This window comes from Paeniglutamicibacter psychrophenolicus (assembly GCF_030812255.1).
GTDB classification, from domain to species: Bacteria; Actinomycetota; Actinomycetes; order Actinomycetales; family Micrococcaceae; genus Paeniglutamicibacter; species Paeniglutamicibacter psychrophenolicus_A.
Genome location: NZ_JAUSSH010000003.1, coordinates 56,139 through 113,809, shown reverse-complemented (window position 1 = coordinate 113,809; position 57,671 = coordinate 56,139). Strand labels below are relative to the sequence as shown.

Genomic DNA, 57,671 nt, shown 5'->3' with positions numbered 1-57,671 from the left:
CGACGCGGTGACCATGTCCCTGGATCCGAAGAAGCTGGCCGAAGCCGCCAGCGGGGGTTCCGACGGGTTCAAGTCCTCCGCCAAGGACGCACGGATCGTGCTCTCCGGCGGCAAGCCCACCGTCATCCCCTCGGCAAACGGCAAGTCCATCGACGAGAAGGGCCTGGACAAGCTGGTGCTGGCCGCCTCCCTGGACAAGGACCGCACCGCCAAGGTCAAGCTGGCCACCACGGTTCCGAAGCTGACCACCGAGGCGGCGAAGAAGCTGGGCGTGAAGGAGGCCATCGTGAACTTCTCCACCCCGTACCCGGCCTCCGACACCGTGCGCACCAAGAACCTCTACGCCGGCTCCAAGCGCCTCAACGGTGTGCTGGTGATGCCAGGGGAGACCTTCTCGCTGGAGAAGGCCCTGGGCCCGATCACCACCGCCAACGGGTACTACGGCTCCGGCGTGGTGGTCAACGGCTTTGCCACCGAGGCCGTGGGCGGCGGGCTCTCGCAGATCTCCACCCAGATGTACAACGCCGGGTTCCTGGCCGGCTACGACGACATCACCCACAAGCCGCACAGCCGCTGGTTCGAACGCTACCCGGCCGGCCGCGAGGCCACCCTCTGGGAGGGCCAGGTCGACATGGCGTGGAAGAACAACACCCCCTACGCCGTCATGATCGAGGCCTGGGTCGGCGGAGGCCGGGTGCACACGCGCCTCTGGTCCACCGACTACTGGACCGTGAAGTCGACCTCGAGCGCGAAGTACAACATTACCAACCCGCGCACCACCTACAACCCGGCCGAGAACTGCAAGCCCGAGAACGGCGGCAAGAAGGGCTTCTCCATCAACGTCACGCGTTCACGGACCTCGGCCGAGAAGACGCTTCCGGCGGAGACCAAGTCCTGGACCTACCAGCCATGGAACAAGGTCGTCTGTGGCAAGAAGCCGTAGCGGCACCGCGCCTTGTCAGCACCACGAAGCGCTCCCTCCCCGGTCACGGAGAGGGAGCGCTTCGTGGTTGCTGCGCCGGGGCCCGGCCCGCCGCATGGGGGCCCGGACCCCGGCCACCTCCAGGGCCCGCCCGTCGACCGGGCCGAGGTGTCGGCCCGATCGACGGCGTACGCCGGATCGCATGGCGCCACTCGAGAGGTGGGCACCGCGGGCTTCTGCTCGATGGCCGGTGCCAACACCCCACATTGCTGTGGGCCCCGGGGTGGGCAACGATCTCGAGGACCACTCCGCCACCCGCGCCACCGGCATCAAGCCTGGCCGGGACACGGATCCCCCAATCACGTTGGTGAACACGCAGCACCGCCACCGGTGGCGCCGCAGGGTGGATGCTGCGTTCCGGGCCCATGGCCACGCTCCGTGGTGCAACAGGCGGGCCATGGCCAAGGATGTCTGCCACGGGATTCTGCAGCCCCTTCCGATTCGTCATTGCTGAAATACCATTGGGGCATGATTGGGGTTGGGAAGCAGTGGTCCGCCCACACGGGCTTGCATCAGCTGCTTTACATCGAACAGGACGCGTTGCGCCACTCGGGTTTCCGGAACAGGCACGGAACCCTGGAGATTCTCCTGCGTCCAGGGGTCACGGCGCGCACGCTGGAAAGTGCCGTGCGCTCGGCCTCCGGCGGGCGCGGTCGCGGCTACTGGCTGGTTCGTGGCACCAGCCTCGGGGTGGGCCTGGCAATTGGCGGGGCAACGTTGCTGGGGCTGGCCCTCATCGACCTCTTCAATCAGCTGGTCGGCACCGCAATCACCAATCGCCTGGTATCCAACGGCTGGCACGGCTGGCTACTCATCGCCACGTTCCTGGTCGGTGGCGCTGCCGTTGGCTTCGCACCCAGGCTGCTTTCCACCGACGGCGGGTGGGCGAGAAACATGGTGATGCGCTGGATCGACGGCGAAGCCAGGGCACTTTCACGAATCAATCGACGCTTGCGAACCGCCGCCAAACACGGATTGATCAAGCGAGTCGTGGTGTGGAACGCCTTTGCCCCCGAATCCCTTGGCATGGCCGGGATCATTGAGTGCCTCCGTGGCGTACCGGTCGCTGTCGAGCTACGCATCCATCATGACGAGCAGGCACATGCGTCCGAATTCTGGACGCTTCTCCGAGCTGAACCCGACCGGCCGAGGATCGTCGAGGCGAACAACACCGCCGAGGCAACAGGCACCATCGGTCCCGACCCGATGCAGATGCTCACCGAGATTGCGGGCAGTTCGGCTGCGTGGGCCTTCGGCACTGCCATACAGCACTCCAGCTACAGCTCCTCAGGTGCGTGGCGGCGGGCGGTCGATGATTCGGGGGCGTTCAACAGTGCCGGGATTGCCCACCGGCTTGCTGCGGCGCGATTCGACCAGGACGCAGGACAGGCCGTTGGTGTCTCGGATGCCGTACGGGGCAACACCTGGATGATGCGTTTCATCCATGACTACCGGCTATTTGCAGCTGATTTGATTCCGGGAGTGTTGCGCACCGCCACGGGCTTTCCCGGCGGCAACCCACTTCGGCTTCACCATGAGACCGCGATGGCCCTTGAGATCAGGCATCCGGCACATGCGCACCTTCCGGCAGACCTGGAAAACGACGTTGCGGCCGTATTCGCCACGCTGTTGCGCACGCAGCAGAGCGACTGGGACTCGACGGATTTTGCCAGGCTGCTCAATAGCTATGTGCACTTGGCCGCCACGCAGGAACACTACCGCGGGATCCAGGTGCTTGCGCAACTGATTTCCAAGGAATTTGAGTGTCCCGGCGATGAACGCAGGCTGCTGGCAATGCTCGATATTCGCAGCCTCAGCGCCATTCAAGAACCGCTATCGATTGCGGGCCACGGGCCATTGGCCATCCGAATTGCCCGCTGGATCGCATCATTCACCGGACGCCGCGGCGTCTTGCAACGTTCCACATTGCTTGAACGCATCGGTTGCTACGAAGAGGCATACGCCGAATTGGAGTTGCTGCAAGACATCGCGGTCGCGGATACCGAGCTCACCGAGGATTACTTGCGGGTGCGCGCCTGGGTGCTGCTCAGCGCCGGGCGCAATGACCCGGGGTGGGGGCCGGAAATCGTACGGGCGGACCTGGAACGCCTTGACTTGATCTATTCCAGCCACGACCGGGTGGGTACCCCAGAACTGGCGCGCCAGCGCGAAAACCATTGGGCATTGCTCCACGAATGGGAGGGGAACCGCGAAGCAGCCATAGAGTGCCACCAGCGGGCGGTCGAGCTGCCCGGGTTGCCGTTACGCAGGCTGCTGGGCTCAACGATCAACAAAGGGCGCTGCCTGCGTGACTTGGCAGTCGCCCCGCTGCTTGAAGCCATTGCGGGTGCCGGGCAACCGGGGATGGACGATTGGAACGCGGCGTTGGACACGCTGAACGAGGCCGGGAAAATCATCGCGCACGGGTATCAGGGCAAAATCAATATCGGAGATACCGACGAAGCACCAATCGGGGCGCACAATCTTGCCTTGGTCCAGCTATACCAGGCAGCGGTCGCCCTACGGCTTGGCCTGAAAAGTGAACAACCTGCCCGCGCTGCGTTGGCCACCGCCAGGGAGGGCCTCGCGATACTCGAAGCCACCGAATCGACCAGGAAGAAATCCACGCTGCTGGCCGAGGCAGGGCTCGCGGAACGGCTCTTGAACGGAACCGGATCTTCCGGCATGGAGGCACTGGCGGGTCCGATGTCGAGCGCGGACCAGAAGAACCTCGATTGGGTATTTGTCCTTGCCGACATCTCCCGGGCCGAAGACCACGGCACGATCTAACCGGCGGCGCCGGGCCGACCCGCGGCATGCACAAACGGCGCTTGCCCAAGGATGGCGGTCGGGCCCGTGGGCACTCCGGGCGCCGAACGTCAACAACATCCTCATCGCAACCCGCGGGAGCGGCACCGTCGTGCGTCCCGCCGCAGCGGCCCGCGGCAACGTCGCCCGCTGGCAAGCGGGCAAACCGCATGGAACGGACGCTGGCTCCTGCCCCCGCTCCGAAAGCGATCCCTGTCCCGCCGAGACTGCTCGGCCCACTGGCCACTTTGCTCCGGCGCGGCGGCAAGCCTTCCTGCCGCTGCGGCGCATCCACTTGCCGCAGCCGGAGGGAGCCGGTTGGCGGCAACCTTGTCGGGGCCGTGCCCCGCGCGTAGAGTCTGGGAACCGAACCACAACCGAGGTGAGCAATGTCCAGGTCCGATGACCGTGTCGCCGCGTTCCACCGCTTGCACTCCAGCGGGTGCTTCGTGATGCCCAACCCGTGGGATGCCGGCAGCGCCCGCGCCCTGGAACAGCTGGGCTTCAAGGCGCTGGCGACGACCAGCTCGGGGTTCGCCTGGACAACCGGCCACCCCGACCGCTCGGGCAACATCGACCAGGTGCTCGCCCATCTGCGCACCGTCGTGGATTCCGTGCGCGTTCCGGTGAACGCCGACTTCGAGGGCGGCTACGCGGTCGATCCCGACGAGGTGGGGGCAAACGTCGCCAGGGCCGTGTCCACGGGGGTCGCGGGCCTGTCCATCGAAGATGCCTCGGGCGATCCGGAGGAGCCGCTTTTCGATTTTGAGCTGGCCGTGGCGCGCATCCGGGCCGCACGCGAAGCCATCGACCGCAGCGGAACGGGGGTCTTGCTCACCGGGCGCTCCGAGGGCTTCGTCCATGGCCGCCCCGACATCGACGAGACGATCCGCCGCCTGCGTGCCTTTGCGCAGGCCGGTGCCGATTGCCTCTACGCCCCGCGGATCGAATCCGTCGCGCATGTCTCGGCCATCGTTGCCGCCGTGGCGCCCAAGCCGGTGAACCTGCTGGTCAACGCCCCCTTCACCACCGTCGCACAAGCGGCGGAACTCGGGGTGCGCCGGATCAGCGTGGGCGGCACGCTGGCGCGCACCGCCTGGGCCGGGTTCCTGGGGGCCGCGCGGGAGATCGCCGGGCAGGGCACCTTCACCCGGTTCGAGGACCTTCCCAACGTCGATGGCCTGCTCGGCAGCTGAACCGGTCCCGGTCCGAAGGCGCACACGCGCAAGGATCCCCGCCTCCGTGATCGGAAGCGGGGATCCTTGGGTTGCCGGCCGCGGGCCGTGCGGGAGGGACCCGCGGGGCTACTTCTTGAGGAAGTCGCCGGCCCCGCCGACGTACTCGGTGTGGCCGGTCGGGACATCGGCGGTGACCATCGCGGCGACCTCGCCGCCGAACTCCACCACGGAGTACAGCTTGCCGGCGGCGGCACGGCGGGCCTCGATCGCGCCGGGCTCGGCACGGTCCAGCAGCGTCGCGGTGATGGTGCCCTCGATCATGTCGCCGGAGACCACCACGAAGGTGATGCCCTTGGCCTCTAGTGCCGGGATGAACTCGCGCAACGCGAGCTCGCCGGCGCGCTTGGAGCGGGCCACCGGCTCATAGGCGTCCATGGTTTCGACCTGGTCGATGAAGTGTGCCTGGTGGCTGGTGACGAACACGACGCGGGAGCCCGGGGCCATCTTCGCGGTGGCGGCCTCGAGCATGGCGACCTGGGCGTCGCGGTTCAGACGCAGCGCGTAGTCCTCGCCGAGGCCCGCTTCCATGCCGCCGGAGGCGTTGAGCACCAGCACGTCGAGCGAGCCGAAGTTCTCGATGGCCGCATCGACCAGTGCCGCCGGGCCCTCGGGTCCGGTCAGGTCGGCGCCCACGGCCACCGCGCGGCCGCCGGCCTCGGTGATGCCGGCAACGATCTTGTTGGCGCGCGGCGCCTTCTGGCGGTAGTTGATGACCACGCCGGCACCCTGTGCGGCGAGGATCTTGGCTACTTCGGCGCCAATGCCCCGGGACGACCCGGTGACGATCGCGGACTTGCCCGTGAGATCGGTCATTTACACTCCTTGTGCATCACTGCTTGAAAATTACTGGTTCCCGCACCGTTGCTGGGGGAACTTGGGGGGTCCGTACAAATACCCGGACGCTGGTTCCAATCCTGCCAGCACCCCATGGGGAGAAGGCTTGTAGGAATCCTCCAAGCAAGTCTAGTCCAGGGCGGCCTGCACCGGTGCAGGCCGGCTGCCGCCTACTGCTCCGGCGGCACCTGCCCGGGGCTGTACCAAACCACGTCGTCGCCGAACGCGTTCTTGTAGGCCAGGCGCGGAACGGAAAGGTCGACGCCCTTGAACACCAGGTCCCCGACGGCGCATTGGCCCTGGGCCAGGGTGTCCCGGCGCAGCTGCGAGTCGCTGTCGACGAGCCGCGCGTACGCGTATTCCTGGTTGAGCATCGCAAAGTCCGCGGGCGCTACGCTGCGCTGCGTTTCCGGTGGAAATTCTGTGACCTTGGTGTCGGACCCGGCGCAGAAGCGCACCTGGACTGCCACCTGGGACTCCACATCGTCCGCTGCCGTCGGCCGGCGTTCGAAGCCCGTGGCGGTGATCGTGGTTCCGTTGCCCAGCTGGGCCGTCTCGCCAATGGTGATCCGCCCGGTGACCTGCGGGTCATCGATGGTGGACACCGCGATCATCACGGCCAGGCAGGCAACGAGCGCCGCGGAGCCGGCCAGCAGCCAGGCCGGCCACCGCTTGGCACGCCCGCGGCGCTGCCGCATCGCCGCCGGGTCGGCGCCGTTGTTGATCAGCAGGCGCGGAAGGCCGGCCAGCACGGGCTCGAGGTGCCGTTGGAGCGCCTTGTGGCGCTTGAACAGCTGGGGGTGGAAGGTGAGCACCCGCTGGTCCTCGTCGATGACAGCCAGGGTGCCGGCCGGATCCTCCAGGACCGCAAGGACCTCCTTGGTCGCAAGGCGCGTCTCGTGCCTGGGGCCTCCCCCGTGCCCCGCCGAACGGGTGCCCAGGGCGATCGTGTCCTGGCCGATGGCCAGCGTCGCGGACCCGTCGGTGGTCACGTCCCCGCCGGGCAGGGAACGAAAAATGCGTTCACGTCCGGATTTCCCGTCCCTGCCCTGTTTTCCGGCATCGAGCGGGCCGGGAGACCCCGGATCCAGGGCCAGGTGCAGGCACTGTGTGGCCTGGGTGAGTACCTGGCGCACCCCGGCGGTGTCGGTGCCCGGATCGTCGTCGAGGCCCAGCGCCCTGCGTTCGCGAGCCAGCCGGGGGGAAAGCCCGTGGTGTGTCTCCCGCACCGCGTCCTCGACCCAGGGGTCCGGGACCAAGGCCATGGTTCGGCTGAAGTCCATGAGCACGCGCTGCCGGGCCGCTTCCCCGAGCGGATTCCCCGCAACAAGGAAGACACAGAACTCCGCGCCGATCCCCAGCATGTCGATGCCGATCGCGGCGGGATCCTGCCCCGCGTTGGCTGCCGTTGCCGCCAGCTGGGCGCGCAGCAGTTCCGCTGCGGCCAGCCCGGCCGCGGAGCGTGGCACCAGGGTGGAGAGCAGGACCGGGTCCTCGCTGACGGGCATCGAACCGGTGGCGTTGCCCGTGGCGCGCCGAACCAGTGCGCCCGGGCCCTCCGGCAGGGGCCCCGCGTCCGAACCGCCGACGTGTTTGGCCGTGCCGTCGGCCCATATCCGGGAAGGTTCCGCACCCGAGTCGGTTTCGCGGACCGGGAACCCGAGACCCACCAGGGATTGCGCGGTGGTGAAGAACACCGCTCGAATCCGTCCGGACTTGGGGTCGAGCCGGGGCAGCAGCACGCGGGCACGTTCACGTGCATCGGATGCGCTCACCTGGATCCCCGCCAATGCCGCCGCGTTGCGGCCGGTGCGCCGCACCAGGTCCGCCGGCCACACCGGGTGCTCCGGGCGCATCGCGGATGTCTGGTCGGTGACGATCCAGCCGTCGAAGAGCCCCGGCAGCCGCCGCCAGGCGGCGGCGACCGTATCGGTGGCGCCACGGATCAGCAGTGTCGAGGTGTCTGTCCCGGCTTCGGCAATGACCTCGGGAAAGCCGGTGCGCCCTGCGCCCAGCTCCACGGGCCGTGCCAACTCGGTGCGCAATGCGGACAGCGCCATCGCCAGCGAGCCGGTGGCCGCGACTTCTTCGTCAAGCAAACCGAAGCCGAAGGTGACTCCGATCCTGGTCTGGGTGTCCTCGTCGTCGAAAAATTGCCAGTTCGTTCCGGCCCAGCCAGTCATCCAGATCCCGCATCGTGTCGAAGTGTTTACCGTTGCGTGGCCGCATCGGCTCATCAAGGCTACCGGGCTACGCGGAACGGTTTTCGTCTTCCGACCGGCCAGGCGCGCCGAAACCGCTGTCCGCAGCGCGCTCCGGTGGGCCTAGGCCAGTGCTGCGCGGACCATGTTGCTCAGGGCCTTGCCGTCGAAGCGGCCGGCGACCTTCTCGGTGACCAGCTTCATGACCGAACCCATCTGGCGCATGCCCAGTTCGTTGCCCTCGGCGCGCAGCGTGGCCACTGCCTCGGCGACGATGGCCTTGGCTTCGTCCTCGCTCAGCGCGGCGGGCAGGTACGCCTCGATGATGGCGGCTTCCTGTTCCTCGGCGGCCGCACGATCGCCCTGGCCGGCATTGGTGTAGGTGACGGCGGTTTCGTGGCGGCGTGCGGCTTCCTTCTGGAGCAGGGAAATCACGGCGGCATCGTCGAGTTCGATGGGTGTCTTGCCGCCCTTTTCCCGGGTGTTGATCTCGCCGAGCAGGTTGCGCACGGTGGTCAGCTCGACCTTGTTGCCGGCCTTGAGGTGTGCGGTCATGTCCGCGCGGAGGCGGTCCTTGAGGGTTTCCATGGTGGCGTCTTCTTCCCGTCGTGGCCCGGCAGGCACGCGGTGCGGCTGCACCCGTCTTGATGCCGGTATCCCCAACAGTTTATTCGTTGCGGTGCGGGCACGTCCCATCCGGCGAACCGCGCCGCGGAAAACGCGGGCATTTGCACCGGGCCGCCGGAACGGCGAGGTCCCGGCTCCCCCGCGCCGGTTCCCCGGTGGCCGGGAAACACCTGCCGGTCCGGGCTTTCATTGGCGGTGGGGTTCGCGCATGGCGCACGCGGCCGGAAAGCCGGCTAACTCAAAAATTTACCTAGATTTTAATACTGCATATGGTTTTGAACATGCCGCGGCCGCAGCCGAACGCGGCAACCGGGATCGAGGCTTCGCCCGGATGGCACGTCCGCAGCGCTGCCGGGCGCACGGAGATGCGGCCGCCACGGATGCCGTGACGGCCGTCGATCCCTGCTGTTGGCTATCCCCCGATGGCGGGGCTGCCGGCTTCGCCCGGTGTCAGTGGCCCATGCCCAGGCCGCCGTCGACCGGGATGACGGCGCCGGAGATGTAGGCGGCCTCGTCGCTGGCCACCCAACGCACCACGTTGGCCACTTCCTCGGCCTCGGCGAAGCGGTTCGCCGGGATCGAGGCCAGGTAGCCCTTCTGCGTGGCCTCGGGCAGCGCGGCGGTCATGTCCGTGTTGATGAAGCCGGGCGCCACGACGTTCGCCGTGATGCCGCGCGAGCCCAGCTCGCGGGTCAGCGAGCGGGCCATGCCCACCAGGCCGGCCTTGGAGGCTGCGTAGTTGATCTGCCCCGGGGAGCCGTAGAGGCCCACGACCGAGGAAATCAACACCACGCGGCCCTTGCGCATCTTGATCATGCCCTTGGACGCACGCTTGATGACGCGGAACGCACCGGTGAGGTTGGTGTCGATGACCGAGGTGAAATCGTCCTCGTTCATGCGCAGCAGCAGCATGTCGCGGGTGACCCCGGCGTTGGCCACCAGCACCTGGACCGGACCGTGCGCGGCCTCGACCTCGGTGAACGCGGCGTCGACGGACGCGGAGTCGGTCACATCCGCCTTCACGCCCAGCAGGCCCTCGGGGACCTCGCCGCTGCGGTAGGTGATGGCGACCAAGTCGCCGTTGGCTTCGAAGGCCCGGGCAATGGCCAGGCCGATACCGCGGTTGCCGCCGGTGACCAGAACGCTGCGGCCGGTGGGGGTTTCGGACATGGATCCTCCATAAGGAAATGTGGGTTGTGGGTGGTGGGCTGCGGATCCAATCCTAGCCCGAGCGCGGTCCACGTGTTCCTGCGCAACATCCGCCATGCCGGTTCCCTGCGGCCGGCCACGGCCACGGGACGCCCACCTCACGGACGTTCGCTGCCCCCGCACCGGGCCGATTCGTACCCCGGCGCAGGTCGGTGAGACAATGATGGGTGACGGATCGACGGAAGAACCATGAGCGAGCCACATAGCAATCATCACCACCATGACCAGGGCCCACCGGTACACCGGATCACCGAGGCCCAGGAGTCCCATGCCGCGGAGCAGCATTCCCGCGTGCTGAAGTACACCATCTCGATGTCCGTGCGCCTTGCCTGCTTCATTGCGGCCTTCTTCGTGCACGGATGGCTGCAGTGGGTGTTCCTCGCCGGGGCCATCGTGCTGCCTTACATCGCGGTGGTGATCGCCAACGGCGGTGCCGACCTGACCAAGCGCCAGCCCCCGGCGGAGTTCTTCGAGGGCGATGATCCCCGCCTGCTCACCTCCGGAACCACCGCCGCCGAAGAGGAATCAACGGCCGCCGGCGCCCCCGGGGCACGGACGGCCGATGCCGCGACCCGCGACGGGGAGATCTTCGAAGTCGACGAGGACGGCGAAATCATCACCGAGCCCGCCACCAAGCCGGAAGCCGTGCACCCGGCGCCGGCCGCACCGGCCACCTACGAATCGGATGCCGCGGGCCCCTTCCCCGCCGACGCACCGACGACCATCGACGGGTCCTTCGTGGAGGAGCCGGAACAGCCCGAACAGCCGTTGGCCGGGCACCACCACCGCGGCGGTGCCCATTGAGCATCTTCGACTCCCTGGGCGGTGGGGCACCGCAGGGTCCCACCGGTCCCCCACGCTGTTCCCGCAAGGGATGCCGGGCCAACGCCACCGTGCAACTGCTGTGGAACAACCCCAAGATCCACACCCCGGAACGCCGGAAAACCTGGCTGGCCTGCGCCGAACATGCCGACTGGCTCGAAAACTACCTCTCCGAGCGGCTGCTCTTCAAGGAGCGCCTGCCGCTCGTTGACACTGCCCCCGGCACCACCCCCTAAGGAGAACAAAGCAGCGTGTATCGATTCCTGGCCAGCACCCGCTGGATCGGCTGGTTGCTCCTGGTGTGCCTCTTCGCCACCACCTTCACCTTCCTGGGCAAATGGCAAATGGACCGCCGCGAGGGCGCCCTGACCGAGATTTCCCATGTGAAACGCAACTACGACGCCGAACCGGTCCCCTTCGCCGAGGCAAGGCAGCTCTTCGAGCAATTGCCGGCCGAGAGCAAGTGGACCCCGGTTTCGCTGCGCGGCAGCTACCTGGCCGAGGACCAGGTCGTGGTGCGCAACCGGATCTCCGGATCCCGCCCCGGATACGAGGTCCTGGTTCCCTTCCGCACCCTGGAGGGAACCGTGGTGATCGTGGACCGCGGGTTCCTGCCCATCGGCAACGACCAGGCCGGGCGCCCCGACGCGGTGCCCGCTCCCCCGGCCGGCACCGTCGAGGTCGACGTCAGGCTCAAGGGCGGCGAGCCGAAGCTCGACCGCGGGGCACCCGAGGGCCAGCTGGCCTCCATCGACCTGCCCACCTACGAGCAGCAGCTCGGCTACCCGGTGGCCACCGGAAGCTACGGGCTGATGTACCTGGAGGACCCGGCGGCGGCCGAGGCTCCGATCCAGCTGCAACGTCCCGAGGAGGACGAGGGCCCGCACCTGTCCTACATGTTCCAGTGGTTCGCCTTCGGCGTGCTGGTCTTCGTGGGCTTTGGCTATGCCGCCAGGCAGCAGGCGCGGATCAACCGCGAGGACCGCGACGAGGTTGCCGCGGCGGCCCTGCGCGGGGAGGAACCGGTGCTGCACCAGGCGCACCGCATGCGCAAGAAGCCCAAGAAGCTGGTCCGCCGCGACGGCAGCCCCACCGACGAGGCCACCGAGGACGCGTACCTGGACGAGCTCGAACGCCGGGCTGCCGAACGCGACGCCGGCATCTCCGGGACAAAGTAGCCTCGGCCCGGCGGAGGGTTCCACCCCTTCAGGGCAAATCCGGCGCCTGCAATGGGGCGAAGGATGCGCCCAGCGAGTCCCATTCGATGAACACCGATTCGGCGTCCACCACCGCACCCAGCGAACGATAGGTCGCCAGGGCCGCGGCATTCGCGCGTTCGGTGCCGGTCCACATCCCCGTGCAGCCCAGCTCCAGGCCGAGGGCAGCCAGGGCGCGCAACAATGCCGTGGCGATACCCCGCTGCCTGAACGAACCGTCCACTCCCAGTTCGTAGACGAACATCTCCGCATCCTTGTCCGGGTGCCGCATCACCACTCCCGAGACGAAGCCGACCGCGGTTCCGTCCCCGCTGCGCGCCAGCAGCAGGTGGTGTCCGGGCATCCCCAGAAAGGCCCGCGCGCCGTGCCCGGTGACCGGGTTGTCGAACAGCCCCGAGGCCGCGACCAGCTCCGCCGCATCGGCCACGGGGCCGATGTTCCACTCGCTGGCGCCCATCGCTGGCTTCCTTCCCGTCGGCAGGGCGGTGGTTTCCGTCCCCTGCGAAAAGCACGGGGGCGGGTACTTCGAAACTACCGCAGCAGCGTTCCGCACACTAGGGTGGGGGCTTGGATCGCGACAGCGGCTCCGCATTCCCCCGGTGGGGATGCGGAACGGAAGGTACCTGGGCCAGACGGTCACGAATGCAGGCGGATGCCATCCGGACCCCCACCAAGCACCGCCGCCAATTCTTCCCGCGAGTGAATGCCAAGCTTCAGGTAGACGTGGCGCAGGTGGTACTCAACGGTCTTGGGGCTCAGGAAAAGGTCCTCGGCCGCCACCCGGGTGGTCTTGCCCATTGCCAGGAGTGCGGCGATCTGGTGCTCCTGCGGAGTGAGCCGGCCCAGGGCTCCCGCTTCGCGCCGCATCGCCGTTTCGCCCGTTGCCTTCAATTCCGCGGCCGCCTGGTCGGACCAGGGCACCGCTCCCAGGCGTTCGAAATCGTCCAGGGCCTCGCGCAGCAACACCCGCGCATCGATCCGGCGCCGCGATCGCCGCAGCCACGAGCCGTAGGCCAGCTTCGTCCGTGCAGCCTCGAACAGGTCGGGTGTTTGGGCGTGAAACGCCAGAGCCCTTTCGAATCCTTCCACCGCGACGGCAACGTCTCCTGCCATCGCGAGGGCGCGGTGTGCCCGGGCCAGTGCCCACGGCTGGCCCTTGGCCGCGGCCGCGGCCATGAAACGCCCGGCCACGTTCCTCGCCCGTTCGCTGTGGCCGAGGCGGCACAAACACTCAACCAGTTCGGCCCCCGGCATCAGGTCTGCATCCTTGACTCCGACCTCATCCAACATCTTTTCCAGCCCCGAGTAGGCCCCTGCCGCCTTCGCCGCATCTCCGGTGCCGGCCTCCAGGTCGGCAATCGCGAACAGCGCCCACAGCCTGGCCAGATGCGCCGAGTTCTTCACGGCAAGGCCCGCGGACTCCTCTGCGTGCAGGGCGGAGAAAGCAGCCTTGCCCTGCCTGGCTTCCAACCACGCCAGCCCGGCGAGGGCGAGGGCGAGATCATTGCCTTGGCCGTCTTCCCGTGCGATCCGGATTGCCTCGGTGTAACCTGCTTCCGAGTCCGCCCAGTTGGCCGCCGCCGCGTCGTCGCGGGCTACGAGGGTCAGCAAAAACGGCAACATGCCAACGGCCGCCCGCTTCCTCACCGTTTCAACCGCCTCCGTCATGGCCTTCCTGGCCCCACCCGACTCGCGCAGGAACAACGGTCCCATCAGGTGCCAGCGCAGTTGCCACTGGTCCGCCCAAGGCGCGTTGTCCACGTGCGTGGCCATGCCACGGCGGATGAATTCCGATCCCTGCTCCCCGCGGCCATCGAGAACCAGGGCGACACCGGCTGCGATGGAGCCCCACTTGCGCGCGGCACCACTGGTCCCCGGGCCCATCAATGCAATGATTCCGTCCGAGGCACGCATGGCCGAAGGCGCATCGCACAGGTACAGGCAGGCATCAATGGTGTCGGCGAGGAGGAGGATGGCAGCATCCGGGTCCCGGGGGGCCATCTGCGTGGACGCTTCGAACTGCATGTCCCGCGCAACTTCCAGCGAACCGCAGCGAGCAGCAATCGCGCCCAGCCGCCCCGTCGCGGTGGCCCCTTCGACGGAGGTCCGGGCCAGGGCCAGTGCCTGTTCCAGGTCGGCGATGGCCCTGCCGGAGGCGCCCGCGAGCCAGGATTGGTCACCGGCTCGCACCAAAAGCGCGAAGGCGGTTCCCTGGTCCGCCGCCAGCGTCGCGGCACGCTCCAATTGCCCGGCGGCGACGGCATTCGCGCCACGGCCGGCCGAAGCCGCGGCCGCCCGTTTGAGCAGCCCCGATGCCGTCTCGTCCGGGCCGATGGCCGCCTCCGCCAGGTGCCAGGCCCGGCGCTCGAGCCCAAGTGCCGTGTCGGCCATTTGTCGGTGCGCCTCTCGCCGTGCGGCCGGCTGGGCAGCTCCGTAGACGGCTGCGCGCATCAGCGGGTGGCAGAACTCCACCGATGCATTCCCGAGGTTGACCAACCCGGCATCCTCCGCCTCCGAAAGATGTCCAAGGTCCAGGCCCATTGCATCGCAGGCGGCACCCAATGGCCTCAGGTCCCCGTTGCCGGTCGCGGCCAGCAACAGCACGGCGCGTGCGGCGAGCGAAAGCGAGCGGATGCGGCCGGAATATGCGGCCAGAAGCCGACCAGTGAGCGGAACCGGCATGGCCGGCGGGGGCAGGGCAAGCGGCCCGTGCTTCCGGGCCAGCTCGATGATCGCCAACGGGTTGCCGCCCGTGGCAGCTTGGAAGCGTGCCAGCTCCGCACCATCCCACGAACCCCGGTTCCAGGCGGCCAGCAACGTCCGGGTGTCTTCGAGGTCCAGCGGGCCAATGACCATCCGTGGCAGGTCCTGCAGGGGTGAATCCCCCTCGTCGCGCAGGGCCGCGACAATGGCAACCCGATCGGTCTGCAGCCGTCGGGCGGCGAAGGAAATGGCCTGAAGCGACGAGTCGTCCAGCAGATGGGCGTCATCAATGAAGATCGCCAGCGGGATCTCCTCGGCCGCCCGGGCAAACAGCCCAAGAACCGCTGCACCGACTGCGAACCTTTCCGGCGTCCGCCCGTGGCTGAGGGCCAAGGCCACAGCGAGGGCCTCGTACTGGCGGGGCGGGAGTTCCCGGGCCACATCCAGTAGACCGCCGCACAGCTGGTGCAGGCCGCTGAAGGCCAGTTCCCGCTCGGCCTCGACACCCGATGCGGAGATCACACGCATTCCGGCGGCCGCCTCGCGGGCCTGCCGAAGCATTGTGGTCTTGCCGATCCCTGGCTCCCCGGCGAGCACAAGCACGCCGCTGACACCGCTCCTTGCGCCCGCCAGCAGGCGTTCGATCCTTAGCCTTTCACTGCCCCGACCGACGACCATATACTGATCCTAGCTCCCGGAAGGATGGCGGCAAGGGGGTGGGAAAACTAGGTGGGGCACCTGATGCGGCGCCACGCACAGGGTGGCTATCGTTGGCGGCGTAAACACCTTCACGAGGAGGAATCGCCATCATGGCCGATCTTCAGCAAGCACCCGAAATCGACATCGACAAGCTCATGGCCTTCGTTTTCAAGGCCGTTGACGAAGTTGGGGCCACCCTCAACACCGCATTGGTCGTCATGGGAGACAAACTGGGCTACTACACGGCCATGGCCCCGGGCCCCGTGACCCCGCTCCAGCTCGCCGAGGCCACCGACACGGGCCTGCCCTACGCCCGGGAGTGGCTCAATGCCCAGGCCGCCGGCGGCTATGTCGAATTCGTCGCGGACACCGGAAAATACCTGTTGCCGCCGGAGCACGCCGCCGCGCTCACCGACCCCGGCAGCCCTGCCTACCTGCCGGGCTTCTTCCAAATCGCCCTCGGCACGACGCACGACATTGACGGCGTCCTGGCGGCGGCGCTCAACCGCTCCGGCCTGGGCTGGCACGAACGCCACTTGGACGTGCACGAGGGCTGCGAACGGTTCTTCCGGACCATGTACAACACCCATCTCCTCGGGGAATGGCTCCCGGCACTGGACGGCGTGGTGGAAAAGCTCGAGGCCGGCGCGCGAGTCGCCGATGTGGGCTGCGGGCACGGGGCCTCAACCCTCATCATGGCCAGGGCCTTTCCCCGGTCCACGTTCATCGGCTTCGACTACCACGACGCCTCAGTCCAGACCGCCCGCAAACGGGCCAGGGAATCCGGGGTGGAGGCGAACCTCGGCTTCGAGACGGCCTCGGCAACCGGGTTTCCCGGAACCGGATTCGACCTGGTGACCACCTTCGACGCCCTGCATGACATGGGCGACCCGGTCGGCGCCGCACGCCACGTCCGCGAGGCGGTGGCCGAGGACGGCACCTGGATGGTCGTCGAGCCGATGTCCGGAGACACCGTGGGCGAGAACCTCAACCCGGTCGGGCGAGCCTACTACGGCTTCTCGACCCTGCTGTGCACCCCGTGCTCGCTCGCGCAGGAGGTCGGACTGGCCCTTGGCACCCAGGCGGGGCCCGCCCGGATCCACGACGTGGTTTCGACTGGTGGTTTTACCCGCTTCGCATCCGTCGCGCAAACCCCGTTCAACAGGGTGCTCGAGGTCCGGCCCTAGGCCCGGGCCACAGGGAGGTTTGATCCGATGGCCACCACCCGTGCGACAGTTGCACCGTCGCTCAGCGGCGCCGTTGACAGGGACGGCGTTCAGATCCACTACGCCGTTTACGGCGAGGGAGCCCCGACGTTGCTGCTCATGCCCACGTGGTCGGTGGTGCACTCCCGGATCTGGAAGGCGCAGCTTGGCTACCTGGCACGCCACTTCCGGGTCCTCACCTTCGATGGGCGCGGCAACGGCCGCTCCGGGCGGCCACAGGGACCGGCTGCCTACCGGGACCAGGAATTCGTGGACGACGCGGTGGCCGTCCTGGATGCGACGGCCACCGCGCAAGCAGTCGTCGTCGGGCTGTCCTGGGGTGTCACCTGGAGCCTCCAGCTGGCCGCGGCGCACCCGGGGCGGGTGTCCGGGATCGTCGGCATCGCGTCCTCGAGCAACGTCAAGGTCCCCCGGACGGTGCGCCGCGCCACCGACTGGGAGGGACCCACGGCCACGACGCGGGCCTGGGGCAAATACAACCGGAGGTACTGGCTGGGCGGCGGCTACGACGATTTCATCGCGTTCTTTTTCAGCCAGATGTTTTCCGAGGCCCACTGCACCAAGCAAATCGAGGACGCGGCGGGCTGGGCCCACGAAACCACCGCCGCCGTCATCGCCGACGCGACCGCCGGCATGCACGGGTACGGCGGGATCGAGTCGGTTCCCATCGAACGCGCCTGCGCACGGGTTCGCTGCCCCGTCCTGCTGGTGCACGGAACCGACGACCGAATCTCACCTCCTTCCGTGGGCCAACGGCTGGCCGACCTCACGGGTGGTTCACTGGTGCTGCTCGAGGGCACCGGACACGGTCCGCCGGCCCGCCAGCCCGTCAAGGTCAACCACCTCATCAGCGATTTCGCCGAACGGTTCGGGCCCGTCCCGCCGGTTTCCCCACGGTGGACTGCGGCGCACCGGCGCCCGCGGCGGGTCCTGTACCTCTCATCGCCGATCGGACTGGGCCATGCCAGACGCGACCTGGCGATCGCCGACGCGTTGCGCAAGCACCATCCGGATGTGGAAATCTCCTGGCTCGCCCAGCCTCCGGTGACCGGCGTGCTTCGGGCCGCCGGGGAACTCGTCCACCCGGCCTCGGGATGGCTGGCCAGCGAGGTCGCGCACATCGACCACGAGGCGGGAGAACATGACCTGCATGCCTTCCAGGCCATCCGCCGGATGGATGAGATCCTGGTCCACAACTTCATGGTCTTCGACGACGTTGTCCGCGACGGGACCTTCGACCTGGTGGTCGGGGACGAGGCCTGGGACATCGACCACCACCTGCACGAGAACCCCGAGCTGAAGCGCTTCGCCTTTGCCTGGATGACCGACTTCGTCGGCTGGATCCCCATGCCCGATGGCGGGGCCGCCGAGGTGGCCCTGACCGCCGACTACAACGCCGAGATGATCGAGCAGCGCGAACGCTTCCACCGGGTGCGGGACCGCTCGATCTTCGTCGGTTCCCCCGAGGACGTGGTGCCGATGTCCTTCGGCCCGGGCCTGCCGGGCATCCGCGAGTGGACCGAGGCGAACTTCGACTTCGCGGGGTATGTCACCGGGTTCGATCCCGCGGATGTCGCCGACCGCGGACGGCTCAGGGCCGAGCTTGGCTATCGCGAGGACCGGCCACTCTGTGTGGTCACGGTCGGCGGCTCCGGCGTGGGCGCCCCGCTGTTGCGCAGGATCCTTGATGCGGTGCCGCTGGCACGGCGCGCCGTGGCCGATCTGCAGGTGCTGCTGGTGACCGGGCCGCGGATCGACCCCGCCGCGCTGCCCAGACGGCGCGGGGTCAGCGTGCGAGGCATGGTCCCGGAACTCTACCGACATCTTGCGGCAGCCGACCTCGCCGTCGTCCAGGGCGGGCTGACCACCTGCATGGAATTGACCGCGAGCTCCCGCCCATTCATCTATGTCCCGCTGCGCCACCATTTCGAGCAGAACTTCCACGTCCGCCACAGGTTGGAACGCTACGGCGCCGGGCAGTGCATGGAGTACGAGCAGGTCTGCGATCCCGACGCCCTTGCCGCGGCGATGGCCGCCGGGCTGGGTCGCACCGTGCACTACCGTCCCGTGGAGACCGACGGGGCCGCGCGGGCCGCTGCGCTGCTGGCCGAGCTCATCTGATGACGGGAAGCCACTGGACCGGGCGCCAAGCGCGCGAGGCGCACGGGCACGAAAAAGCCCGCCTTTGCCCCTGGGTGCCACTGGCACCGGGGAAGGCGGGCCGAATCCGGGTTAGGCCAGGGTGACGAGCTCCAGGTAGGAATCGTTCCACAAATCCTCGTCACCGTCGGGCAGCAGCACCACGCGGTCCGGGTTCAGCGCGGCAACCGCGCCCTCGTCGTGGGACACCATGACCACGGCGCCCGTGAAGTTGGACAGCGCGCCGAGGATCTCGGCGCGCGAGGCCGGGTCCAGGTTGTTGGTGGGCTCATCGAGCAGCAGCACGTTGGCGCTGGAAGCCACGATCGTGGCCAGGGCCAGGCGGGTCTTCTCGCCGCCGGAGAGCACCCCGGCCGGCTTGGAGACGTCGTCGCCGGAGAACATGAAGGAACCCAGGATGCCGCGCACCTCCGCGTCGCCCATGTGGCTCGGGGCCGCCGAGCGCATGTTTTCCAGCACCGAACGGTCGACGTCCAGGGTGTCGTGCTCCTGGGCGAAGTAGCCGATCTTCAGGCCGTGGCCCGGGACCAGGTCGCCGGTGTCGGGGTTGGACACCCCGGCGAGCATGCGCAGCAGCGTGGTCTTGCCCGCGCCGTTCAGGCCCAGGATGACGACCTTGGAGCCGCGGTCGATGGCCAGGGAGACATCGGTGAAGATCTCCAGCGAACCGTAGGACTTGGACAGGCCCTCGGCCATGAGCGGGGTCTTGCCGCAGGGGGCCGGATCCGGGAAGCGCAGGTTTGCGACGCGGTCGGCGACGCGGACCTCGTCCAGCCCGCCCATCAACCGGTCCACGCGCTTGAGCATGGACTGCGCGGCGGAGGCGCCCGAGGCACGGGCCTTCATCTTGTTGGCCTGCGCCAGCAAGGTGGTGGCCTTCTTCTCGGTGTTGGCGCGCTCGCGCTTGCGGGCCCGCTCGTCGGTCTCGCGCTGCTGCAGGTAGCGCTTCCAGCCCAGGTTGTACACGTCCATGCTGGCGCGGTTGGCGTCCAGGTGGATGACCTTGTTGACGGTGGCCTCCAGCAGCGAGGTGTCGTGCGAGATGACCAGCAGGCCGCCCTGGTGGTTGGCCAGGAAGCCGCGCAGCCAGGTGATCGAGTCCGCGTCAAGGTGGTTGGTGGGCTCATCGAGCAGCAGCGTCTCGGCATCCGCGTACAGGATCCGGGCAAGCTCCACGCGGCGGCGCTGGCCGCCGGAGAGGGTGGACAGCGCCTGGTTGAGCAGGCGCTCGGGCAGGGCCAGGTTGTTGGAGATCGCCGCTGCCTCGGACTCGGCCGCGTATCCGCCGCCGGCAATGAACTCGGCCTCGATGCGGTCGTACTGGCGCATGGCCTTCGCGGCCACCGCTGCATCCTCGGAGGCCATGTCGTCCTGGCACTTCTTCAGCTTGCCGACGATGATGTCCAGGCCGCGGGCCGAAAGGATGCGGTCGCGGGCCAGCTGCTCCATGTTGGGGGTGCGCGGGTCCTGCGGCAGGTAGCCGATGGTTCCGGTGGAAGTGACCGAACCGCCTGCGGGCGCCGTTTCACCGGCGAGCACGCGGGTCATGGTGGTCTTGCCGGCACCGTTGCGCCCGACGAGGCCGATCTTGTCGCCCTTGTCGATGCGGAACGAGACGCCCTCCATGAGAAGGCGTGCGCCGGCGCGCAGCTCCAAATCGGCAACGGAAATCACGGTGACCCTTTCGGTAAAGTTGTACGGCCCTGTTGGGCAACCTACCCAGTCTACGCGGGTCAACCGCACTTTGGCCCGAAGATGCGTCCAATCTCACGCCGCCGGGCGCCCGGGTGCCTCAGGACCTGGCGCTGCCGCCCTTGGTTGGCTGCGGCTCGGCCTTCGCTCCGGCGGACCTGGCCGCGCCCTTGGCATCCGGCTTGGCGTCGGCCTTGGCATCAACCTTCGCTTCGGCCTTCTCCACCTGCACGTCGTTCGGCTTGGCCGGGGAGGCCGACGACCCTGCCGCGGGCGCCGGGACGGGCTTGTCCGCCGCCTGCTTGGCCCGGTACGCATCCATCTGCACCAGGCGGCGGCGCAACGAATCGGCGCGGTGCGCGTCCCCGCCGCTGGTGGCCTGGATGTGGTGGGTGCCGAAGTGCCACAGCAGCACATCGTCGAGCAATCGGTCCGGGCCCGGCGAGTAGCGGTGGTCCAGGGCCGCGCGCACCGAGGTGATGACATTGGGCTGGAGCAGCGCGGCGAATTCCCGGGTGCCGGAGAGGTCGTGGGCGGCCAGCAGTTCCGCGGCCCAGCCCCAGTCGTCGTCGGACTTGCGGTCCACGTGCGGCAGCAGCGTCTGCCAGATGAACTGGATGCGCTCGGCAGTCAGCGGAACGGCGCCCTCGCCCTCGGCGTCCCAGAACCCGGTGACGGTCTGGAAGCGTTCGTGCAGCTCGGAGAACTGGTCTTCCACGGCCTCCAGCATCGCGGCGGTGGCGGTGAACTGCCGGTCGATGTGCGGGCTCCAGGCGCGCGGTTCGGCGTTCTTGAAGCGGATGTCGTGCTCGATCTCGCTCCAGGCGTGGGACAGGATGGTGCGGATCTGCACCTCGAAGACGAAGTTCCCGGTGATGCGGATGTCCCCGCCGAGCTTCGCCTGGAAGTCGCGGACCACTTCCTCGCCACGGGTCTTGAGGATCAGGTGGCGCGAGGAATACCCGTAGGTGCCCGATTCCACGGAGCCGATGTCCTTCTCCCGGTCCGAGCGGCAGTCGAAGTCGGAGCGGCGGCGCTTGATCAGGTTGGCCGCCTCGCGGATCTCGTGCGGCAGCTTCACGATCACGCGCACGCCCACTAGGTCGTGGATCTCGCGCACCGGGTTGGGGAACTCCAGGGCCGGCTCCTCGCCCTCTTCCCCCACCAGCATGCGGGAGGCCTTGTCACGGAAGGACGCCACGGTCTTGACGCGGCTGACGACGAACAGCGGGGTGTTCTCCGTCTCGTCGAAGAGCGACTCGATCCGGGTCCGCATGGACTCTGCAACGCGTTCAAGCATCGGGCGGGCTGCGGCATAGCGCTCCACACTGGCGCTGACTTCTTCGCGCAATGATTCATCCAGGGTTTCCCAGGGGGTGCCCACACGTGCCTCCTACATACAAACGGCTGGTTGGGGGTGCTCTCGGATCAGCCTATCAACCGGCACCGGCCCGGCACCGCGAAGGCACGGTTCAGGACGCAATTCCCGTCCCGGCATGATGGCGCGTCCCGGCATGGAAAAGCCCGCGGCCCGGTGCCGGGGGCAATCCCCCCGGCAACACCGGAACGCGGGCTTGGGCGGCCTGCCTCGGCCATCCACCTCGCCGTTGCGGCAAGGTTCCCTGGTGGATCAGTTCTTGGAATCCAGCGACTGGGCAACCTCGTCATAGAGCGGGGAGGCGCCGGTGCCGGCCATGGCCTGCACCTTGCCCGAAGCCCCGGGCTTGGCTCCGTTGGAGGAAGCCGCCTGGTTCCTCGCGGCGCCGGCCTTGGCTGCGGCGTTCGGCGCGGTGCTTGCACCGGCCATCGCGGCGGCTGGAGCCTTCCTGGCTTCGGCAAGGCCCTCGGCGCGTGCCCGTGCGGTCGCCTCGGCCAGCTGGTCCTTGGCTGCGGCGAGGCGCTCGGCCTCGGCGGCCTGCGCATCGTTCATGGCCGCCTGGAAACCGTCGTCGTAGGCCAGCCCGTATTTCTCGGATTCGACGGCTTCCTCGTCGTAGTCCGCTGCCGCGCGCAGCTCGGCGGCTTCGGCCTTCTTCTGGTACATGTGCACCGTCAGGTGGGTGATGGCCAGCAGGACCACCGGAGGCATCGCGGCCACGAGTGCCGAGACCAGCGGGGGCACGCCGTTGGAGATCGAGTCGACCGTGAGGATCGCGTGGGTCGAGTTGGCTGCGGTGGAGACGATGGCCCCGAAGAACAGCAGCGTCCAGGGGTAGATCATTGCGCGGCGGTTGTGGCCGTTGAGCGCGACGATGGCCACGGTGGAGGCCACGATCATGCCGTCAATGATGATCGGCCAGATCCATGCCAGGTTCGCCTCGATGCCCGAACGCTGCGCCAGGTCGGTCAAGGCCGCGAAGGACAGCACGAAGGCGCCCACGGCGATCAGGACGGTGGCGGCCACCGCGGTGCGCAAGACGGCCTTGTGCGGTTCGTTCGGGATCTTTTCATTCATCTGGCTTCGATGCCTCAATCATTTACGGGTCTGGTGTTGCGCTAACAGTGGTCGGCCGAACCTGCCCAGGGCACGGTTCCCCCATGGCGGACCAGACCCAATCCTATGCGCTGGCTTCACTCGCTCCGGACCAACGATTCTTTCGGCGCCCCGCGGCAACCGCCATCAAATGCCGCTCCGCCATCGAGGAACCGCTCCCCTGCCCGCATCGCCGAAGAACGCACTCCACACCGGGATGCACCCTGCGTGGAGCGCTCGCCACCGGGGCGGCGGCGGGAGCGGGCCGCCATCCCGTGAGGGGATAAGGCCATCAATTGTGCGGCAAGGCCTCGGAGCTTGTGCCAATGATCACCACCGGCCGCCCACGGCCAAGCCTGCCCAAAGCGGCCCGGAGCGGCTATTGTTAAGCATGGATCAACCTTGCGTTCACCATGGGGCACGCCAGCCACCGGAACCACTTGGATCCCACTCCCCACCCCAGCTCTAGCAGCATTGACACGGTAATCGACGTGCGTCGCCCTTGGCGGCGCGCGATTGATGCGATCAGCCGTGCCTTACGTACCACAGCAGGAGAAGCTCACCTTCATGACAGCAATTGCCCCGGACCACGTCGAAAATTCCCTCATGGAACGCCGCTACGAGGACCAGATCGAACCCGTCAACCGTCTTCTGGACGAGACCCGGGCCCTTCGACCTGAGACCTCCGTGTCCTTCGTTGATCCGATGCACAACATCGAGGAAGCACGCATCATCTCGCTGTTCTCCAACATCGGCATCGCCAACGAGACCGGTTTCATCGACGCCGGGTCGCAGGAAGCCTCCACCCGCATGCTGGGCATGCAGTGGCAGCTGGGGCTGCGTCCGGAGTACATCCTGCCGTGGAACGTCCACCCGTGGCACACCCCGGGCGAGGCCAACGGAAAGTTCACCCCGCCGCAGATCACCTCGGGCCTCAAGCCGCTGCTGCGCCTGCTCAAGGTCGTCCCGCGCGCATCGGTCCTGATCGCCCACGGCACCGAGGCACACCGACTCTCCGAGCAATTGGTCAAGACCCAGAACCCGCTGCTGTGGCGCCGCGGCTTCAAGACCTACAAGGTCAAGTCCCTCGACGGCCGCGCCTTCGCCGGTTCCCCGGAACGCCAGCAGGCACACCTCGAGGAGATCTACGCGGCCTACGCCGACGCGATGGCCCGCACCGGTCTGGCCCCCGCCAAGTAACATCGTCGAATCGCCCGCGCAGCGACTTGCGGATAAACTCAAGTCCATGCCCCACAACACCCCCGCTTCCGTGAGCCGTGCCCAGAAACTCCAACTGGGACTGGCAATGGCCCTGGCGGGGGTGTTGTACGTTGCGCACTCCTTCCTGCGCTTTGCCAACTTCGAGTCCCGCGGCTACGACCTGGGGATCTTCGACCAGGCGGCGCGGCAGTACGCCATGTTCAAGGCACCGATCGTGCCGATCAAGGGCGTGGACTTCAACCTGCTGGGCGACCACTTCCACCCGATCCTGGTGTTGCTGGCCCCGTTCTACTGGATCTGGAACGACCCGCGGATGCTTTCCATCGTGCTGGCGCTGCTGCTGGTCTCCACCGCGATCCCGGTCTACCTGTTCACCCGCACGCGCTTCGGGCACCTCGGGGCGCTGCTGACCGCCTCGGCGATGCTGCTGTGGTGGCCGTCCCAGGCGATCGTGAACTGGGAGTTCCACGAGGTCGCCTTCGGCGTGCCGATCATGGGGTGGATCATCTGGGCCTTCGACCGCGGCCGCTATTGGCTGGTCGTCGGGCTCTCGGTCTCGCTGCTGCTGGTGCGCGAGGACATGGGCATCACCATGGTCGCGGTGGGCATCGTGCTGCTCTTCCACCGGCAGTGGGCCAAGGCCGCGCTGACCGCGGCCCTGGGCCTGGGCGGCTATGTTGTGGTGACCAGCTACCTGATCCCGCTCTTCTCCCCCGCCGGCGAATTCACCTACTGGCAGTACACCGCGCTGGGTACCGGCGCCGGGGCGGCCATCGTCTTCCTGCTCACCCACCCCTTCCAGTCCATCGCGATCCTGTTCAACCACCAGCTCAAGGTGGCGCTGTGGCTGCTGAGCTTCGTCCCGCTGGCCCTGCTGCCGCTGGCCTCCCCCTACGTGATCTTGGGCGCCCCGCTGCTGCTGAGCCGGCTGTTCAACGACCGGCTGAACACCTGGGCCCCGGTCTACCAGTACGACGCGATCATGGCCCCGATCCTGATCCTCTCGGCCGTGCACGTGCTCGGCAAGCTCATGGACCGCTTCGGCTGGAAAAAAATCCGCATCATCGGCCCGGCCTGGCTGCTGGCCTTCGGGCTGGTCGGCACGCTGTTCTTCCATTCGGTGTTTCCGCTCGGGCGCACGCTCACCGGCGCCAATTGGGCGCCGGGCACCCTGGTCGCCGCCAAGGAACGCGCCGTGGCGATGATCCCCGACGGGGTGTGCGTCGAGGCCGCCGACACCTTGGTGCCGCACCTGACCACCCGCACCTATGTGGGCCTGCACGGGGACATCGGCACCGACCTGTCCAGCTGGATGATCATCGACTTCAACGAGCAGGAACTCGGCGGCTGGGACCCGCTGAACCCTCCCCAGGCCCTGGACCGGGCACATGCCCTGGGCTTCACGCAGGCCGCCCCGATCGACGACGGGCTGCTGGTGCTGCACCGCGACATCCCGGTGAACCCGGTCTGCTCGGACTACCTCAAGCGCTGAGGCCGCCAGGCACGCAACCCCGCACAAGCCCAAGGCGCCGCTTCCCGGACCTGCAGCACCACCCAGTGCCCGGCACCGGGCCTCTCGGACGCGCCGGGAATCGCCATTCACCGCGTCGTGCGCGACTGCTCCGCCTGGCGGGAACGGCCCCTGGCCTGCAGACGGCAGGGCAGGACCGGCAACGCGTTGCCGCCGCTGGGAACCAGGTTCATCGCCAGACCACCCTGCGCCGCGGCTTCACCTTCGGATGCCACCACGTGGGCCATCCCGAAGCCCATCACCGCGGCTGAATAGTAGATCCCCAGGCCAATGAGGCCACATGCGGCAAGGGCACCGGAGACTGCACCGAGCCGTGAACGACGGATGACGATGGGCACCAGCGCGCTGCAGAGGGTGAAGATGCACCCCGCCACCAGGTTCCCCAGATGTGAACCCGCCTGAAACACCGCATAGGTGTCCCACAAATTGCGCCCGCTGGAAAAGCTCCCCGCCTGCGGCATCACCACATACACGGACACCATTGCGGCCAACCACAGGGTTGCCCCTACGCCGGTTGCCGCCGGCCGCGTCCGGAGACGCAAAGGCAGGATGGGACCCGTTTTCTTCACGGGTTCCATCCTGCCAGTGCCACGCTCCGATCCGTGCCGAGGCCCGCGGGTGCCCGGTAAGGGTGCCGGCCAGGGATCCTCGGGCCGGGGGATCCGGAATCAGGGTTCGGATCCGGCCTTGCGCCCGAGCACGAACTTGTCCTGAAGGTTTTCCAGCGGGCCGGCCAGCGGATCGTCGGTCCCCTCGGACCTGACCACGTCGCGTTCCGGGTTGCGGATGTCCCCGATGATCTTCACGCACAGGTATACGAGCATGGCCATGTGCGCGACGATGCCGATCCCGTAGAGGATCTCGATGGCCCAGCTGTCGCCGAAGTACTTCAGACCGCTGACCCACTTGGCACTCCAGAGCCAGACGAACACCCAGTGGAACACCTCGATGCCCTGCCACACCAGGAATTCGCGCCACTTCGGACGGGCCAGCACGTAGAGCGGGATCAGCCACATCACGAACTGCGGCGAGTAGACCTTGCCGAAGAGCAGGAACGCGGCGACGATCAGGAACGCCAGCTGCGCCATGCGGGGGCGGCGCGTGGCGCGCAGGCCCAGCCAGGCGATGCCCAGGCAGGCGATCCCGAAGAGCCCGTTGGACAGGTAGGACATGGTCGAGCCATCCATCCCGGTCCAGACGAAGGCCAGCCACATCGAGGAGTTCCCCGCCGGGCGGTCCCCGGAGAAGGTGTAGAACCGGCTCCATTCGTCGAACGCGGTGAGCATGAACGGCACATTGACCGCCAGCCAGGCCACGATGCCGGAGGCCAACGAGACCCAGAAGTGCCGCATCCGCCCGGTGCGCAGGCACAAGACCAGGATCGCCCCGAAGAGGAAGAACGGGTAGAGCTTGGCGGCGGCGCCCAGGCCCAGCAGCACCCCGGCCAGCACAATGTGCTTGCGGGAGAACGCCAGCAGACCGGTCATTGCCAGCATCACCGCCAGCAGGTCCCAGTTCAGCTGGCTGGTCAGGATGATGCCCGGGGCCAGTGCCACCATGATCGCATCCCGGCTGCGGTGCCGCGCTGCGTAGGCCACCGCGACGACGACGGCGGCCCAGCAGATGAAGGAAACCGCGGAGTTCACGTCGAAGTAGGCCAGCTGGCGTTCGGGGCTGAACCCGATGCCGGGGATCACCATGGCGGTGAGCCCGGCCATGATCGCCAGCAGCACCGGGTATTCCAGGGCCTGCTCGGCCGGCAGCCCGGTGAAGTAGGGGAAGAGCTTGTCGGCCATGCCGCGGGTGCCGAAGAGCTGGGTGAAGTCCGAGTAGCACATGTGCAGGTGCTGTTCGGCGTCGGGCCAGCCGTTGATGCGGCACCATTGCTTGGTGAGCACCGCCAGCCCGGCGCCGATCACGGTGAGCACCAGCAGCCCGATGATGACCGGACGGGTTGCCTCGCGGGCGGTGAACAGGTTCTTGACCGGTTGCATCACGATCCGGTTGCCTCGTTTCTGGGTGTGGGGGTGGAAAGTCGGTGTGTGGGCGGCGGTGCTAGTTGCTGCCCTGGCGCAGCGGCCGGCGCCTGTCGGCACCGAAGATGGAGGCCGTCTTGGGGTCGATGAACACCAGGTAGGCCATGTAGGCCAGGGTGGTGGCGGCGGCAAAGAGGCGCACCGCCAGCAGCGAGAACCACTGGCCGATGGACAACTGGTCCACCACCCCGGAGAGCAGCACCAGCAGGCACAGGATGTACAGGGCGCGTTCCCAGTTCACCGGGTAGCGGCGGGACAGCGCGAAGAAGGGGATCAGCCACAGCAGGTACCAGGGCTGGATGATGGGGGCCAGCACCACCGCGGCGCCCAGGGCATAGCCGGCGTAGAGCAGCGGGGGTCCGGCCGGGCGGCGGATGGCCAGCCAGAAGACGATTGCCAGGGAAGCCAGCCGGAAGAACGTGAACACGATCCCGGCGATGAACCACAGATCCCCGCCGGCCAGCGAGCCGATCCAGCCCGCGAGCATGCCCAGCAGCCCGACCGGCGCGTACGGGAAGGCCGCGGACCCGGCACCGGCCATCGCGGGGATCCAGCCGAACCACAGGCCCGAAGCCCAGCCCAGCAGCGCCATCACGGCACCGGCCACGGCACCGGTGTAGGCCCAGGCGCGGATCTTCGCGCCCAGGCCGGCGTTGGCCGCCACCATCGCCAGGCCGAGGAAGGGCAGCACCAGCACCACGATGGGCTTGATCGCGATCGCGGCGCTGGCGGCGAGGATCCCGGCCAGGCGGCGCTTGCGCAGCACCAGCACGAAGCCGAGCAGCACCCCGCCGACCATCAGCCCGTCGTTGTGCACACCGCCGACCATGTTCAGCAGGAACAGCGGGTTGGCCACCGAGATCCACAGCGGCCAGGCCGCATCCCGGCCCGCGGCCCGGGCCAGCGCCACCACGGCCCAGGCGCACAGCGCCACCCCGGCCACGGCCACCAGGCGCATCAGCGCCACCCCGAACTCGGGCACCCCGCCGGAGACGAAGTACACGAACCGGGCGTACATCAAGAACAGCGGCCCGTAGGGCGAGGTGGATTCGGCCCACAGCGAGTCCGAGCCCTGCGCGAACCAGCCCGGCAGCTGGGAGACCCACTCGGTGTAGGGCGAGAGCCCGGCATGCATCAGCCGGCCCTGGCCCAGGTAGGAGTACACGTCCTTGGACAGGATCGGGAAGGAGAACAGCAGCGGGATCGACCAGACCCAGATGGACTTGGCGACCACCGCCACCGGGTTGGCCTCATCGGCCTGGGCGCGCTGGCGCAGCCGCAGCCAGGCGCGGAAGAGCAGCATCGAGCCCAGGGCCAGCAGCAGCGTGCAGACGATCACCCCGAGCATTTCCACGCGCAGCGGCAGCAGCACCTTCGCCCGGGCCAGCAGGGATTCCTGCGAGCTGGGGATCCAGCCCACGCCCCAGGACCCGACCATCACCATGATCGAGGCGAGCAGCCCCTGGGCGATGGCGATGTCCGGGGTGTTCTCCCCGCCGCCGGTGAGGTGGCGCAACCCCGGGACCCGGGAGCTGCGCTGGCGCAGCGTCTCCAGGGCGCGGGTGGCGCGAACGAAGCGGCGGCCGGGTGCCGGCGGCGATGCCGGGCGCGGGGTCCGGCTCACGGCGTAGGCACCCCGGGATCGCGGCGCACCGGTCCGGTTCCGCGGCGCAGCCGGGCCGGCAGCGTCGCGGCAAAAAGTTGCTTGGTGCGCGGGTCCAGGAACGCCAGGTAGACCATCGCCACCCAGGAAATCCCCGTGGACAGGTGCTTGACCCAGGGGTCGAGGTCGGAGAGGAACTGCCAGATGAAGATCTGGTCCGCGGCGCCGAAGGCGATGAAGAACGCGGTGGTGAAGTAGACCCAGAGCAGCTGCCAGTCGTCCCGGATGCCGGTGATGGCGAAGAAGGGCAGCAGCCACAGGATGTACCAGGGCTGGATGATCGGCGAGAGGACCACCAGCGCGGAGAAGGCCAGGGCCATGCGCTGGACGAGGTGCGAGTGCTTGCCCTTGAAGATCAGCACCAGCACGAGTCCCACCGAGGCGAGCCGGCCGACAAGCTTGAGGACCGGCAGCAGCCAGTCGGTGGGCAGCCCGATGGTCCCCAGCGCGCCCGAGAGCACGGAGTTCAACGCGCCCACCGGGGCGAAGACGACGGTGCCGGTGCCGGTGCCCAGCATCACGGTCAGCCAGCCGAAGCCGTACCCGTTGGCCCAGCCGATGATCGCCATGATGATGCCCACCAGCGACGCGGTGTACACCCAGTAGCGGATCTTGCGTCCCCAGCTTGCCCCGGACCCGGCCCAGAGCAGCCCGATGAACGGCAGCAGCACCAGGGTGATGGGCTTGACGCCGATGGACGCGGCGATCAGCACCACCCCGAGCACGCCGCGGCGCGTGGCCGCGTAGTAGGTCCCGGCCAGTGCCAGGCCGACCATCAGCGAGTCGTTGTGCGCGGAGGCGACGAAGCTGATCAAAAACAGCGGGTTGGCCACCGAGATCCAGGTGGCCTTGGCGCCGGAGACGTTGTGCAGCGCGGCGATCTTGGGCACGTAGACCATGCACAGGATCACCCCGAGGAAGGCGACGAGGCGGAAGAGCAGCACCGAGGCGTCCGGGCTCGTGCCCACCAGCCGATTCACCCAGTACTCCACGTTCAGGTAGAGCGGGCCATAGGGGGTCTCGGATTCGGCCCAGGTGATGTCCGCGCCCAGTTGGAACCAGTTGTTCAGCGTGGAGATGCCATCGACGTAGGGATCCTGCCCGGCGGCCACCAGCCGGCCCTGGCCGATGTAGGCGAAGACGTCGCGGGAGAAGATCGGCAGCGCGGCCAGCATCGGGACGCTCCAGGCCCAGACCGCCTTCTTCACCACGGCCAGGGACCCCTCGGGCCAGCCGGCCAGTTGCTGGCCCAGCCGCAACCAGGCACGGAACAGGATCCAGCAGCCCAGGGTCAGCACGACGGTGCCGGTGATGACCCCGGAGTACTCGGTGCGGATCGCGATCAGCAGCGGGTAGCGGTTCAACGGGGAGGCACTGGCCAGCCAGCCGATGGCGTAGGAGCCCAGCAGGATCATGACCGATCCGATGGTGCCCTGGATCAACGGGGACAGGTGCGGCCCGCGGCCCGCACGGACCTTGGCGCCGGCGGTAGATCGCACGTCGTTCATCTGCGCCCCGCTCCTGGTTCGTCGTATCTTGGCTGTAGGTTCCGGCCGGCGTGTCCCATGGGGTGCCGACCCGGAAATTTGCGCGCTTCCGTGGCGCGCAAGGGCGCGGCAGTCCGCGCAAAAATCAAGTCCGATCCTAGCACCGCAAGCAGGGTTTGCCCGGGAGGCAAGGCCCGGGTGCGCGCGAGCTCACACCACCATTCTCTCCCCGTGCACCCCGGGCGGACCCCCTTTCCGACGCATCGGCCACCCGCCGCGGCCCGGATGCTGGCGTGGCTAACAAGCCGGCGCCCGGGATGCCTGCATAGGCTTGGAGCAGGTACATCGATCACAAGCGGAAACGAGGCCACACCGTGGGCAGGCGTGCAAAGAGCGTACGGAATCCGGTGCGCAACCATTCGCTGCTGGGATGGGGCATCTTCCTCTCCCTGCTGCTGGGCATCGCCTCCCCTCAGTTGGGCATGAGCCTGGTGGCCTCGATGGCGCTGGCCGGAACGGGACTGGCGGTCTTTGTGATGCTATGGCTGCTCTCGGCAACGCGCGGCTCCTCCGGGCAGTAGCCGGGCCCCCGCCGGGGTGTCATCGGGTAAATTGGGGTCCGTGCCTATTTCAGCTGAAAAAATTGTGTGGATCGACTGCGAGATGACGGGCCTTAGCCTGGAATCGGACGCATTGATCGAAGTTGCGGTCCTGGTGACGGACGCCGAGCTCAACATCCTGGGTGACGGGGTCGACGTGGTGATCAAGCCCCCCGCGGCCGCCATGGAGCAGATGGGCGACTTCGTGCGCAACATGCACACCAGCAGCGGGCTGATCACCGAGCTGGATGCCGGCTTGGAGATGGCCGACGCGCAGAAGATCGTCATGGACTACATCCGCTCCCACGCCCCGGAGCCCAACAAGGCTTTGCTGGCCGGAAACTCCGTGGGCACCGACAAGAACTTCCTCGCCCGGGACATGCCCGAGGTCACCGACCACCTGCACTACCGGATCCTGGATGTCTCCACCCTCAAGGAGCTGGCCCGCCGCTGGTACCCCCGCGCCTTCTTCGCCGCCCCGGCCAAGACCGGCAACCACCGCGCCCTGGGCGACATCCGCGATTCCATCGAGGAACTGAAGTACTACCGGGCCACCGTCATGGTCCCCGCCCCGGGCCCGGATTCCGCGTCGGCAAAGGCCGCCGCGGCCCAAATCGTTGCCCAAAGGCCAGCCGATTAGGCACTGTGTCGCACAACACAGGCCCTGAGGCCCTTTTCGAGTTGGCACTCCACCTCGATATGTGTGTAAGATAGTTCTCGTTGCCCAGCAGTTCGGAAGAGATTCCGGGCCAAGGACAACTAGCCTTAGGGCGAACTTGGTGGGTATAGCTCAGTCGGCAGAGCGTCTGGTTGTGGTCCAGAAGGTCGCGGGTTCAATCCCCGTTACTCACCCCAATGAAGCCGCTCCGGATCAATCCGGAGCGGCTTTTGCCATTCCACCGTGGTTCCGGTTTTTCCGGCGGGCGGGTCAGGCACCAGCCCACCCGGCGTCCGGCGTTGTGATTCAGCGCCGGGCAGGGCTATCGTCGTGGTTGGCCACGCACCTGGTCGCGCCCGGGGCCTCCCGCTCCCCCATCCGCACACCGTTTTACGAAAAAGCACTGAGGAGAAGTCTTGAGCATTCGACCGGTCACCATCTACGGCGAACCCGTGCTGCACACGCGCGCGAAGGAAGTCACCGAGTTCAACGACGAACTTCGTGCCCTGATCACCGACATGTACGACACCATGGATGCGGCCAACGGCGTCGGGCTGGCCGCCCCGCAGATCGGCGTGGGGTTGCGCATCTTCACCTACGAGTACGCGCACGACGACGATGCCCCCACCCGTGGCGTGGTCGTGAACCCGGTGCTGACGCTCTCGAAGATCTCCGGTGCCGCCCCGGACCCGGAAGAGGACATCGAGGGCTGTCTGTCGGCCCCGGCCCTGAACTTCCCGCTCAAGCGCGCCGAGTTCGCCCGCATCGAGGGCTTCGACGGCGACGGCAACCCGGTGGCCTTCGACGCCACCGGCTGGTTTGCCCGCATCATGCAGCACGAGTACGACCACCTCGACGGTTACCTCTACGTCGACAAGCTGCCCGAGAAATGGGCCAGGCGCTGGAAGAAGGCCAAGAAGTCCCTCGAATGGGGGGTTCCCGGGCTGACCTGGATGCCCGGCACCGATGAGGACCCGTTCGGCCACTAGCCCGAGCGCCGTTTCCCGCCGCCGGCATACCTCGCGGCACACGCCCCCCGTCGATGCACCCACAGGCGCTCCCCGCCAGCAAGCAGGTCACCATGATTGAGCAGCTTCACCCGCGAATCGTTGCGGCGGTCCTCGAATTGTGCGCCGTTCCGGAACCCGACGTTGCCGCTTGCACGGCCATGCTGCGCACCGAAGCCGGGGAACCGGTGCTCAGCGCACTGGCCGCCCTTGATGCACGCTGGGGCTCGTTCCCGGCCGAGGGGCTGCGGACGCTGCCCGGCGTCGATTCCCGGGCCTGGATCGAGGCGCTGCTGCGCTTCGCCCCGGTGGCGGCCGCACGCATGGAAGGGATGCGGATTCCCGCAGCGGTGATCGAGGCGACCCTGGCGGATATCGGTGCGCAACTGCACTGGTACCGCCGCACGCACGGGGGCTTCGGGCTCGACACCGCGTGGTGGACCACCCTGCACCTTTCCGGTTCGCTGTTCCGGCTGGGACGCCTGCAATTCCACCTGCACCGCGACCCGGCACACGGTCCCTGGGCGGTGGGCCTCCACATCCCCGAAGACGGAGCGCTGGATCCCGGCTCCGTCGATGCGTCGCTGCGGCTTGCCGCCACCTTCTTTGCGGAGCACTTCCCCGCACAGCGCATCGACCATGCCTACTGCGATTCCTGGCTGCTCGATCCGCATCTTGCCGACGAACTGCCGAACTCGAACATGGCCGGATTCGCCGCCCGCTTCACGAACGTCGAGCTGCGCGAGGAGCCGGGCGACGCGCTGTACTTCACCTTCCGGGTACCCGCGGACGCGGAGATCTCAACGCTGCCGAGGGACTCGTCCCTGCAGCGGGTGGTGCTCGAACGCATCGAGGGTGGCGGTTCATGGCAGGTGGGCAAGGGTCTTGCGCCCTGGCCGATGCCCGTCGGCTGAATCCCGCCCGTTATGCGTGGGGTTCGAAGGGCAACCGGGTGGGGAATACTCGGTGTCCCGCCCCTCGGGCCCGGGAGGCAGCTCCGCCCGACCGCTTCCAGGCTGCCGCCGTGCCCGCACCCGGGATTCCGGCGGGCAACGCCACCGATGCCCGGGTTTCGGCGTTAAAGCCGAAGCGGGCCGCACCGTCCTTCGATTCTGAAGAAGGGTGCGGCCCGCCTTGCGGACGTGCTGCTAGACGCCTGCGACCTGGACCGCGGCGATGGCGGGCACGGCGACCGGGTGGGTGCCGGCCATGGTTTCGATGACGCGCACCACCTGGCAGGAGTAGCCGAATTCGTTGTCGTACCAGACGTAGACGACGGCGTTCTTGTCCGAGACGATGGTGGCCAGGCCGTCAACGATGCCCGCACGCCGCGATCCGACGAAGTCGGTGGAGACCACCTCGGGCGAATCGATGTAGTCGATCTGCTTGTGCAGTTCGGCACCCAGCGAGGTCTCGCGCAGGTAGCTGTTCAGCTCTTCCTTGGTGGTCCCGTTTTCCAGGTTCAGGTTCAGGATCGCCATGGAAACGTCCGGGGTGGGGACGCGGATGGCGTTGCCGGTCAGCTTGCCCTCGAGTTCCGGAAGGGCCTTGGCCACGGCCTTGGCGGCACCGGTCTCGGTGATGACCATGTTCAGCACCGCCGAGCGTCCACGGCGCTCGCCCTTGTGGAAGTTGTCGATCAGGTTCTGGTCGTTGGTGAAAGAGTGAACCGTCTCGACGTGTCCGTGCACGACGCCGTAGCGGTCGTTCAGCGCCTTGAGCACCGGGGTGATGGCGTTGGTGGTGCAGGATGCGGCGGTGACGATCTTGTCATCGGCGGTGATATCGGTGTGGTTGATGCCGTGGACGATGTTCTTCAGGTTGCCCTTGCCCGGTGCTGTGAGCAGCACGCGGGAGACGCCCTTGGCGGCCAGGTGCTGGGACAGGCCGGCCTCGTCGCGCCAGCGGCCGGTGTTGTCAACGACGATGGCGTTGTCGATGCCGTAGGAGGTGTAGTCGACGGTGGCCGGGTCGTTCGAGTAGATGACCTGGATCAGCGTGCCGTTGGCGAGGATGGTGTTGTTTTCCTCGTCCACGGTGATCGATCCGTCGAACGGGCCGTGGACCGAGTCGCGGCGCAGCAGCGAGGCGCGCTTGACCAGGTCGTCGTCCGAGCCCTTGCGCACGACGATGGCGCGCAGGCGCAGTCCGTAGCCTCCGCGTTCGATGAGGATGCGGGCCAGCAGCCGGCCGATGCGGCCAAAGCCGTAGAGGACCACGTCGGTCGGCTCGGCGTCCGTGGCGCCGGCCTTGCCGACCTTTTCGCCCAGTTCCTCGATGAGGAAGGCGTTCAGGTCAGTGGAACCGGATTCGACGAACTTCTTGTTCAGGCGGCCCAGGTCGACCGCGACGGCGCCGACGTTCAGGGCGTCAATGGCCTGCAGCAGCGGCATGGTCTGCTCGATGGAGAGCTCTTCGCCCTCGACACGGCGAACCACGCGGTGTGCCTTCAGGATGTTGATGACCGACTGGTTGATCAGCTTGCGGCCATAAATGGAGGTCACCACGTTGTTGTTGCGGTACAGGCGCCCGATCAACGGGATCATGGCCTCGGCGAGCTCTTCGCGCCCGCTCCATTCCTGTAGGGCTTCGACAGACTGCTGGGTCACTGAAAATCCTTCCGATTCAGCCGGCTGGCGATCCTCTAGCCGGTTGTTACCGCTAAAGCACCTTTGCAGAAGCGGTTGTTTGAGGGGGTAGCAGGATCATTCCCCCCGTGGAGCGCTATGGCCCACCATCCATTCTAGTATGCGTGCGCGGCGATCTTCGGCACGGGCCGGTGAGGTCTCTCACACCCGTCGTGGCGCCGGGCCCGCGCCGCTGCTGGGCGGGAACCTCTCCCCGGTGCCGGGCAGGTTTCCGCTTGCCGCCCACGGGTCGATGCCGTGCTCGAGCCAGGAGACGGTCTGGCGCCAGAACGTGTCGCGGTAGCTGTCGTGAAAGAGCCCGAAGTGCCCGATGCCCTCGCGCCCGTAGTCCCGCGGTTCCAGGTGGTGCGTGCTGGCCGGTGCCCGCGGGGTCCCGGCAAGCGCGCGGGCCATGGCCGAGGCGGTGGCATAGGGGTCGTCGGTGGGTGCCACCGCGAGGATCGGTGTGCGCAACGCCCGCTGGGCTTCGCGCATCCGTTCGCGTAGGCCGGCCGGTGCGTTTCCGGTGAAGTCCTTCCGGCTGCGCGCCCAGTCCAGGGCGACTCCCCGGGGCAGGTCCTCGAGCCAGCCGCGCCGCTTGCCCGGGAAGAACCCGTGCACCAGCGTGGACAGCGGCATGGACAGGTGCCATCGGGCGAGGAATCGTGCGCGGTGCCCCGTGGCGTAGTCGCGCCAATGGGCGTGCTGTGCCCCGACGGTCAGGATGCGGGTGAGGTGCCGGGATTCAGGTGCCAGGCCCACGCCGAATCCACCGAAGCTGTGGCCGACGAAGAACAGCGGGAGGCCTTCGTGGCCGGTCCGTGCCCAACGCAGCGCGGCATCGATGTCCCGGGTTCCCCAGTCGTGCCAGCGGGCCCGGAATCCGCGCAGGGTGGCGGGCGCGGAGGCGCCAATGCCGCGGTAGTCGAAGGTCACCGCGATGAATCCGTTCGCGGCAAGGAAAGCAGCGTAGCGGCGGTAGTAGCGGGCGAGCACGCCGGTTGCCGCAGCAATGACGACGACGCCCTGGGGTACGCCGCCGGCGGGAGCGACCTGGGGCACCGTTGCTTCGAACACGTGCCCGTGCAGGACCTGGCCATCATCGCAGGTGATCTCGATTGGCGCGGGACCAGCCGTGTTCCGGTGCGCCCGCGCGGGATCTAGCGCGGGGTCCATGGTTCCCCGGGCGTGTCCTCGGAACCGTCCGCGGCTTCGTGCGGGTGCTTGGGAGGGCTGTGCGGGAAGCCAGCCAGCGGGTCGCGGTCCTGCCCCTGGGCGGACTCATGGACCTGGCGCTTTTGCTCCTCCCGGGCCTGCTGGGCGGCCGAGCCGGAGGGTTGGTAAAAGTTGTTCAAGGCATCGAAGACGCCACCGGCGCCGCTTCCTCCACCATCGGTGGGGAACGTGAACTTCGAGGCGGCCCAGAGCAATCCGAGGCACAGCACCGGTATCGCGATCAGCCAGAAAAGCCACTCCATGACTTGAGTCTAATGCCGGGCCCACCTGCTGGCCGCTCGGCTCCCTGCTGCCGCCCGGTTCCGGCTCATGCGACTTGCAACCTACGGGGCGTCACCTGTGGTTCTTCCGAAGCGGCCAGCTGGGCGGCTTGGGCGGCATCCGAAGCCTGGGCGGCGGGGATCCCGTGGTCCAGGGCTGCAGCCATGATGGCCTCGAGGGCCTCGATTCGTTCGTTCAGAAGAATCCGTGCGGAGGCCACGTCCTCGGCGGCGGCACGGATCAATTCCAGCTGGTGCACGGTGGAGTCCTTTCAATCGCGTCGAAATCTGCAGGCAAAATTGTAGCCAAGGCATCGACCCTGCTCAACCCGTCACCGGCTGGCTGAAGGCAAGTCTGCGTTTCTGCCTGTGCGGGAAGGTGCGCCGGCAAGAGTTGCTCGATGATTGGGCGTGCCGGGCGGCCTTGATACGGCTCTTCCACATCCGCCGGGCGAAGATTCGTGGCGGTTTCATGGCGTTCAGCCCGTGATGCGCCGGGCGTCCTCGGGAATCCCGGCGGCATGCTGGACCACGCAAGAGCCGCTGCCCCCCGTTGCTTGCAAGTGATGCGGCGGCGTTGAATGGACGGGATGACACGTACGCCGGGTTTTGTGCCGCGGTCGGTTACCCGAATCACGGTGACGATCATCTATCTAGGAGTGCCGTTGCCGACACCCTCAAGCGGTCCACCCGACTGCATTGAGCGAACAACCCAGCAGTCTGTCTGACCTTGCTCCGGGTGGGGTTTACCAAGCCACTCCAGTCACCTGGAATGCTGGTGGTCTCTTACACCACCGTTTCACCCTTACCCGCACGAATGCGGGCGGTCTATTCTCTGTGGCACTAGCCTGCGGGTTACCCCGAGTGGGCGTTACCCACCACCCTGTTCTGCGGAGCCCGGACGTTCCTCGGGCCACTTGCGTGGCACGCGATCGTCTGGTCATCCCGTCCAGCAAACAAGTCTAGTCGCTTTTGGGCTGCAGCTTGACACTAGGCAGGCGGGGAAACGCCATCTCCTGGTTGGCGGCGTAGCGGAGTCAGGGGAAAGGCCACGTGAAGACTAAGCTGGATCGGTGCTGATTCTGCTTCCGCCCTCCGAGGGCAAACAACCTGCCGGGAACGGCTCCCCGTTCAACCCCGACGAGCTGCAGTTCCCCGAACTGAACCCGCACCGCCATGAGCTGTTGAAGGCACTGGCAGAGGTGTCGGGTGCCGAAAACGCGCTCGAGGTGCTCGGCGTGGGCAAGTCGTTGGTCGCCGAGGTGACACGCAACATCGAGTTGCACACCGAGCCGGCGGCCGCAGCCCACACGGTATACACCGGTGTGCTGTTCGAAGCCTTGGGCTATGAGCGGCTCGATGCCGCGGCCCGGGCACGTGCGGATTCCAGCATCCTGGTGATTTCCGCGCTCTGGGGGGCCGTTGGATTTGCCGACCGGATTCCGGCCTACCGGCTGTCGATGTCCGTGAAGCTGCCCGAGATCGGGAAGCTGGCCAGCTGGTGGAAGCCGAAGTTGGCTCCGGTGCTCCAGGAGCGGGCCGGCGATTCGCTGGTGGTTGATTGCCGCTCCAGCACCTATGCCGCCGCCTGGGTTCCGCCGGCGGCCAACACCGTCAGCGTCTCGGTGTTCCAGCTGCGCGGCGGGGTGCGCAAGGTCGTGTCCCACTTTGCCAAGCACACCCGCGGGGAGTTGGCCTCGCACCTGCTCACCCGCGGCACCGAGGTGACCACCCCGGAGGAATTGCTGGCCGCCGCCTGCGAACGCTGGGAAGCGGAACTGGTGCCCGGCACCGCACGCAAGGCGCACCAGCTGAACATCATCCTGCCCGAAGACCACGCCTTCAGGGCAGTCGGCGACTAGCTCGCCGGATTGCCGCCGGCGGCAGCAGGTTCGGCGCCCCGGGGTCCGTCATTGACCGGCGCCTCGGCAACCAACTCGATTTCAAACCCGGCCGGGTCCTCCAGGTAGGACGCGTAGTGTGCCGGACCACCGGCATGCGGGTGGGTCTCGGCAAAGAGCAGCGCAAAGCCGCGGGACAGCGCCTGCGCGGTGAGTTCGTCGACCCTGCGGCGCGATCCGGCGGCGAAGGCCAGGTGGTTGACGCCCGGCGCCTTCCGTCGATGGGGTTCTTCGAGCACGTCGGGACCCGATTCCAGCACGATGTAGTCATGCGCCCCGACATAGCTGGTTCCGTCCTTCCAGGAGTCCCCCGGCGTGTAGCCAATTTCCTCGAAGAGCCAGCCGAGCGTGGCCCGGGACGCAGCAAGGTCGCGGACCCAGATCTCCGTGTGGTGCAGCCGACCGGAACGAGGCGAAATCACCGAGTCCTGGGCCGCGTGGGTGCCTACGCTCCCCATTCGTCGCTGCGCACCAGGATGGCGCCGGTGTCGGGGCAGAAGACCAGTTCGTCGGCCGGTGCCGCCTTGATCTCGCCCAGGTCGCCCGCGGACAACGCGATGCCGCTGGCCTCGGAGGTGCCGTGGAAGAGGCGGGCCGCACCGATGCCGTTGCGGGTGCGCAGCCGCTCGTAGATGGTGATGAGTGCCTCGTCGAAGGTGGCCACCAACGTGGCTCGGGCCGCCCGGGATTCGGCAAGCTGGTCTTGCAGCGCGGCAACGGCGGCATCGCGGCGGGCCAGGTGTTCCGCATGTTCGCCGGTGCGGGTGGCGGTGAGGGATTGGGCCTGCGCTGCCCGCTCCTGCACGTCCTCGAGAGCGGACATGAGCTCAAGCTGGGTGTCTTCAAGCTCGTTGCGGCGGGCGGTGAGCGAGTCGATCTCGTGGGACAGCGCCATCAAGTCCTGGTGCGTGCCTGCGCCGGCATCGATGCGCTTCTGGTCCTTCCCGATGTGGGCCACGACCTTTTCGACGGCCCGCTCGGATTCCTTCAGTGCCGCGGCCGCGGCGTCGACCTCGAGCTGCACCTCGGACTGCGCTGCGCGGGCTTCGGCGAGGGCGGCCTGGGCTGCGGCCAGCTGTGCGTCGGCGGTGGCCTCGGCGATCTGTCGGGTGAGCTTGGTGGCCTGCGAGTCGAGCGCCGCCACCTCCAAGAGTCGAAGCTGTTCCGCCGGTGCTGCCTTTGCCATGGTGTCCTCCGCTGTGCGCGCCGTGGCGCTGCCGTTCCTGGTGAGCCGTGGCGATCAGTGACCGCCTAGGCCCAACCCTAGTCAGTCCGGGTACGTCGTGGTGATTGTGACCCGCCGGAATCTGCGGAAGGCGCACGTTCCTGCCCGGACGTGGGCCGCGAGGCGGGCGCGGAGAGCCGGTGGCACGGCGTTGGGGCAAGGCCGTTGCCTTGGCGGGAGTCGGGTTTCAGGCGGCGGCGGCTTCGGGGTGGAAGACCCAGTTCCGCCTGGGTCTTTGGAGCGGGTCGCGGGACTTGGGCAGCACGACGAGCGGGATTCCGTCCACGACCCGGATGCTGAAGTGTCCCGCGTGAAAGGCTGTGTGGCACCGGATGCAGAGCAACAGCCCGGAACTCACGTTGGTCTTTCCTCCTTCGGAGAAGGGCTTGATGTGATGGACCTCGGTGCGGTGCACGGGCATGGAACAGCCGGGGTTGGCGCAGCCGCGATCGCGGGCGGCGATGGCGCGCTTCTGGCCCTTGGTGAAGAAACGCTTGCGTCGGCCCAGGTCCAGGGGTTGGCTTTCCCCGCCCACGACCACCGGTGTGATCCCGGCGTTGCAGGCCATGCGGCGGGCCGAAGCGGCTGAGATGTACTGGCCGTGGCTGGTGAACCCGGCGGTTTCCAGGGCCCCGGTGAGCGCGGCGTAATCGATCATGACCAACAATTCGATGCGGGAGTTCAACGGCATCCCGGGATCCGCGGCGGCGGGGTCCATCCAGGCGCGAAGTGCCTCGAACAGGGCGGTGGAGAGGCGTTGGGCGCGGCGCCTGGCGTTGGCCTCGTCGCGGGTCTCGCCGGGGTACAGGTCGTTCTCGGGAAGCCCGTAGGGGTTGGCGCATGGCAGTGGCTTGCCAACGTCGTTGAATCCCTCGCGCGGGCGCTGCCCGGCGGGGGTGTCTGGGTTGGCGGCCCATTCGGGAATCGGCAGGGCGTCCTCGACGGGTTCGATGGCCTCGGCGGCGCCGACAGTGCCCGGGAGCTCCGAATCCCCACGCAGCGTCGGCGGGGAAGCGGATTCCGGGGCGGTCGGGGCGCCGGAGGCGGTGCGCGGATTGTTCAGGTCGTCGGCCAGGGTGCAGAGGAACTCGTGCCCCTCGGCATCGGTTGTCAGCTCCCAGAGGTGCCCGGCGGGCCGGAGGCCACGGTAGCGCAACCCCTCGAACCGGGCCCTTGCGGCCTCCTGCCGTTGAATGCTGGTGTGTCCGAGATCGACGGCCGCCTGCTTGAGGAACTTGCCGACGGCTGCCTCGTCGGCGGTGTGCACGGCGCGGGCAACCTGTTCCTCCAGAGCGGCGCGTGCCGCGTCCGGGTCCGGTTGCGCCTCCAGGACCGGTTCCAGGGCGGCCAGCTTCGCGGCGGCGTTGGCCAGGGATTTCGGATCCGAGGAGCCGCCGACCAGTTGCCGGCCCAGGTTCGGGAAGGCCGGCGGGCGCGTGGTGCCGTCCGGGCCGGGGTGCTCCATCAGGCGGGAATGGGTGCAAACGCGGTGGGCGGCCTGGAAATAGCTCAGGTGCAGCTGGTTCTTGAGGAACTCCGCGGTGTCGCGGTGCAGGGGCTTGCGGTCGGGTCCGGTCACTGCATCCGCCGGCAACCCCACGGCACCGGTGGCGAAGCCGACCGGATCTTCGAGCGCCGCGTTGGTTTGGGCCAGGGGTGCCTCGGTGAGGGTGTGGACCTCGGCGGCCTCGCAGGCGCCTGCGGCCAACAGCTGCCCGTAGGACCCGGTGCGGAACAGGCCCTCGGCCACGCGCGCCAGTGCCGCGGCCCGGACCGGGGATCCGGCCGTGGAGGCGGCAGCCTCCTCCAGCACGCGGCGGGCGGTCAGGTCCACGATGGTGAGCAGCCGCAGCGGATCGACGGGGGTGCCGGGCCCGGAATCTTTTCCGGTGCCCGCCCCCAGGGCCCCGCCGAGTGCGGCGAGGGCCGTGTCGATGATGCCGGCCGGTGAGTCCATGGGATCCATCGTGCTCCCCCGCATCGGAGTCCGCCACCACCTGCGGCAAATCTGTGGATAACCTGCCAAGGCCGTCCGCTGGGACGGGAACGGCTCGGACGCAAGGGATGCGGTGCGCCCTTCTCTGCCCCCGTTGGACCGGGAGGGGAGCGCGCACCGCATCGAGGCCGGTGGGCCGGGAAAGTCGGTTACGGGGTCAGAATGAAGTCCCAAGGATGCATCTTCACCTATAAGCGAGACATAATTCACAACTGTTGCACATTAGCTACTGGTCAGAATGTTGAAGATGTGGATAAACTTTCGAACTATGCGGAAATGGCAGAGCCATTGAAGCCCGGCAACAAGGCAACCGTATCGGCACAGTGGGAGATCATTGGCCCACGCGGAGGACGTACAGGTCAGGAACGCACGGCACCTAAAGGTCCCCAGCTCCCACCAACTCCTAAGCCGGGTCAGTCCTACATTCCGGTGGATCGCACTCGCAACAAGTCAGGTCGTGGAAGATGACCTATGAATGACGATCACTCGCAGACCGACCGTGGGACGGGGCACGTCAGTCTTTTCAGGGGTCACTCGCAAATCCATCCGGATACTGGGTTACCTATGATGCCGAAAAGCACGTATGGGTACGTGATTAGGTAACAGAAGAAGGCTCTCGCCAGGTTAGCGAGAGTCTTCTTCTATGCTCTCGGTATGCTTCAAATCTTTTACAGTGCAACGGAAACCGTAGCTCCAGTGGTTGCGCAAGCAAGCACAACTCCTCCGAACTTAGTTTTGACGGTTCTTGCTAGTGCATTTGGAGGAGCCACACTGACCAGCTTTGTCTCCATTTGGTCAAAGAAATCGGAGATAAAAGCTGATAGACAAAAACGGACTGAAGATGAAGAGGCCGAAAGACAACGCTGGATACGCGGCGAAAAACTATCGGTATACTCCAAGTTTGCAACCGTGGCCCGTTCATGCATGAATGATGCCGGTGTTAGTGCGCGAGTTCAAAACGCGAGAGATTCAAGAAACGAGCTAGTCGCAATGAACTCGCTCCTCAGATTGCTTGCAAGTGAACAAATCGCCAAGGACGCAGTAGCGCATTCAATTAAGTTGAAGCAACTAATAGGACTACGCACCCAACCGGATAAGTTCCAAGAAGTCCGAGAAATAGTCCGCAACGACCTCCACCTACTTCTGGAAGAGATGCAAAGAGACTTAGGTATAAAGACAAAGCCTTGAGAGCCTTCGAAGAACCCGATTCCACGACAAGATATGTGAATCAGGCCCTCCCAGATTTGCTCCGGGAGGGCCTTTTCGCGTTGAGACATGCCGACTTGGAAAGAATTTTTTGACCTAAAAACTCATGTCAAGACAGGTTTTTCGTCCGCAGATCCTACTAGAATGAAGTCCCAGGGATCGGTGTTGATCGCCGAGACCCCGATCTCCACGTCGTGCCCCAGGTCCTGCAGCACGTTCTTCAGCGCATCGGCGGCGCTGGGCAGCCAGAGCCATTCGGAGCCGAAGTGCGAGACGTCGATCAGGTACGGCTTGCCGTTCAGCGCGGCCTCGCGGGCCTCGGAGGCCGGATGGTGGCGCAGGTCGGCGGTGACGTACACGTCTGCCTCGGCGGCGCGGACCGCGTCGAAGAGCGAGTCCCCGGCCCCGCCGCAGACCGCGACCTTGCGCACGATGCCGGCCCGTTCCCCGGCCACGCGCACTCCCCCGGCCACCGACGGCATGGCCGAAAAGACGCGGGAGGCGAACTCGTGCAGCTGCAGCGGCTCGGGCAGCATGCCGACCCGGCCGATGCCCTCCTCGGGCAGCCCGTCCTTGGATGGCGCCAGCGGCTGGGTTTCGGTGAGCCCGAAGATGTCCGCCAGCACGTCGGAGACCCCGCCGATGGCCGAGTCGGCGTTGGTGTGGGCGGTGACCAGGGCGCAGCCGGATTCGATGAGCAGGTGCACCGCCTCGCCCTTGAACCCGGTGGCGGCCACGGAGTTCACTGGCTTGAGCAGCAGCGGGTGGTGGGTGATCAGCAGGTCCGTGCCGCGGGCCACGGCGTCGGCCACGACCTCCAGGGTCGGGTCCACGGCGAACATGATGCGCTTGACGGGCCGCTCGGGGCGCCCGACGACCGGTCCGACCGAGTCCCAGGGCTCGGCCAACGACGCCGGCCAGAGTTCCTCGACGGCGACCAGCACCTGCCCGAGCGTGGGCGTGGACAGGGGCGCCTCGTCCTGGACCGGTGCCGGATCGGGCAGCTGCGGATCCAGGACGGGGACCTCGGCGGTGCCCGGTCCGGGGTTGGGCTCCGTTGCCGTGGCGGTGCCGGCGGCACCGCTCCCCTCGGGGTCCGCAGCCATGTTTGCGGTGTCGGCGGATGCTGGCTGGGCCGAAGCGGGCCCGGAGACGATACGCATGCCGTGCGGCTGCTGCTTGTTGCTCTGCATGCCTCTACCGTAACTGCCCCGGCCCCGAATGGACGCATGTGCGGCCCGGAAATTGCGCATCCACGTGCCGCCGGGGGCCGCGGAAACGGCCCGGGAATGAAATCCGGGTATCGGCGCTTGAACACAGATGTGAACGACTTCTCGATCTCCAGCACCCCCATCCGCTTCCCGCCGCGCACGCAGGGCCCCGACGGCCAGTTCCTGAGCACCTTTGTGCTGGCCGGGGGCTGCTTCTGGTGCCTGGATGCGGTCTACCAGCGCACCCGCGGGGTGTCCTCGGTCATCTCCGGCTACACCGGCGGATGGGATCCGGCGCCGCACTACCGCACGGTGTGCGGCGGCAATACCGGACACGCCGAGGCCGTTGCCGTAACATTCGACCCCGCGGTGGTTCCGGCCGACGTCATCCTGGACATGTTTTTCACGACCCACGACCCCACCACGCTGAACCGGCAGGGCTATGACGTGGGCACGCAATACCGCTCGGCGATGTTCCCGCTGGACGCCGCGCAGGAGGCCCTGTTCCGCGAAAGCGCGGGCAAGTTCGCGCAACTCTACCCGGATCCGCTGGTGACCTCCTTCGAGGAGCCGGCCGACTTCTTCGTGGCCGAGGGGATCCACCAGGACTACCACAACCGCTTCCCCTCCGAGGGGTACTGCCGCGTCATCATCGACCCGAAGCTGGCCAAGGCGAGGAAATATTACGCAACATGGCTCGACGAGCCCGCCGCCGACCGGTCCTGACTAGGCTTGTGGATCAAGGACACCGGCGCGCCGCAACGCCCCGGAGCCCAGCTGCACGCCATATCCCGCACCGATTGACCCCAAGGACAAAGGACACCATGTCGAAGATCTACAACGACGTCACCGAAATTGTTGGCCGCACCCCGCTGGTGCGCCTGAACCGACTGGGTGCCGGGCTGCCGGGCAAGATCGCGGTGAAGCTGGAATTCTACAACCCGGCCAACTCGGTCAAGGACCGTATCGGCGTGGCCATCGTTGACGCCGCCGAGGCCTCCGGGGACCTGCGCCCGGGCGGCACCATCGTCGAGGGCACCAGTGGCAACACCGGCATCGCGCTGGCCATGGTGGGCGCGGCCCGCGGCTACAAGGTCGTGCTGACCATGCCCGAGACCATGAGCACCGAGCGCCGCGTGATGCTGCGCGCCTTCGGCGCCGAGATCGTGCTGACCCCGGGCTCCGAGGGCATGCGCGGCGCGGTGGAGAAGGCCAAGGAAATCGTCGCCACCACCGAGAACGCGATCTGGGCGCAGCAGTTCGCCAATGCCGCGAACCCGGATGTGCACGCGACCACCACCGGCCCGGAGATCTGGAATGACACCGAGGGCGAGATCGACATCTTCGTCGCCGGCATCGGCACCGGCGGCACCATCACCGGCGCCGGGCGCTACCTCAAGGAGCAGAAGCCCGGCCTGCAGGTCGTCGCGGTGGAGCCGAAGGACTCGGCGATCCTCAACGGCGGCAAGCCCGGCCCGCACAAGATCCAGGGCCTGGGCGCGAACTTCATTCCCGAGGTGCTGGACACCGAGCTGTACGACGAGGTGCTCGACGCCTCGATCGACGACTCGGTGGCCATCGCCCGCGCGCTGGGCGTCCAGGAAGGCATCCTCGGCGGCATCTCCGGCGGCGCCGCCGTCTGGGGCGCCCTGGAAATCGCCAAGCGCGAGGAGAACGCCGGCAAGCTCATCGTCGCGGTGATCCCCGACTTCGGCGAACGCTACATCTCCACGCTGCTCTTCGACGACATCCGTGGCTAAGACAGCTGATCCGACCGATGCCGGGGGTCGATGGCGGGCAACCGCCGCGGGCCCCGGCACCGACTCGGGCTCCACCCGCGGTGGGCCGGCCGGTGGCCGGTTCGCCGCACAAACAAAGGCCAAGGTGTGAGATTCCTTTCCCGACTAGCCGAAGACCTGCGCGGGGCAAGCGCGCATGATCCCGCGGCACGCGGCAAGACCGAGAACTTCCTGGCGTACTCGGGCCTGCATGCGATCTGGATCCACCGGCTGACGCATCGGCTGTGGCAGAACCCGCGCCTGCGTTTCCCGGCGCGGCTGATTTCCCAAGTCGGCCGGTTCCTGACCGGCATCGAAATCCACCCCGGGGCGACCATCGGGCGGCGCTTCTTCATCGACCACGGCATGGGCGTGGTCATCGGGGAGACCGCGGAGATCGGCGACGACGTGATGATCTACCACGGGGTGACCCTGGGCGGGCGGTCGCTGGCGAAGGTCAAGCGCCACCCGACCATCGGGGACCGCGTGGTCATTGGTGCCGGCGCGAAGGTGCTGGGGCCGATCGTGATCGGCGCGGACTCGGCCATCGGCGCCAACGCCGTGGTGGTCAAGGACGCGCCGGCGGATTCGATCATCACAGGGATCCCGGCGAAGAACCGTCCGCGCACCGCCGAGGAGCACAAGCCGGCAGTGGACCCGGCCGAGTACATCGACCCGGCCATGTGGATCTAGCTCCACCCCGGCACCCCGGCGCCAGCTCCCGCGCGGCGGGCGGAACGTTTCCCTTCACGGGGATCCGGTTCCGCCCGCCGCGTGCGTTAAGCGCAAGGTTCTTGCCTTGGGTCGCCGGCGTGGGCGAGGCTTGGGCTAGCGACGCCGGGAAAGGCCTGGCCAGGGAGGGAGAATCTGGTGGAATCGAGCGAAGGCACGGCCGGGATGGTGCCCGATGCCATGCATGCCGCGTTCATCCGCACCCTGGGCGGGGCCGAGGCGATCGAGTACGGTTTGCTGCCGGTCCCGTCGCCGGGTCCCGGGCAGGTGCTGTTGCGCATGGAGGCCGTGGCGGTGAACCACGTGGACCTGCTGGTGCGCTCGGGGGCCTACGCCACGAAGCTGGATTTCCCGTTCATCGTGGGCCGCGACGTGGTCGGCTCCGTGGTGGGCCTGGGCGCCGGTGCCGTCGGGTTCCGGCTCGGGCAGCGGGTGTGGTGCAACAGCATGGGCCATGCCGGGCGGCAGGGCAGTTTCAGCGAATATGTCGCGGCGCCGGCCGAGCGCGTCCACCGGCTGCCCGACGGGGTGGACCCGCTTGCCGCCGTCTCGGTGCTCCACGGCGCGGCTACGGCACACCTGGGGCTGGTGCGCGAGGCGCGGGTGGGGGCCGGCGAGCTGGTGGTCATCCTGGGGGCAGGGGGCGCGGTCGGGTCCGCGGCCGTGCAGCTTGCCGCCGGGGCCGGGTGTCGGGTGGTGGCCGTGGCCGGGGCCCGGGACGCCTCCTGGGTTGCGGGGCTGGGCGCCGAAACCACGCTGGACTACCGGGACCCGGGGTTGGCGGATCGGCTGCGCCGCTGCGTCGGGGCCGGGGCATCGGTCATCTGGGATACCTCGGGGAACATGCCGGTCAACGAGCAGGCCCGGCTGCTGCGCATCGGTGGGAGGATCGTGCACAGCGCAGGGATCCATGGGCACCAGGACATCGACACCGGAGCGATGTACCGCCGGGACATTTCCCTGCACGGGTTGGCGATCAGCAACGCCGCGGTCGGCGACCTGGCCGTCGCGGCACGCCACCTGGACACCATGTTTGCCGGCGGCGGGATCAAGACGCGGATCGGGGCGGTGCTGCCGCTGTCGGCCGCGGCGGCCGCACACCGGATGCTTCGGCAGCTGCCCCTGCACGAGATCGGCGGGAAGATCGTGCTGGTGCCCGAGACCAGGTAGCCGGCGGGGACCGCGGTTCAGGCCGGGCGCTGTTCCGGGCTGGTGGTCTTGGCCGGATCCCGCTCGATGGAGTCCCCCAGCGCCGCATCGATGTCGGCCATCATTTCCGGCGGGATGACCACGCCAGCGGCCCGCGCGTTCTCGGCAACCTGTTCCGGGCGCGAGGCGCCGATGATGGCGGAAGCCACGTTGGGATTCTGCAACACCCAGGCGATGGCCAGCTGCGACATCGCCAGGCCCAGCTCGGCGGCGACGGGACGGAGCTTCTGCACGCGTTCGAGCACCCCGGCATCCAGGAACCCGGCGATGGTGTTCATCCCGCCCAACGCGTCCGTGGCGCGGCTTCCGGCCGGCGGCGGCCGGCCCGGGAGGTATTTTCCCGACAGCACCCCCTGGGCCATGGGCGACCAGACGACCTGCGAGATGCCAAGATCCTGTGAGGCCGGGACCACCTGTGCCTCGATCACGCGCCACAGGGCAGAGTACTGCGGCTGGTTCGACACCAGGGAGAAACCTGCGGATTTGGCCAGGGCCTGGCCCGCGCGCAGCTGCTCGGCGTTCCACTCGGAGACCCCGATGTACAGGGCCTTGCCGGAGCGCAGGACGTCGGCAAAGGCCGAGATGGTCTCCTCCAGGGGCGTGTCGTTATCGTAGCGGTGGGCCTGGTAGAGGTCGACGTAGTCCATTTGCAGGCGCCGCAGCGAACCGTTGATGCCCTCCATGATGTGCTTGCGCGAGAGCCCGGTGTCGTTGGGCCCCTTGGGTCCCACGGGCCAGTAGACCTTGGTGAAGACCTCCAGGGACTCGCGGCGCCGGTTCTTCAGCGCCGCTCCCAGCACCTGCTCGGCGACCCCGTTGGCGTAGACGTCGGCGGTGTCGAAGGTGGTGATGCCCGCATCCAGCGCCGCCTGCACACAGGCGGTGGCCACGTCGTTGTCGACCTGGGCGCCATGGGTCAGCCAGTTGCCGAAGGTGATTTCGGTGATCTTGAGCCCCGAGGCCCCGAGGAAGCGGTAGTCCATGGGGCCGAGCCTATGCCCGGGCCGCGGGCCGGACAAGGGGACCGGATGTCAGTCGGCCAGGGCAAGGTATTGGTGGGTGAAGGCGATGGACATGCCGCCCTCCCCGACCCCGGCGGCCACGCGCTTGACCGAGCCGGAGCGCACGTCCCCGATCGCGAAGATCCCCGGCACGCTGGTTTCCAGCGCGAACGGGCGGCGCGCCTGGTCCCAGGCGTCGGCGTCGGCCGCGTCCGGCCCGGTGAGGATGAACCCGTGGCCATCGCGCGCGATGTGCTCGGGCATCCAGCCGGTGACGGCATCGGCGCCGATCATCACGAACACCGCCGGGCTTGGGCGCAGCTCGCTGGTGGCGCTCGGGGTGTCTAGGATTTCGATGGCGTGCAGGGACTTGTCCCCCTGCAGCGCGGTGATCCGGCAATTCGGCTGAACGTGGATGACGGCGGTGGCCTCGATCTGCTCGATGAGGTAGCTGGACATCCGGGCGGCCAGTGAGGGGCCGCGCAGCAGCATGGTGACGCTGCGGGCATGCCGGGCGAAGAAGATCGCCGCCTGCCCGGCCGAGTTCCCCGCCCCGACGATGAAGATGTCCTGGCCCTGGGCCAGCGGCGCGTCGCTGTGCGCGGCCCCGTAGTACAGGCCGTTGCCCAGGAAGCGCTCGGCCCCGGGGATGGTGAGCGTGCGCCAGGCCACGCCCGTGGCCACGATCACCGCGCGTGCGGCCAGCGTGTCCCCGCCGTCGAGCTCGACCCGGAGGGACTCGGCGTCGATGCCGCAGGCGGTGCGGGTGACGACGATTTCCGCACCCAGCCGGGTGGCCTGGGTCAGCGCGCGGGAGGCCAGGTCGTCCCCGGAGATCCCGTAGGGGAAGCCGGTGTAGTTTTCGATGCGGGTGGAGGTCCCGGCCTGCCCGCCGGGGGCCAGCTGCTCGATGACCACGGTGCGCAGGCCCTCGGCCGCGGCGTTGACGGCGGCGGTCAGCCCGGCCGGTCCCCCGCCGAGGATCACCACGTCGTAGTCGGTGGCGGACGGCACCACCTCGAGCCCCACGGCCTGGGCCGCGATGCGCATCGGCGGGTCCGCGTACCGGGTGCCGTCGCGCAGCTCAAGCACCGGGTACACCTGCCCGTCCTCGGGCGCCTCGAGCGTGGTGTTCTCGAAGGCGACGTGGTTGCGGGTCAGGAAGGTGGATAGTTCGCGCACCCTGGCGTGGCGCCGCGGACCGATCACGCGGGCCACCGCATCGGGTTTTTCGGCCGCGAGCTCCTGCAGCGAGTCGAGGTAGCGCCTCGCCAGCGAACCGACCTTCTCCGGGACCGAGGGCGCCATGGCGGCCAGCGTGTAGTAGCCGGCCACGTCGAGCTTGATGATCCTCGCGACCCCCGCGGCACGCCCGCTGGCCGGGAAGTTGGTGCTCAGGGTCAGCGGTACCTCGCCGAAGAACTGGCCGGGTTTGCGGGTGCCGATGACCCGTTCGATGCCGGCGACAACCTTGGTGATTTCCACCAGGCCCTCTATGACCACGATCAGGGCGCGTTCGTCGCCCTCGTGCAGGAAGTATTCCCCATCCAGAAGCTGGATGTCTTCCACGGCCCCGGCCAGATAGCCCAGCACCTCCGGGGGCAGCGGGGCAAAGGTCTTGACCGTGCGCAGTTCGTCGATGCCGATCATCGCGGTCCGGCCCCGGGCTCGATTCGGGGCGCTAAAGTCGCGGGCGTTGCGTGCTGCGGGAACCTGCTCATGTGCCGAATCTATGCCCGCCAAGATGCGGGGTCAATGGATGGGTGGGCGTCGCGTCCTGCCGTGTGCCTTTGGCACCCGACCCACCCTTGGGCACCTGCTGCCTGGGTGCCGGGGGGCGGGGTTCCTCGGCAGTCGAAACGTGGCCGCGGGCCTTGTGTCGTGCCGGGGAAGCCGGGCATTTCGGCAGGCCGGCGACTGGCCTGATATCCAGGTCGGCTAAAGTGCCCCGGGCGGTTCTCCGCTTGCCCACCGCGCCGAGGCCACATCGAAGCGGAGGAAGCACCCACCGAGGACGGTTGGCCGGTGACGGCCGAATCGCGATCCGCGGGATGAAGGGCTCAGCTCCGTTGGGGCTTGGCGCGGAAGTGGCCGGGCACGAGTTTTTCGCCCCGGTAGTGCGGGCCAATCCAGATTCGATCGCCCGTGGTCGGGCCCGTCACGGACCGGGTCCCTTTCCCCGGAGCGAGGTCGATCACGGTCGGTTCCGCACCAGCGTTAAGCTCCTGGACCCGTCCACGGTTTGCGCCCTCGAACGCCAGCTTCATCGATTCGACCTCATCCGATTCGGCGCCGAGCGCCAATGCATCCTGTGCCCAGTGTGAAACGGCTGCGTTGATTGCACGAAGCCGATCCACGGCCGCGGCACGTGTGAGCCGGAAAGAGTCCAGGTGGTCAAGGAGCTCCAGGACATTTCGGTCAGACACATCCCCGTCGGGAACCAACGGCGTTTCGGATGTCCCGCTTCTCATGGGGTTGACGTCGAAGGAGGGAGACAGGCGCCAACCGCTCTCGTGCCGCAGCAGGCCATGGTTGCGCATGTGGTCGTCGATGTTGTTGACCATGGCCCCGAATGCGGCCCTGCTGAACATTTCGTTGGCATCCGCGGTCGGCGACGCGGATATCAGGGCGATTTCCCGTGCCAGCCTGACATAGTTGGGATGCTCGTAGGTATCCAGCTGAAGCGCTGTCCTGGCACTCATGTAGGGGATCCTGGTTTCCCCCACTCGGTCGAACCGCTCGGTGAGGAATATCTGGCTGTGGGAATTCAGCCGCATCAGCCGGGATGGCTGTACCCGGATGCCGGCCCGTTGCTGCAGCACCATTGCAACCATTTCCCAGAGTTGGACGTTGCCCCGGTCCGATGTCTTGGGAAACTTGGCCAGCAGCATCGTTCCGTCATCATCGCGAATCCAGGCCTTTGGCTGGGCACCTCCAGGAGAGGAACCGGCGCCGATGAGCAAGCTGTTTCGCTCGTCAATGACGCCGGTTTCCTCGTAGGTCCTTGCTTCGGCGGCCAATTCCGTGACATCACGGATCCCCGCCGATTCACCCCAGGTGGAAAGGAAGTTTCCGTTCTCGCGAAACCGCAGTGCCCCCTGCCTGGTCTTGTCGTTGACCATGAGCAGCCTTGAGACCGCGGTGTTGCTTGGCATGGGGGTTTTCGTGGCTCTTGCCCGAAGTCTGGCCTGTTCATGCAGCAGCCGCTGCCCCCATGCATCCGGGGCGGCGTCCATGAACGAACCAAAGATCTCCCGCCCCATGGTGGGCCGCTGTTCGCCTCGGAGCAACGGCAATTCCGGAGAGATTTCGAAGGAGGACCCCTCCCCGAGCCAGGCATCGGCGTAGCTGAACGTGATGTGTTCCAGCGGCGAATGGCGTTCGGATTCCACCTCCATGGTGCCGGCCTTGGTGTCGTTGACAAGGACGTCGATGGTTCGAATTTCCCTGCGGGAACGAGAAGCCATCAGTTCCTCCTGGGAGCTCGTTGGCGGCTGAGCATGTAGGCCCGCGCTCGACCCAGATCCGTATTCAGCGGGTCGACCGCCGCATCGATCCGGTCACTGACGCCAAGCACCTTGGCGACCGTCAGGAAGTTTTCCAATTTGCCGCCCATCCCCTGCTCCAGCTTGATCAAGGTGGAACGGGAGATGTTGGCCCGTTCGGCGACCAGCTCCTGGGAAAGCCCCAGGATGATGCGCCAATCGCGCAGGTGCACACCGAGCCGTTCCATTTCCATCATCTCGTCCACCTAACGTAGCTATTGACCAACTCTAGCATTGATAGCGTCTACATATAGCTACATTATCCCGCTATTTCAACTGCCCTGCAGGGATGCAGTGCAGGACCGTGCTTCCTCCAGGACGCCGCACGGACTGGGAAACCAGAAGGGGCGGAGCTTCCGGAAGAACCGGAGGCGCCGCCCCTGTGGGATGGGAACCGAAGACTAGTGGGTGTCCTCGGCCTCGATCTCGGTCTTGTCGCCGCTCCACTGGGTGTGGAACGAGCCTTCAACGTCGACGCGGTTGTAGGTGTGCGCGCCGAAGAGGTCGCGCAGGCCCTGGGTCAGCGCTGCAGGCAGGCGCTTGCGGCGCAGGCCGTCGTAGTAGGCCAGCGAGGAGGAGAACACCGGCACCGGCACGCCGAGCTGCACGGCGGTGGAGACCACGCGGCGCCAGGCCGGAAGCGCGGCGGCGATGGCCTCGGAGAAGGCGGGGGCGAAGAGCAGGTTGGCCGGCTTTTCGTCGGCGGCGTAGGCCTTGGTGATGTCGGCCAGCAGCGCGGCGCGGATGATGCAGCCCTCGCGCCACAGCGAGGCGATCTCGTCGAGCTCCAGGTCCCAGTTGTATTCCTTGCCCGCGGAGGTGAGCATGTCCAGGCCCTGGGCGTAGGAGACCAGCTTGGAGGCGAAGAGCGCCTGGCGCACGTCCTCGACGAAGTTTTCGCCCAGTTCCACGGCGATCTCGTGCCCGGCCAGGACCTCCTGGCCGATGGCACGCTGGTCGCGCTGCGAGGACAGGCCGCGGGCGAACACGGACTCGGCGATGGCCGAGGTCGGGGAGCCGAGGTCCAGGGCGGACTGCACGGTCCAGCGGCCGGTGCCCTTCTGGCCGGCGGAGTCGACGATGACATCGACCAGCGGCTTGCCGGTCTTGGCGTCGACGTGGGCCAGGACCTCTGCGGTGATCTCGATGAGGAAGGAGGCCAGCTCGCCCTTGTTCCATTCGGTGAAGATCTCGGCCTGGGCTGCGGGCTCGATGCCGGCGCCGCTGCGCAGCAGGTCGTAGGCCTCGCCGATGACCTGCATGTCGGCGTATTCGATGCCGTTGTGGACCATCTTCACGAAGTGCCCGGCACCGTCGGTGGAGATCCAGGCGCAGCACGGGGCGCCGTCGATGGCCTTGGCGGAGATCTTTTCGAGCATCGGGCCCAGCGCGTCGTAGGACTGCTTCGAGCCGCCGGGCATGATCGAGGGGCCCAGCAGGGCGCCCTCCTCGCCGCCGGAGACGCCGACGCCCACGAAGTGCAGGCCCTTTTCGGCCAGCGCGGCCTCGCGGCGGCGGGTGTCCACGAAATTGGAGTTGCCGCCGTCGATGATGATGTCGCCCTCTTCGAGCAGCGGCACCAGGGAGTCGATGACCGAGTCGACCGGGCCGCCGGCCTTGACCATGATCAGCACGCGGCGGGGAACCTCGAGGCTCGCGACCAGTTCCTCCATGGTCTCGGTGCGGATGAAATCGCCCTCGTCGCCGTGGGCTGCCAGCAGGGCGTCGGTCTTGGCGACCGAGCGGTTGTGCAGTGCGACGGTGTATCCGTTGCGGGCGAAGTTCCGGGCGAGGTTTGCGCCCATGACGGCTAGGCCGGTGACGCCAATCTGTGCAGGCATGAAGTCTCCATCGTTGCGATTTTGCTGGGCCGGGCGGATACCGGCACGAAAGAGCACCGGGCACGGCTCCGTGACTTCTTTCCACTTTAGTTTGTCCGGTGCATCCATTGCCAGACGAACACGCGCCGTTGCCATAAGTTGCCCCGGAAACGCGCGCTTTCGTCCGTGGTCACACGGGCGTTTGGGGACCGGAATACCGATAAGGTTGATTCATGCCCAAGTCTTTGCACCAACGCGCGATTGAACACGTCGGAAGCCGCATCGTCGACGGTTCCATCCCCGCCGGCGAAGTGATCCTGGCCGCAGAGCTGGAAAGCGAACTGGGTGTCTCGCGTTCGGTGATCCGCGAGGCGGTCCGCGTGCTGGCTTCGGCCGGGCTGGTGGTCTCCACCAAGCGTGTCGGGATCCGGGTGCTGGGCCCCGAGGACTGGAACCCCTTTGACCCGCTGGTGATCCGCTGGCGGCTGGCCGGGGGCGGCCAGGGGGCGCAATTGCGGTCGCTGACCGAGCTGCGAGTCGCCGTCGAGCCCATGGCCGCGGAACTTGCCGCGGAACACGCGCCGGCGGAATTCTGCGGCGAGCTGCTGAACCTGGCGGCCCGGATGCGCCATGCCGGACGTTCCGGGGACCTGGGCTCGTTCCTGGAACTGGATATCCGCTTCCACGCGATGGTGCTGGCCGCCTCGGGCAACGAGATGTTCGCGAACCTGGCCAATCCGATCGCCGAGACGCTGCGCGGGCGCACCGAACTGGGATTGATGCCCGAGCGTCCGCATGAGGAGGCCCTCGCCTGGCACCAGGCGGTGGCAGATGCGATCTCGGCCCACGAACCGCACCTGGCGCGGGAGTCCATGGAATTGATCATGCGCCGCACCAACCAGGAGATCTGCGGGGTCTGGGCGCACGCCCCGCGCCTCTTCCCGCAACCGCGCGCCTAGTCCGCCAGCCGTTCCAGGTGCGCGGGCCGCGGCCCGCGCACCTGCGGGAATCAATGTCCGCGCGGGGATGAGAAACCGGGGGCGCCGGAGCTATGCTGGGGCCATGTCCAGGTTCCCTGAGCCGTGCCGGAACTGCGCCCGCCGGGTGCCTGGCATTCCGTGCCCCGCACCGGATCCGGCCGTTCCGCATCCCCCGCACCGAGTCCCCGACTCCGGGTGCGGGCCCTGGCGCCAGCGGCGCGTCTCGCTTGCGGCATCCGGTTCGGTCGGCGGAGGGACACGAACGTGAGCACCGTTGCCGCAATGGTCGTCGAGGCGCTGGCCCGCCTGGGCGTGCAGACCGTATGGGGCGTGGTGGGCGACGCCCTGAATCCCCTGACCGACGCGATCCGCACCCACGGGGGAATCGAATGGATCGGGGTGCGGCACGAGGAGGTCGCAGCCTTTGCCGCAGGCGCCCAGGCACAGCTGACCGGGACCCTTGGGGTGTGCGCGGGAACCGTCGGACCCGGATCGCTCCACCTGCTCAACGGCCTCTACGACGCGAAGAAGTCCCATGCGCCGGTGCTGGCGATCTGCGGGCAGGTGCCCAGCGGGGAGATCGGGTCCGACTTCTTCCAGGAGGTCAACAACGACGTGATCTTCGCCGACGTGGCGCTGTTTGCGCACACCGTGACCTCCGTGGCACAAATGCCGTACCTGCTGGAACAGGCCGTCAACGCCGCGCTGGCCGGCCGCGGCGTCGCGGTGTTGAGCATCCCCGGGGACATCGGCGGCGCGGCGCTGCCGAAGGAGGCGCTCCCGCGGTTCGTCGACGTCGCCGCCCCCGTTGCCCCGCACCCCCAGGTGCTGGGGACCATTGCCAAGGAACTGAACCAGGCGCGCCGCGTCACGATGCTGGTGGGAGCCGGCGCACGCGGCGCCAGGGACCTGGTGCTGGAGACCGCGCAGAAGCTCGCCTCCCCGATGGTGCTCACGCTCAAGGCCAAGGAGGGGCTGGAGGATGCGAACGTGTTCCAGGTGGGCCAGGCCGGGCTGATCGGCAACCCGGCGGCCGCCCACGCGCTGGAGAGCTGCGAGGTGCTCTTGATGGTGGGCACCGATTTTCCTTACCGGGATTCCTACCCGTCGGGCAAGGTGGTCATCCAGATCGATGCGGCCGGGGCGCACATCGGGCGGCGCACGGCCGTGGACGTGGGGGTCGTCGGCGATGCCGGGCTCGCCCTGGCCGGGTTGCTGCCGCTGCTGGAGACCAAGACCGACCAGAGCCATGTGCTCGATGCCCGCACCCGCTACCTGGCCTGGACCAAGCGGCACCTGTCGCTGGCGGACCCGGGGCACGACACGCACCTCACCGGGCGGGTGCGGGCCCTCGCGGACAACCCGGGCCACGCGATCCGGCCCGAGGCGGTGGCCGCCGCCGTCGACAGGCTCGCCGCAGAGGACGCCATCTTCACCTCGGACACCGGCATGTCCACGGTGTGGCTGGCACGCTACGTCACGATGCGCGGAACCCGGCGGCTGCTGGGATCCTACAACCTGGGCTCGATGGCCAACGCCATGCCGCAGGCGCTGGGGGCCAGCGCGCTGGAGCGCACCCGCCAGGTGGTGGCCTTCTGCGGGGACGGCGGGCTGAGCATGCTGATGGGCGACTTGCTCACCGCCGTGGCCTACGGGTTGCCGGTGAAGCTGGTGGTGTTCAACAACGGCCGGCTGGGCATGGTGAAGCTGGAACAGGAGCAGGCCGGGCTGCCGGAATTCGGCACGGTGCTGGCGAACCCCGACCTGGCCGAGGTGGGACGGGCCTGCGGGCTGCACGGCATCCGGGTTCAGGATCCGGGCGGGCTGGAGGCGGCGATCTCCGAGGCGCTG

The 57,671-nt window shown here is 67.7% G+C and carries 48 protein-coding genes, 1 tRNA gene and 1 other RNA gene (2 of these 50 cut by a window edge); 23 read left to right on the top strand and 27 right to left on the bottom strand.

Features of this window, described 5'->3' with window-relative positions; genetic code table 11:
* The 3 genes from J2T21_RS06665 to J2T21_RS06655 form a co-directional block, all read left to right on the top strand.
* Positions 1–943: the 3' portion of a VanW family protein gene (locus J2T21_RS06665; protein ID WP_307579750.1), read on the top strand. The gene continues 755 nt to the left of window position 1, outside the view; only the last 943 of its 1,698 coding nucleotides appear in the window; its start codon lies beyond the left edge, outside the window; its stop codon occupies positions 941–943.
* A gap of 507 nt (positions 944–1,450) precedes the next feature.
* Entirely contained in the window at positions 1,451–3,772 is a 2,322-nt protein-coding gene (locus tag J2T21_RS06660) for a hypothetical protein (protein WP_307579748.1), read from the top strand.
* Between the two features lie 407 nt (positions 3,773–4,179).
* Complete coding sequence (locus J2T21_RS06655) at positions 4,180–4,986, top strand: isocitrate lyase/PEP mutase family protein (RefSeq protein WP_307579746.1); 807 nt, start codon at positions 4,180–4,182, stop codon at positions 4,984–4,986.
* Positions 4,987–5,094: 108 nt separating this feature from the next.
* Here the strand turns inward: J2T21_RS06655 and J2T21_RS06650 are convergent, their stop codons facing one another.
* The 4 genes from J2T21_RS06650 to fabG all read right to left on the bottom strand — a co-directional run bounded on the left by J2T21_RS06650 (position 5,095) and on the right by fabG (position 9,860).
* On the bottom strand, positions 5,095–5,841 hold the full coding sequence (locus J2T21_RS06650; RefSeq protein ID WP_307579744.1) for an SDR family oxidoreductase: 747 nt from the start codon (positions 5,839–5,841) through the stop codon (positions 5,095–5,097).
* A gap of 191 nt (positions 5,842–6,032) precedes the next feature.
* A complete protein-coding gene (locus tag J2T21_RS06645) occupies positions 6,033–8,045 on the bottom strand; it encodes a hypothetical protein (RefSeq protein WP_307579742.1) in 2,013 nt (670 codons plus the stop codon).
* A gap of 141 nt (positions 8,046–8,186) precedes the next feature.
* Positions 8,187–8,651, bottom strand: coding sequence for a GatB/YqeY domain-containing protein (locus J2T21_RS06640; RefSeq protein WP_307579740.1), 465 nt, complete (start codon positions 8,649–8,651; stop codon positions 8,187–8,189).
* Between the two features lie 489 nt (positions 8,652–9,140).
* Positions 9,141–9,860 carry a 3-oxoacyl-ACP reductase FabG gene (gene fabG / locus J2T21_RS06635; protein ID WP_307579738.1) on the bottom strand — a complete coding sequence of 240 codons (720 nt, stop codon included), beginning with the start codon at positions 9,858–9,860 and terminating at the stop codon, positions 9,141–9,143.
* A gap of 228 nt (positions 9,861–10,088) precedes the next feature.
* Here fabG and J2T21_RS06630 point away from each other — a divergent pair, with 228 nt between their 5' ends.
* Genes J2T21_RS06630 through J2T21_RS06620 form a run of 3 tightly spaced genes read left to right on the top strand, consistent with a single transcriptional unit; the run spans position 10,089 to position 11,899 of the window.
* Entirely contained in the window at positions 10,089–10,703 is a 615-nt protein-coding gene (locus J2T21_RS06630) for a DUF3099 domain-containing protein (protein WP_307579736.1), read from the top strand.
* Complete coding sequence (locus J2T21_RS06625) at positions 10,700–10,957, top strand: acetone carboxylase (protein WP_307579734.1); 258 nt, start codon at positions 10,700–10,702, stop codon at positions 10,955–10,957. The genes J2T21_RS06630 and J2T21_RS06625 overlap by 4 nt, the downstream gene beginning before the upstream one ends.
* Before the next feature lie 15 nt (positions 10,958–10,972).
* A complete protein-coding gene (locus J2T21_RS06620) occupies positions 10,973–11,899 on the top strand; it encodes an SURF1 family cytochrome oxidase biogenesis protein (RefSeq protein WP_307579732.1) in 927 nt (308 codons plus the stop codon).
* A 28-nt stretch (positions 11,900–11,927) separates the two neighbouring features.
* On the opposite strand, the gene J2T21_RS06615 is transcribed toward J2T21_RS06620, so the two are convergent.
* Together J2T21_RS06615 and J2T21_RS06610 are read right to left on the bottom strand one after the other, a co-directional pair.
* Entirely contained in the window at positions 11,928–12,395 is a 468-nt protein-coding gene (locus J2T21_RS06615) for a GNAT family N-acetyltransferase (protein WP_307579729.1), read from the bottom strand.
* Between the two features lie 179 nt (positions 12,396–12,574).
* The gene (locus tag J2T21_RS06610) at positions 12,575–15,319 is read right to left on the bottom strand and encodes a LuxR family transcriptional regulator (RefSeq protein ID WP_307579727.1); all 2,745 of its coding nucleotides are present in this window, start codon (positions 15,317–15,319) and stop codon (positions 12,575–12,577) included.
* Positions 15,320–15,450: 131 nt separating this feature from the next.
* Between J2T21_RS06610 and J2T21_RS06605 the strand changes: the two genes are divergently transcribed.
* Positions 15,451–16,527: a class I SAM-dependent methyltransferase gene (locus J2T21_RS06605; protein ID WP_307579726.1), complete on the top strand. Its 1,077-nt coding sequence runs from the start codon at positions 15,451–15,453 to the stop codon at positions 16,525–16,527.
* A 27-nt stretch (positions 16,528–16,554) separates the two neighbouring features.
* Positions 16,555–18,687 carry an alpha/beta fold hydrolase gene (locus tag J2T21_RS06600; protein ID WP_307579724.1) on the top strand — a complete coding sequence of 711 codons (2,133 nt, stop codon included), beginning with the start codon at positions 16,555–16,557 and terminating at the stop codon, positions 18,685–18,687.
* A 111-nt stretch (positions 18,688–18,798) separates the two neighbouring features.
* Here the strand turns inward: J2T21_RS06600 and J2T21_RS06595 are convergent, their stop codons facing one another.
* From J2T21_RS06595 to J2T21_RS06585, 3 genes are all read right to left on the bottom strand, one after another.
* Complete coding sequence (locus J2T21_RS06595; protein WP_307579722.1) at positions 18,799–20,400, bottom strand: ABC-F family ATP-binding cassette domain-containing protein; 1,602 nt, start codon at positions 20,398–20,400, stop codon at positions 18,799–18,801.
* 118 nt (positions 20,401–20,518) lie between these two features.
* Positions 20,519–21,802 carry a GTP pyrophosphokinase gene (locus tag J2T21_RS06590; protein ID WP_307579721.1) on the bottom strand — a complete coding sequence of 428 codons (1,284 nt, stop codon included), beginning with the start codon at positions 21,800–21,802 and terminating at the stop codon, positions 20,519–20,521.
* A 246-nt stretch (positions 21,803–22,048) separates the two neighbouring features.
* Positions 22,049–22,873: a DUF2637 domain-containing protein gene (locus tag J2T21_RS06585; protein WP_307579719.1), complete on the bottom strand. Its 825-nt coding sequence runs from the start codon at positions 22,871–22,873 to the stop codon at positions 22,049–22,051.
* Between the two features lie 585 nt (positions 22,874–23,458).
* Between J2T21_RS06585 and J2T21_RS06580 the strand changes: the two genes are divergently transcribed.
* Positions 23,459–24,091, top strand: a complete 633-nt coding sequence (locus tag J2T21_RS06580; RefSeq protein WP_307579717.1) for a uracil-DNA glycosylase — start codon at positions 23,459–23,461, stop codon at positions 24,089–24,091.
* A gap of 46 nt (positions 24,092–24,137) precedes the next feature.
* Positions 24,138–25,604, top strand: a complete 1,467-nt coding sequence (locus J2T21_RS06575) for a DUF2079 domain-containing protein (protein ID WP_307579715.1) — start codon at positions 24,138–24,140, stop codon at positions 25,602–25,604.
* A gap of 107 nt (positions 25,605–25,711) precedes the next feature.
* On the opposite strand, the gene J2T21_RS06570 is transcribed toward J2T21_RS06575, so the two are convergent.
* From J2T21_RS06570 to mptB (J2T21_RS06555), 4 genes are all read right to left on the bottom strand, one after another.
* Complete coding sequence (locus J2T21_RS06570) at positions 25,712–26,221, bottom strand: hypothetical protein (RefSeq protein ID WP_307579713.1); 510 nt, start codon at positions 26,219–26,221, stop codon at positions 25,712–25,714.
* A gap of 90 nt (positions 26,222–26,311) precedes the next feature.
* Positions 26,312–27,637: a glycosyltransferase family 87 protein gene (locus tag J2T21_RS06565; protein ID WP_307580061.1), complete on the bottom strand. Its 1,326-nt coding sequence runs from the start codon at positions 27,635–27,637 to the stop codon at positions 26,312–26,314.
* A gap of 61 nt (positions 27,638–27,698) precedes the next feature.
* Complete coding sequence (mptB, locus tag J2T21_RS06560; RefSeq protein ID WP_307579712.1) at positions 27,699–29,303, bottom strand: polyprenol phosphomannose-dependent alpha 1,6 mannosyltransferase MptB; 1,605 nt, start codon at positions 29,301–29,303, stop codon at positions 27,699–27,701.
* Positions 29,300–30,850 carry a polyprenol phosphomannose-dependent alpha 1,6 mannosyltransferase MptB gene (gene mptB, locus J2T21_RS06555; protein WP_307579710.1) on the bottom strand — a complete coding sequence of 517 codons (1,551 nt, stop codon included), beginning with the start codon at positions 30,848–30,850 and terminating at the stop codon, positions 29,300–29,302. The genes mptB (J2T21_RS06560) and mptB (J2T21_RS06555) overlap by 4 nt, the downstream gene beginning before the upstream one ends.
* Positions 30,851–31,236: 386 nt before the next feature.
* Between mptB (J2T21_RS06555) and J2T21_RS06550 the strand changes: the two genes are divergently transcribed.
* From J2T21_RS06550 to J2T21_RS06530, 5 genes are all read left to right on the top strand, one after another.
* The gene (locus tag J2T21_RS06550; RefSeq protein ID WP_307579708.1) at positions 31,237–31,410 is read left to right on the top strand and encodes a hypothetical protein; all 174 of its coding nucleotides are present in this window, start codon (positions 31,237–31,239) and stop codon (positions 31,408–31,410) included.
* 40 nt (positions 31,411–31,450) lie between these two features.
* Positions 31,451–32,068 carry an oligoribonuclease gene (gene orn, locus J2T21_RS06545; RefSeq protein WP_083411241.1) on the top strand — a complete coding sequence of 206 codons (618 nt, stop codon included), beginning with the start codon at positions 31,451–31,453 and terminating at the stop codon, positions 32,066–32,068.
* Positions 32,069–32,207: 139 nt separating this feature from the next.
* Positions 32,208–32,283, top strand: a tRNA-His gene (locus J2T21_RS06540).
* 219 nt (positions 32,284–32,502) lie between these two features.
* Entirely contained in the window at positions 32,503–33,075 is a 573-nt protein-coding gene (gene def / locus J2T21_RS06535; protein ID WP_307579705.1) for a peptide deformylase, read from the top strand.
* A gap of 92 nt (positions 33,076–33,167) precedes the next feature.
* On the top strand, positions 33,168–34,007 hold the full coding sequence (locus tag J2T21_RS06530; RefSeq protein WP_307579703.1) for an acyltransferase domain-containing protein: 840 nt from the start codon (positions 33,168–33,170) through the stop codon (positions 34,005–34,007).
* A gap of 234 nt (positions 34,008–34,241) precedes the next feature.
* Here J2T21_RS06530 and J2T21_RS06525 read toward each other — a convergent pair whose 3' ends face one another.
* The 5 genes from J2T21_RS06525 to rnpB form a co-directional block, all read right to left on the bottom strand.
* Complete coding sequence (locus J2T21_RS06525; protein ID WP_307579701.1) at positions 34,242–35,702, bottom strand: glyceraldehyde-3-phosphate dehydrogenase; 1,461 nt, start codon at positions 35,700–35,702, stop codon at positions 34,242–34,244.
* 180 nt (positions 35,703–35,882) lie between these two features.
* On the bottom strand, positions 35,883–36,896 hold the full coding sequence (locus J2T21_RS06520) for an alpha/beta hydrolase family protein (protein ID WP_307579699.1): 1,014 nt from the start codon (positions 36,894–36,896) through the stop codon (positions 35,883–35,885).
* Positions 36,881–37,198 carry a hypothetical protein gene (locus J2T21_RS06515; protein ID WP_071214936.1) on the bottom strand — a complete coding sequence of 106 codons (318 nt, stop codon included), beginning with the start codon at positions 37,196–37,198 and terminating at the stop codon, positions 36,881–36,883. The genes J2T21_RS06520 and J2T21_RS06515 overlap by 16 nt, the downstream gene beginning before the upstream one ends.
* 65 nt (positions 37,199–37,263) lie before the next feature.
* Entirely contained in the window at positions 37,264–37,476 is a 213-nt protein-coding gene (locus J2T21_RS06510) for a hypothetical protein (RefSeq protein WP_071214935.1), read from the bottom strand.
* 322 nt (positions 37,477–37,798) lie between these two features.
* An RNA gene (gene rnpB, locus J2T21_RS06505) (RNase P RNA component class A) lies at positions 37,799–38,164 on the bottom strand.
* Positions 38,165–38,289: 125 nt separating this feature from the next.
* Here rnpB and J2T21_RS06500 point away from each other — a divergent pair.
* A complete protein-coding gene (locus tag J2T21_RS06500; protein WP_307579697.1) occupies positions 38,290–39,078 on the top strand; it encodes a YaaA family protein in 789 nt (262 codons plus the stop codon).
* Here the strand turns inward: J2T21_RS06500 and J2T21_RS06495 are convergent.
* From J2T21_RS06495 to J2T21_RS06485, 3 genes are all read right to left on the bottom strand, one after another.
* The gene (locus J2T21_RS06495) at positions 39,075–39,575 is read right to left on the bottom strand and encodes a VOC family protein (RefSeq protein ID WP_071214933.1); all 501 of its coding nucleotides are present in this window, start codon (positions 39,573–39,575) and stop codon (positions 39,075–39,077) included. The two genes, J2T21_RS06500 and J2T21_RS06495, sit on opposite strands and share 4 nt — an antisense overlap.
* Complete coding sequence (locus tag J2T21_RS06490; RefSeq protein ID WP_307579696.1) at positions 39,563–40,303, bottom strand: zinc ribbon domain-containing protein; 741 nt, start codon at positions 40,301–40,303, stop codon at positions 39,563–39,565. The genes J2T21_RS06495 and J2T21_RS06490 overlap by 13 nt, the downstream gene beginning before the upstream one ends.
* Positions 40,304–40,529: 226 nt before the next feature.
* Positions 40,530–42,299, bottom strand: coding sequence for an HNH endonuclease signature motif containing protein (locus J2T21_RS06485; protein WP_307579694.1), 1,770 nt, complete (start codon positions 42,297–42,299; stop codon positions 40,530–40,532).
* A gap of 693 nt (positions 42,300–42,992) precedes the next feature.
* Between J2T21_RS06485 and J2T21_RS06480 the strand changes: the two genes are divergently transcribed.
* The gene (locus J2T21_RS06480; protein WP_307579692.1) at positions 42,993–43,526 is read left to right on the top strand and encodes a hypothetical protein; all 534 of its coding nucleotides are present in this window, start codon (positions 42,993–42,995) and stop codon (positions 43,524–43,526) included.
* Positions 43,527–43,648: 122 nt separating this feature from the next.
* Here J2T21_RS06480 and J2T21_RS06475 read toward each other — a convergent pair whose 3' ends face one another.
* Positions 43,649–44,737, bottom strand: coding sequence for a Nif3-like dinuclear metal center hexameric protein (locus J2T21_RS06475; RefSeq protein WP_307579690.1), 1,089 nt, complete (start codon positions 44,735–44,737; stop codon positions 43,649–43,651).
* Between the two features lie 201 nt (positions 44,738–44,938).
* On the opposite strand from J2T21_RS06475, the gene msrA reads away from it, so the two are divergent.
* From msrA to J2T21_RS06455, 4 genes are all read left to right on the top strand, one after another.
* Entirely contained in the window at positions 44,939–45,481 is a 543-nt protein-coding gene (gene msrA / locus J2T21_RS06470) for a peptide-methionine (S)-S-oxide reductase MsrA (RefSeq protein WP_307580059.1), read from the top strand.
* A gap of 98 nt (positions 45,482–45,579) precedes the next feature.
* Positions 45,580–46,515: a cysteine synthase A gene (cysK, locus tag J2T21_RS06465; RefSeq protein ID WP_307579688.1), complete on the top strand. Its 936-nt coding sequence runs from the start codon at positions 45,580–45,582 to the stop codon at positions 46,513–46,515.
* Between the two features lie 126 nt (positions 46,516–46,641).
* Complete coding sequence (gene epsC / locus J2T21_RS06460) at positions 46,642–47,226, top strand: serine O-acetyltransferase EpsC (RefSeq protein ID WP_307579686.1); 585 nt, start codon at positions 46,642–46,644, stop codon at positions 47,224–47,226.
* Positions 47,227–47,403: 177 nt separating this feature from the next.
* Complete coding sequence (locus J2T21_RS06455) at positions 47,404–48,435, top strand: NADPH:quinone reductase (protein ID WP_307579684.1); 1,032 nt, start codon at positions 47,404–47,406, stop codon at positions 48,433–48,435.
* A gap of 17 nt (positions 48,436–48,452) precedes the next feature.
* Here the strand turns inward: J2T21_RS06455 and J2T21_RS06450 are convergent, their stop codons facing one another.
* From J2T21_RS06450 to gndA, 5 genes are all read right to left on the bottom strand, one after another.
* Positions 48,453–49,457, bottom strand: a complete 1,005-nt coding sequence (locus J2T21_RS06450; RefSeq protein ID WP_307579682.1) for an aldo/keto reductase family protein — start codon at positions 49,455–49,457, stop codon at positions 48,453–48,455.
* Between the two features lie 48 nt (positions 49,458–49,505).
* Positions 49,506–51,218: an FAD-dependent oxidoreductase gene (locus tag J2T21_RS06445; RefSeq protein ID WP_307579679.1), complete on the bottom strand. Its 1,713-nt coding sequence runs from the start codon at positions 51,216–51,218 to the stop codon at positions 49,506–49,508.
* A gap of 317 nt (positions 51,219–51,535) precedes the next feature.
* A complete protein-coding gene (locus tag J2T21_RS06440; protein WP_307579677.1) occupies positions 51,536–52,942 on the bottom strand; it encodes a type II toxin-antitoxin system HipA family toxin in 1,407 nt (468 codons plus the stop codon).
* Entirely contained in the window at positions 52,942–53,217 is a 276-nt protein-coding gene (locus tag J2T21_RS06435) for a helix-turn-helix domain-containing protein (RefSeq protein WP_307580057.1), read from the bottom strand. Before J2T21_RS06435 ends, J2T21_RS06440 begins: the two co-directional genes overlap by 1 nt.
* 204 nt (positions 53,218–53,421) lie before the next feature.
* Positions 53,422–54,861: an NADP-dependent phosphogluconate dehydrogenase gene (gene gndA / locus J2T21_RS06430; RefSeq protein WP_307579675.1), complete on the bottom strand. Its 1,440-nt coding sequence runs from the start codon at positions 54,859–54,861 to the stop codon at positions 53,422–53,424.
* A 212-nt stretch (positions 54,862–55,073) separates the two neighbouring features.
* On the opposite strand from gndA, the gene J2T21_RS06425 reads away from it, so the two are divergent.
* Together J2T21_RS06425 and J2T21_RS06420 are read left to right on the top strand one after the other, a co-directional pair.
* The gene (locus J2T21_RS06425) at positions 55,074–55,799 is read left to right on the top strand and encodes a FadR/GntR family transcriptional regulator (RefSeq protein WP_307579673.1); all 726 of its coding nucleotides are present in this window, start codon (positions 55,074–55,076) and stop codon (positions 55,797–55,799) included.
* Positions 55,800–56,084: 285 nt separating this feature from the next.
* A protein-coding gene (locus J2T21_RS06420) for a thiamine pyrophosphate-dependent enzyme (protein ID WP_307579669.1) crosses the window boundary here: on the top strand, positions 56,085–57,671 show its 5' portion. Its footprint extends 141 nt past the window's final position; 1,587 of the gene's 1,728 nt are visible here — the first part of the coding sequence; the start codon lies at positions 56,085–56,087; its stop codon lies beyond the right edge, outside the window.

Coding starts and splice junctions, on each gene's coding strand:
- J2T21_RS06660 (WP_307579748.1), top strand. CDS start 1,451: ATGATTGGGGTTGGGAAGCAGTGGTCCGCCCACACGGGCTTGCATCAG.
- J2T21_RS06655 (WP_307579746.1), top strand. CDS start 4,180: ATGTCCAGGTCCGATGACCGTGTCGCCGCGTTCCACCGCTTGCACTCC.
- J2T21_RS06650 (WP_307579744.1), bottom strand. CDS start 5,841: ATGACCGATCTCACGGGCAAGTCCGCGATCGTCACCGGGTCGTCCCGG.
- J2T21_RS06645 (WP_307579742.1), bottom strand. CDS start 8,045: ATGACTGGCTGGGCCGGAACGAACTGGCAATTTTTCGACGACGAGGAC.
- J2T21_RS06640 (WP_307579740.1), bottom strand. CDS start 8,651: ATGGAAACCCTCAAGGACCGCCTCCGCGCGGACATGACCGCACACCTC.
- fabG (WP_307579738.1), bottom strand. CDS start 9,860: ATGTCCGAAACCCCCACCGGCCGCAGCGTTCTGGTCACCGGCGGCAAC.
- J2T21_RS06630 (WP_307579736.1), top strand. CDS start 10,089: ATGAGCGAGCCACATAGCAATCATCACCACCATGACCAGGGCCCACCG.
- J2T21_RS06615 (WP_307579729.1), bottom strand. CDS start 12,395: ATGGGCGCCAGCGAGTGGAACATCGGCCCCGTGGCCGATGCGGCGGAG.
- J2T21_RS06610 (WP_307579727.1), bottom strand. CDS start 15,319: ATGGTCGTCGGTCGGGGCAGTGAAAGGCTAAGGATCGAACGCCTGCTG.
- J2T21_RS06605 (WP_307579726.1), top strand. CDS start 15,451: ATGGCCGATCTTCAGCAAGCACCCGAAATCGACATCGACAAGCTCATG.
- J2T21_RS06600 (WP_307579724.1), top strand. CDS start 16,555: ATGGCCACCACCCGTGCGACAGTTGCACCGTCGCTCAGCGGCGCCGTT.
- J2T21_RS06585 (WP_307579719.1), bottom strand. CDS start 22,873: ATGAATGAAAAGATCCCGAACGAACCGCACAAGGCCGTCTTGCGCACC.
- J2T21_RS06580 (WP_307579717.1), top strand. CDS start 23,459: ATGACAGCAATTGCCCCGGACCACGTCGAAAATTCCCTCATGGAACGC.
- J2T21_RS06575 (WP_307579715.1), top strand. CDS start 24,138: ATGCCCCACAACACCCCCGCTTCCGTGAGCCGTGCCCAGAAACTCCAA.
- J2T21_RS06570 (WP_307579713.1), bottom strand. CDS start 26,221: ATGGAACCCGTGAAGAAAACGGGTCCCATCCTGCCTTTGCGTCTCCGG.
- J2T21_RS06565 (WP_307580061.1), bottom strand. CDS start 27,637: ATGCAACCGGTCAAGAACCTGTTCACCGCCCGCGAGGCAACCCGTCCG.
- mptB (WP_307579710.1), bottom strand. CDS start 30,850: ATGAACGACGTGCGATCTACCGCCGGCGCCAAGGTCCGTGCGGGCCGC.
- J2T21_RS06530 (WP_307579703.1), top strand. CDS start 33,168: ATGATTGAGCAGCTTCACCCGCGAATCGTTGCGGCGGTCCTCGAATTG.
- J2T21_RS06520 (WP_307579699.1), bottom strand. CDS start 36,896: ATGGACCCCGCGCTAGATCCCGCGCGGGCGCACCGGAACACGGCTGGT.
- J2T21_RS06515 (WP_071214936.1), bottom strand. CDS start 37,198: ATGGAGTGGCTTTTCTGGCTGATCGCGATACCGGTGCTGTGCCTCGGA.
- J2T21_RS06495 (WP_071214933.1), bottom strand. CDS start 39,575: ATGGGGAGCGTAGGCACCCACGCGGCCCAGGACTCGGTGATTTCGCCT.
- J2T21_RS06490 (WP_307579696.1), bottom strand. CDS start 40,303: ATGGCAAAGGCAGCACCGGCGGAACAGCTTCGACTCTTGGAGGTGGCG.
- J2T21_RS06485 (WP_307579694.1), bottom strand. CDS start 42,299: ATGGACTCACCGGCCGGCATCATCGACACGGCCCTCGCCGCACTCGGC.
- J2T21_RS06480 (WP_307579692.1), top strand. CDS start 42,993: ATGCTTCAAATCTTTTACAGTGCAACGGAAACCGTAGCTCCAGTGGTT.
- J2T21_RS06475 (WP_307579690.1), bottom strand. CDS start 44,737: ATGCAGAGCAACAAGCAGCAGCCGCACGGCATGCGTATCGTCTCCGGG.
- cysK (WP_307579688.1), top strand. CDS start 45,580: ATGTCGAAGATCTACAACGACGTCACCGAAATTGTTGGCCGCACCCCG.
- J2T21_RS06450 (WP_307579682.1), bottom strand. CDS start 49,457: ATGGACTACCGCTTCCTCGGGGCCTCGGGGCTCAAGATCACCGAAATC.
- J2T21_RS06440 (WP_307579677.1), bottom strand. CDS start 52,942: ATGGCTTCTCGTTCCCGCAGGGAAATTCGAACCATCGACGTCCTTGTC.
- J2T21_RS06435 (WP_307580057.1), bottom strand. CDS start 53,217: ATGATGGAAATGGAACGGCTCGGTGTGCACCTGCGCGATTGGCGCATC.
- gndA (WP_307579675.1), bottom strand. CDS start 54,861: ATGCCTGCACAGATTGGCGTCACCGGCCTAGCCGTCATGGGCGCAAAC.
- J2T21_RS06425 (WP_307579673.1), top strand. CDS start 55,074: ATGCCCAAGTCTTTGCACCAACGCGCGATTGAACACGTCGGAAGCCGC.